General features: G+C 72.1%; 45 protein-coding genes and 1 pseudogene (2 of these 46 running past the window's edge). 33 read left to right on the forward strand and 13 right to left on the reverse strand.

The window, feature by feature from the left end:
* From ORI94_RS10035 to ORI94_RS10045, 3 genes are all read right to left on the reverse strand, one after another.
* A protein-coding gene (locus tag ORI94_RS10035) for an ABC transporter ATP-binding protein (protein ID WP_266074081.1) crosses the window boundary here: on the reverse strand, positions 1 to 139 show its start. The gene continues 611 nt to the left of window position 1, outside the view; 139 of the gene's 750 nt are visible here — the first part of the coding sequence; its start codon is at positions 137 to 139; the stop codon falls past the left edge of the window.
* A 250-nt stretch (positions 140 to 389) separates the two neighbouring features.
* On the reverse strand, positions 390 to 1763 hold the full coding sequence (locus ORI94_RS10040) for an aspartate aminotransferase family protein (RefSeq protein ID WP_266074082.1): 1374 nt from the start codon (positions 1761 to 1763) through the stop codon (positions 390 to 392).
* Positions 1764 to 1765: 2 nt separating this feature from the next.
* Positions 1766 to 2284 (reverse strand): Lrp/AsnC family transcriptional regulator, encoded by a 519-nt coding sequence (locus tag ORI94_RS10045; RefSeq protein WP_266074083.1) that lies wholly within the window; start codon positions 2282 to 2284, stop codon positions 1766 to 1768.
* A gap of 181 nt (positions 2285 to 2465) precedes the next feature.
* Between ORI94_RS10045 and ORI94_RS10050 the strand changes: the two genes are divergently transcribed.
* The gene (locus ORI94_RS10050; RefSeq protein ID WP_266074084.1) at positions 2466 to 3905 is read left to right on the forward strand and encodes a gamma-aminobutyraldehyde dehydrogenase; all 1440 of its coding nucleotides are present in this window, start codon (positions 2466 to 2468) and stop codon (positions 3903 to 3905) included.
* 576 nt (positions 3906 to 4481) lie between these two features.
* A complete protein-coding gene (locus ORI94_RS10055) occupies positions 4482 to 4970 on the forward strand; it encodes a hypothetical protein (RefSeq protein WP_266074085.1) in 489 nt (162 codons plus the stop codon).
* On the opposite strand, the gene ORI94_RS10060 is transcribed toward ORI94_RS10055, so the two are convergent.
* The gene (locus ORI94_RS10060) at positions 4931 to 5728 is read right to left on the reverse strand and encodes a glycerophosphodiester phosphodiesterase (RefSeq protein ID WP_266074086.1); all 798 of its coding nucleotides are present in this window, start codon (positions 5726 to 5728) and stop codon (positions 4931 to 4933) included. The two genes, ORI94_RS10055 and ORI94_RS10060, sit on opposite strands and share 40 nt — an antisense overlap.
* A 59-nt stretch (positions 5729 to 5787) precedes the next feature.
* Positions 5788 to 6926: pseudogene (locus ORI94_RS10065) on the reverse strand (adenosine deaminase).
* 98 nt (positions 6927 to 7024) lie between these two features.
* On the opposite strand from ORI94_RS10065, the gene ORI94_RS10070 reads away from it, so the two are divergent.
* Positions 7025 to 7969 (forward strand): DUF4190 domain-containing protein, encoded by a 945-nt coding sequence (locus ORI94_RS10070; RefSeq protein WP_266074088.1) that lies wholly within the window; start codon positions 7025 to 7027, stop codon positions 7967 to 7969.
* A gap of 143 nt (positions 7970 to 8112) precedes the next feature.
* Here the strand turns inward: ORI94_RS10070 and ORI94_RS10075 are convergent, their stop codons facing one another.
* Positions 8113 to 8736, reverse strand: a complete 624-nt coding sequence (locus ORI94_RS10075) for an NADAR family protein (protein ID WP_266074089.1) — start codon at positions 8734 to 8736, stop codon at positions 8113 to 8115.
* 196 nt (positions 8737 to 8932) lie between these two features.
* Between ORI94_RS10075 and ORI94_RS10080 the strand changes: the two genes are divergently transcribed.
* The 7 genes from ORI94_RS10080 to ORI94_RS10110 all read left to right on the forward strand — a co-directional run bounded on the left by ORI94_RS10080 (position 8933) and on the right by ORI94_RS10110 (position 16797).
* Positions 8933 to 10468, forward strand: a complete 1536-nt coding sequence (locus ORI94_RS10080; RefSeq protein WP_266074090.1) for a gamma-aminobutyraldehyde dehydrogenase — start codon at positions 8933 to 8935, stop codon at positions 10466 to 10468.
* 49 nt (positions 10469 to 10517) lie between these two features.
* Positions 10518 to 11765, forward strand: coding sequence for a polyamine ABC transporter substrate-binding protein (locus ORI94_RS10085; RefSeq protein ID WP_266074091.1), 1248 nt, complete (start codon positions 10518 to 10520; stop codon positions 11763 to 11765).
* A 4-nt stretch (positions 11766 to 11769) separates the two neighbouring features.
* Positions 11770 to 12957 carry an ABC transporter ATP-binding protein gene (locus tag ORI94_RS10090; protein ID WP_266074092.1) on the forward strand — a complete coding sequence of 396 codons (1188 nt, stop codon included), beginning with the start codon at positions 11770 to 11772 and terminating at the stop codon, positions 12955 to 12957.
* Positions 12957 to 13910: an ABC transporter permease gene (locus ORI94_RS10095; protein ID WP_266074093.1), complete on the forward strand. Its 954-nt coding sequence runs from the start codon at positions 12957 to 12959 to the stop codon at positions 13908 to 13910. The genes ORI94_RS10090 and ORI94_RS10095 overlap by 1 nt, the downstream gene beginning before the upstream one ends.
* Positions 13911 to 14711 (forward strand): ABC transporter permease, encoded by an 801-nt coding sequence (locus tag ORI94_RS10100; protein WP_266074094.1) that lies wholly within the window; start codon positions 13911 to 13913, stop codon positions 14709 to 14711. It abuts the gene before it with no gap.
* Between the two features lie 12 nt (positions 14712 to 14723).
* Positions 14724 to 16127: an NAD(P)/FAD-dependent oxidoreductase gene (locus tag ORI94_RS10105; protein WP_266074095.1), complete on the forward strand. Its 1404-nt coding sequence runs from the start codon at positions 14724 to 14726 to the stop codon at positions 16125 to 16127.
* Positions 16128 to 16341: 214 nt separating this feature from the next.
* Positions 16342 to 16797, forward strand: coding sequence for a hypothetical protein (locus ORI94_RS10110; protein ID WP_266074096.1), 456 nt, complete (start codon positions 16342 to 16344; stop codon positions 16795 to 16797).
* A gap of 237 nt (positions 16798 to 17034) precedes the next feature.
* Here ORI94_RS10110 and ORI94_RS10115 read toward each other — a convergent pair whose 3' ends face one another.
* Positions 17035 to 17685: a phosphatase PAP2 family protein gene (locus ORI94_RS10115; protein ID WP_266074097.1), complete on the reverse strand. Its 651-nt coding sequence runs from the start codon at positions 17683 to 17685 to the stop codon at positions 17035 to 17037.
* Between the two features lie 478 nt (positions 17686 to 18163).
* Positions 18164 to 19498 (reverse strand): 4-aminobutyrate--2-oxoglutarate transaminase, encoded by a 1335-nt coding sequence (gene gabT, locus ORI94_RS10120; RefSeq protein ID WP_266074098.1) that lies wholly within the window; start codon positions 19496 to 19498, stop codon positions 18164 to 18166.
* A gap of 354 nt (positions 19499 to 19852) precedes the next feature.
* Between gabT and ORI94_RS10125 the strand changes: the two genes are divergently transcribed.
* From ORI94_RS10125 to ORI94_RS10135, 3 genes are all read left to right on the forward strand, one after another.
* Positions 19853 to 21982: an ATP-binding protein gene (locus tag ORI94_RS10125; protein ID WP_266074099.1), complete on the forward strand. Its 2130-nt coding sequence runs from the start codon at positions 19853 to 19855 to the stop codon at positions 21980 to 21982.
* A gap of 152 nt (positions 21983 to 22134) precedes the next feature.
* The gene (locus ORI94_RS10130; protein ID WP_266074100.1) at positions 22135 to 23748 is read left to right on the forward strand and encodes a PucR family transcriptional regulator; all 1614 of its coding nucleotides are present in this window, start codon (positions 22135 to 22137) and stop codon (positions 23746 to 23748) included.
* Between the two features lie 198 nt (positions 23749 to 23946).
* The gene (locus ORI94_RS10135; protein WP_266074101.1) at positions 23947 to 25407 is read left to right on the forward strand and encodes an aldehyde dehydrogenase family protein; all 1461 of its coding nucleotides are present in this window, start codon (positions 23947 to 23949) and stop codon (positions 25405 to 25407) included.
* 103 nt (positions 25408 to 25510) lie between these two features.
* On the opposite strand, the gene ORI94_RS10140 is transcribed toward ORI94_RS10135, so the two are convergent.
* A complete protein-coding gene (locus ORI94_RS10140; RefSeq protein ID WP_266074102.1) occupies positions 25511 to 28483 on the reverse strand; it encodes a glycoside hydrolase family 3 C-terminal domain-containing protein in 2973 nt (990 codons plus the stop codon).
* A gap of 376 nt (positions 28484 to 28859) precedes the next feature.
* On the opposite strand from ORI94_RS10140, the gene ORI94_RS10145 reads away from it, so the two are divergent.
* The 6 genes from ORI94_RS10145 to ORI94_RS10170 all read left to right on the forward strand — a co-directional run bounded on the left by ORI94_RS10145 (position 28860) and on the right by ORI94_RS10170 (position 37680).
* Positions 28860 to 30551, forward strand: coding sequence for an extracellular solute-binding protein (locus ORI94_RS10145; RefSeq protein WP_266074103.1), 1692 nt, complete (start codon positions 28860 to 28862; stop codon positions 30549 to 30551).
* 27 nt (positions 30552 to 30578) lie between these two features.
* Complete coding sequence (locus ORI94_RS10150; RefSeq protein ID WP_266074104.1) at positions 30579 to 31622, forward strand: ABC transporter permease; 1044 nt, start codon at positions 30579 to 30581, stop codon at positions 31620 to 31622.
* Positions 31619 to 32557, forward strand: a complete 939-nt coding sequence (locus tag ORI94_RS10155) for a carbohydrate ABC transporter permease (protein ID WP_266074105.1) — start codon at positions 31619 to 31621, stop codon at positions 32555 to 32557. Before ORI94_RS10150 ends, ORI94_RS10155 begins: the two co-directional genes overlap by 4 nt.
* 149 nt (positions 32558 to 32706) lie before the next feature.
* Complete coding sequence (locus ORI94_RS10160) at positions 32707 to 34674, forward strand: beta-galactosidase (protein WP_266074106.1); 1968 nt, start codon at positions 32707 to 32709, stop codon at positions 34672 to 34674.
* Positions 34671 to 36929, forward strand: a complete 2259-nt coding sequence (locus ORI94_RS10165; protein WP_266074107.1) for a glycosyl hydrolase family 95 catalytic domain-containing protein — start codon at positions 34671 to 34673, stop codon at positions 36927 to 36929. Before ORI94_RS10160 ends, ORI94_RS10165 begins: the two co-directional genes overlap by 4 nt.
* A gap of 37 nt (positions 36930 to 36966) precedes the next feature.
* Positions 36967 to 37680 (forward strand): glycoside hydrolase family 12 protein, encoded by a 714-nt coding sequence (locus ORI94_RS10170; RefSeq protein WP_266074108.1) that lies wholly within the window; start codon positions 36967 to 36969, stop codon positions 37678 to 37680.
* A 100-nt stretch (positions 37681 to 37780) separates the two neighbouring features.
* On the opposite strand, the gene ORI94_RS10175 is transcribed toward ORI94_RS10170, so the two are convergent.
* Positions 37781 to 38830 carry a LacI family DNA-binding transcriptional regulator gene (locus tag ORI94_RS10175; protein ID WP_266074109.1) on the reverse strand — a complete coding sequence of 350 codons (1050 nt, stop codon included), beginning with the start codon at positions 38828 to 38830 and terminating at the stop codon, positions 37781 to 37783.
* A gap of 448 nt (positions 38831 to 39278) precedes the next feature.
* Here ORI94_RS10175 and ORI94_RS10180 point away from each other — a divergent pair, with 448 nt between their 5' ends.
* The 7 genes from ORI94_RS10180 (at position 39279) to ORI94_RS10210 (ending at position 48616) form a co-directional block, all read left to right on the forward strand.
* Positions 39279 to 41231, forward strand: coding sequence for an acyl-CoA dehydrogenase family protein (locus ORI94_RS10180; protein ID WP_266074110.1), 1953 nt, complete (start codon positions 39279 to 39281; stop codon positions 41229 to 41231).
* A 58-nt stretch (positions 41232 to 41289) separates the two neighbouring features.
* Positions 41290 to 42552, forward strand: a complete 1263-nt coding sequence (dxr, locus tag ORI94_RS10185; RefSeq protein ID WP_266074111.1) for a 1-deoxy-D-xylulose-5-phosphate reductoisomerase — start codon at positions 41290 to 41292, stop codon at positions 42550 to 42552.
* 8 nt (positions 42553 to 42560) lie between these two features.
* Positions 42561 to 43853 carry a M50 family metallopeptidase gene (locus ORI94_RS10190; protein ID WP_266074152.1) on the forward strand — a complete coding sequence of 431 codons (1293 nt, stop codon included), beginning with the start codon at positions 42561 to 42563 and terminating at the stop codon, positions 43851 to 43853.
* 196 nt (positions 43854 to 44049) lie between these two features.
* On the forward strand, positions 44050 to 45207 hold the full coding sequence (gene ispG, locus ORI94_RS10195) for a flavodoxin-dependent (E)-4-hydroxy-3-methylbut-2-enyl-diphosphate synthase (RefSeq protein ID WP_266074112.1): 1158 nt from the start codon (positions 44050 to 44052) through the stop codon (positions 45205 to 45207).
* A 182-nt stretch (positions 45208 to 45389) separates the two neighbouring features.
* Entirely contained in the window at positions 45390 to 46238 is an 849-nt protein-coding gene (locus tag ORI94_RS10200) for a GNAT family N-acetyltransferase (RefSeq protein WP_266074113.1), read from the forward strand.
* Positions 46239 to 46276: 38 nt separating this feature from the next.
* The gene (locus tag ORI94_RS10205; protein ID WP_266074114.1) at positions 46277 to 46843 is read left to right on the forward strand and encodes a GNAT family N-acetyltransferase; all 567 of its coding nucleotides are present in this window, start codon (positions 46277 to 46279) and stop codon (positions 46841 to 46843) included.
* Positions 46844 to 46915: 72 nt separating this feature from the next.
* A complete protein-coding gene (locus tag ORI94_RS10210; protein WP_266074115.1) occupies positions 46916 to 48616 on the forward strand; it encodes a proline--tRNA ligase in 1701 nt (566 codons plus the stop codon).
* Positions 48617 to 49148: 532 nt separating this feature from the next.
* On the opposite strand, the gene ORI94_RS10215 is transcribed toward ORI94_RS10210, so the two are convergent.
* From ORI94_RS10215 to ORI94_RS10225, 3 genes are all read right to left on the reverse strand, one after another.
* Positions 49149 to 50060 carry an aminoglycoside phosphotransferase family protein gene (locus ORI94_RS10215; RefSeq protein ID WP_266074116.1) on the reverse strand — a complete coding sequence of 304 codons (912 nt, stop codon included), beginning with the start codon at positions 50058 to 50060 and terminating at the stop codon, positions 49149 to 49151.
* Between the two features lie 92 nt (positions 50061 to 50152).
* Positions 50153 to 50620: a ferritin-like domain-containing protein gene (locus ORI94_RS10220; RefSeq protein WP_266074117.1), complete on the reverse strand. Its 468-nt coding sequence runs from the start codon at positions 50618 to 50620 to the stop codon at positions 50153 to 50155.
* A 3-nt stretch (positions 50621 to 50623) separates the two neighbouring features.
* Complete coding sequence (locus tag ORI94_RS10225; RefSeq protein WP_266074118.1) at positions 50624 to 51175, reverse strand: hypothetical protein; 552 nt, start codon at positions 51173 to 51175, stop codon at positions 50624 to 50626.
* A 253-nt stretch (positions 51176 to 51428) separates the two neighbouring features.
* Between ORI94_RS10225 and rimP the strand changes: the two genes are divergently transcribed.
* The 7 genes from rimP to truB form a co-directional block, all read left to right on the forward strand.
* The gene (gene rimP, locus ORI94_RS10230) at positions 51429 to 51974 is read left to right on the forward strand and encodes a ribosome maturation factor RimP (RefSeq protein ID WP_266074119.1); all 546 of its coding nucleotides are present in this window, start codon (positions 51429 to 51431) and stop codon (positions 51972 to 51974) included.
* A 2-nt stretch (positions 51975 to 51976) separates the two neighbouring features.
* Entirely contained in the window at positions 51977 to 52963 is a 987-nt protein-coding gene (gene nusA, locus ORI94_RS10235) for a transcription termination factor NusA (RefSeq protein ID WP_266074120.1), read from the forward strand.
* Positions 52964 to 53065: 102 nt separating this feature from the next.
* Positions 53066 to 53359 carry a YlxR family protein gene (locus tag ORI94_RS10240; RefSeq protein ID WP_266074121.1) on the forward strand — a complete coding sequence of 98 codons (294 nt, stop codon included), beginning with the start codon at positions 53066 to 53068 and terminating at the stop codon, positions 53357 to 53359.
* Positions 53360 to 53509: 150 nt separating this feature from the next.
* Positions 53510 to 56569 carry a translation initiation factor IF-2 gene (infB, locus tag ORI94_RS10245; protein ID WP_266074122.1) on the forward strand — a complete coding sequence of 1020 codons (3060 nt, stop codon included), beginning with the start codon at positions 53510 to 53512 and terminating at the stop codon, positions 56567 to 56569.
* A 192-nt stretch (positions 56570 to 56761) separates the two neighbouring features.
* On the forward strand, positions 56762 to 57055 hold the full coding sequence (locus ORI94_RS10250) for a DUF503 domain-containing protein (protein WP_266074153.1): 294 nt from the start codon (positions 56762 to 56764) through the stop codon (positions 57053 to 57055).
* Between the two features lie 64 nt (positions 57056 to 57119).
* Positions 57120 to 57587: a 30S ribosome-binding factor RbfA gene (gene rbfA, locus ORI94_RS10255; protein ID WP_266074123.1), complete on the forward strand. Its 468-nt coding sequence runs from the start codon at positions 57120 to 57122 to the stop codon at positions 57585 to 57587.
* On the forward strand, positions 57584 to 57671 hold the 5' end (the start) of the coding sequence (gene truB / locus ORI94_RS10260; protein ID WP_266074124.1) for a tRNA pseudouridine(55) synthase TruB. The gene runs 818 nt beyond the window's last position; only the first 88 of its 906 coding nucleotides appear in the window; the start codon lies at positions 57584 to 57586; its stop codon lies beyond the right edge, outside the window. Before rbfA ends, truB begins: the two co-directional genes overlap by 4 nt.

Below are 57671 nucleotides of genomic sequence, written 5' to 3' on the forward strand. Positions count from 1 at the left end.
TGCCGCGCGGGCCGCCGACGGCGAGGATCTCACCCTCCCCGACACCGAGCGAGACCCCGCTCAACCCGGGCGAACCGTCGTCGTAACGGAAGTGCAGGGCGCGTGCCCAGAGCACGTCGTTGTCCGGTGGGGCCACCATGGCGTACACCTCGGTTCGGATCAGAAATGCCGTGCGAGATTCGTGAATCCCCCGTGCGGGGGAACGAAAGCAGTGCCGATCGGTCACTGGGCACGCTAGGCAGCGCACGGCGGGACGCCGGACAGCACGCGGCCCCGGACCGCCGTTTCTCACTCGAACGGGCGGCATCGGGGCCGTGTGCGGTCATTCCAGCCGAAGATCACAGCGGGAGGTCACAGCGGGAGATCACGACTGGGGACCGCGGTGCGGGTCACAGCTTCGTCCATGCCTCCGACAGGGTGACGCGCAGGATCTGCTCGATCTCGTCGAAGGTCTCCTGGTCGGAGATCAACGGCGGGGCGAGCTGGACGACCGGGTCGCCGCGGTCGTCGGCACGGCAGTACAGGCCGTTCTCGTACAGCTTCTTGGACAGGAAGCCGTACAGGACGCGCTCGGTCTCCTCGTCGTCGAAGGACTCCTTGGTGTGCTTGTCCTTGACCAGTTCGATGCCGTAGAAGAAGCCGTTGCCGCGGATGTCGCCGACGATCGGCAGGTCGTGGAGCTTCTCCAGCGTCGCGCGGAAGGCACCCTCGTGGTCCAGCACGTGCTGGTTGAGCCCCTCGCGCTCGAAGAGGTCGAGGTTGGCGACGCCCACCGCGGCCGAGACGGGGTGGCCGCCGAAGGTGTAGCCGTGCAGGAAGGTGTTGTCGCCCTGGTAGAACGGCTCGGCGAGGCGGTCGGAGACGATGCACGCGCCGATGGGGGAGTAGCCGGACGTCATGCCCTTGGCGCAGGTGATCATGTCCGGGACGTAGCCGAACTTGTCGCACGCGAACGTCGTGCCCAGGCGGCCGAAGGCGCAGATGACCTCGTCGGAGACGAGCAGCACGTCGTACTGGTCGCAGATCTCGCGGACCCGCCGGAAGTAGCCGGGCGGCGGCGGGAAACAGCCGCCCGCGTTCTGCACCGGCTCGAGGAAGACCGCGGCGACCGTGTCCGGGCCTTCGAAGAGGATCTGCTGCTCGATCTGGTCGGCGGCCCAGCGGCCGAACGCCTCCGGGTCGTCGCCGTGGATCGGGGCGCGGTAGATGTTGGTGTTCGGCACCTTGCGGGCGCCCGGCACCAAGGGCTCGAACGGGGCCTTCAGAGCCGGCAGGCCGGTGATCGACAGGGCGCCCTGCGGGGTGCCGTGATAGGCCACCGCGCGGGAGACGACCTTGTACTTGGTCGGCTTGCCGGTCAGCTTGAAGTACTGCTTGGCGAGCTTCCAGGCGGTCTCCACCGCCTCGCCGCCACCGGTCGTGAAGAAGACCTTGTTCAGGTCGCCCGGTGCCTCGTGGGCCAGCCGCTCCGCCAGTTCCACGGCCTTGGGGTGGGCGTAGGACCAGATGGGGAAGAACGACAGTTCCTGCGCCTGCTTGAAGGCGGTCTCGGCGAGCTCGACCCTGCCGTGCCCCGCCTGGACGACGAACAGCCCGGCGAGACCGTCGAGGTACCGCTTGCCCCTGTCGTCGTATATGTGGGTGCCCTCGCCGCGGACGATGGTGGGCACGGGGGAGTGCTCGTACGAGGACATGCGGGTGAAGTGCATCCACAGGTGGTCGTACGCGGCCTTGCTGAGGTCCTTGGGGCTGTCGGTGCTCACGGTTATCGGGTTCCCCACATGTAGGTCTGCTTCTTGAGCCTGAGGTAGACGAAACTCTCGGTGGTGCGCACGCCGGGCACGGCCCGGATGCGCTTGTTGATGACCTCGAGAAGGTGGTCGTCGTCCTCGCAGACGATCTCGACCATGAGGTCGAAGGAGCCCGCGGTCATCACCACGTACTCGCACTCGTCCATGGCGCTCAGCGCGTCGGCCACGGACTCCACGTCGCCCTCGACGCGGACGCCGACCATCGCCTGCCGGCGGAAGCCCACCGTGAGCGGGTCCGTGACGGCGACGATCTGCATCACGCCCTGGTCGAGCAGCTTCTGGACGCGCTGGCGCACGGCCGCCTCCGACAGGCCGACGGCCTTGCCGATGGCGGCGTAGGGCCTGCGGCCGTCCTCCTGGAGCTGCTCGATGATGGCGAGGGAGACGGCGTCCAGGTGGGGACCGCCGCCGTTCCTGGACTCGCGGGAGTCCCTGGGTTCTGCGCTTCGACTGGCCACATGGTCACTGTGCACGACGTCTCGACTGTTCCGCAAGGCGCATTCGATGAAATCCGTTGTCTCGAGGGTTGATGTCTGCGGATTTCGCAGACTCGGGGCGGGCGGGGGTGTTGAATGCGTCAGCGGTCCGTCTAGGGTGGGTGTCTCAGGGGTTGGACACCTCCGACACCCACGAGGAACACCGGGAGGACCTGCAGTGAGCACCGAGCCGCGACGTCTGCGCAACTACATCGGCGGCGAGTTCCGCGACGCTGCCGACGGACGGACCACCGAGGTGGTCAACCCCGTGACCGGCGAGGCGTACGCGACCGCGCCGCTGTCCGGACAGGCGGATGTGGACGCCGCGATGGCGGCCGCCGCCGAGGCCTTCCCCGGCTGGCGCGACACCACGCCGGCCGAGCGGCAGAAGGCCCTGCTGAAGGTCGCGGACGCCGTCGAGGAGCGCGCCGAGGAACTCGTCGCGGCCGAGGTGGAGAACACGGGCAAGCCCGTCGGGCTGACCCGCACCGAGGAGATCCCGCCGATGGTCGACCAGATCCGCTTCTTCGCGGGTGCGGCGCGGATGCTGGAGGGCCGCTCGGCCGGCGAGTACATGGAGGGCCTGACCTCCATCGTGCGCCGTGAGCCGGTCGGCGTCTGCGCCCAGGTCGCCCCCTGGAACTACCCGATGATGATGGCCGTGTGGAAGTTCGCCCCGGCGATCGCGGCGGGCAACACGGTCGTCCTCAAGCCCTCGGACACCACCCCGGCCTCCACCGTCCTGCTCGCCGAGATCCTCGGCTCGGTCCTGCCGACGGGCGTCTTCAACGTCGTCTGCGGCGACCGGGACACCGGCCGCATGATGGTCGAGCACGAGACCCCGGCGATGGCCTCCATCACCGGTTCGGTACGGGCCGGCATGCAGGTCGCCGAGTCCGCGTCCAAGGACCTCAAGCGCGTCCACCTGGAGCTGGGCGGCAAGGCGCCGGTCGTCGTCTTCGAGGACACCGACATCGCCAAGGCCGTCGAGGACATCTCCGTCGCGGGCTTCTTCAACGCCGGCCAGGACTGCACGGCGGCCACCCGCGTCCTCGTCCACGAGTCGATCCACGACGAGTTCGTCACCGCCCTCGCCAAGGCGGCCGCCGACACGAAGACGGGTGCCCCCGACGACGAGGACGTCCTCTTCGGCCCGCTCAACAGCGCCGGTCAACTGGCCCAGGTCCAGGGCTTCGTCGACCGGCTGCCCGCGCACGCGCGGGTGGAGGCCGGCGGGCGGCGCGTCGGGGACACGGGCTACTTCTTCGCGCCGACCGTCGTCTCGGGCCTGAAGCAGGACGACGAGATCATCCAGAAGGAGGTCTTCGGCCCGGTCATCACCGTCCAGACCTTCACCGACGAGGACCAGGCCGTCGCGTACGCCAACGGCGTCGAGTACGCGCTCGCCTCCTCGGTGTGGACCAAGGACCACTCCCGCGCGATGCGCATGTCCAAGAAGCTCGACTTCGGCTGCGTGTGGATCAACACCCACATCCCGCTGGTCGCGGAGATGCCGCACGGCGGTTTCAAGAAGTCCGGCTACGGCAAGGACCTCAGCGCCTACGGCTTCGACGACTACACGCGCATCAAGCACGTGATGACGTCGCTCGACGCGTAGGCGCTCCGCCGGATCGGCCGGACGAGGTCCTGGGCGCGACGAGGGCCCGGTCGTCCGGAGGCCGCGGGCCGTCCGCAGCCGCTCCCGCGGTTCCCCGCGCCCCTCGGGGGCGCGGGGAGCTTTCCCGTGAGGGGCGGTGCGGCGGGACGGGCGACCCGCCGAGCGGCGGGCTCGTGGACGGGACCGCCCCGCACGGGCTGCTCGCGGTCCGGCCGTGGCGCCATGCGCCCGAGGTGTGCGAGCGGTTCCGGAGGGCCGGAGCAGGTGTGGCGGCGGGCAGGGGCCGTCGACCACCGTGAATTCGGCACTGCGGTGGGGTGATGGCGGCGGCCGTCTCCACCGGCGTGGTCACCGGGCCGGCGGGCGTGGCCGCGACAGTGGAGCGTCTGGTCTCCGAGGGATGGCGGGAGCCGTTCCGCCGGGCGGTACCGGCCCCTCCGGTGCGGCCGGAGTCCACCGGCCACGGGCCGCGGAAGGTGGCGCGTTGTCGCCGTTGACCGGGTTGTCCCGCCCATGACACGGTCGGGCCGTCCCCGGCAGGACCGGCCGGGGCAGGACGACGGGAGGGGACGACCGATGACGGCAGTGGGTCACAGCAGGGCGAGACGGCGAGGGCTGAGGGCCTGCGGCGTGGTGACGGCGGCGCTGGTCGCTGTGACGGTCGCGGGGCCGGCGGCGATCGCGGCCGGGGGACCGTCCGCCACCGCGCCGGCCCCGGTGGCGGCGAGCGCGCTGAGTGATCCGACTCCCGAGGAGCAGCAGCAGCTCAGGGAAGTGGCCGGCGCGATCTGGACCCCTCAGCTGGCCGCCGGGTGGAACATGAACGCCGAGGTGGCCGACGTGCTGTCCACGGCCACCGGGGAGATCCTCCGATGCAGTGAGGCGTTCTCCCTCGTGCCGCGCCCGCCGGGCTTCGTCCCGGGGCTCGGCTACCTCGTCAATTACTGGAAGAACCTGCGCGACTACTTCCTGGCCGTGAAGGACAACCGCACCTACCGCGCCTGTGTGGTGACGGCCGCGGCCAATTACCGCTCGGCGATCGAGATGGCCTCCCTGGGCATCTGAGCCGTACCGGGGCCGGGCCCCCTCGCCGGTCGGCTACCGCCGCCGCGGTGACGGGGCCCGGCGCTCGCGCCCTGCGCGGGTCCGCGCAGGGCGCACAGGACGTCGATGCGGTTGGTGGTGATCGAGTCGGCACCCAGCGCCAGCAGGCGGCGCATGGAGCGGCGGGTGTCCGGGGTCCACACGGAGAGCAGGCAGCCGTCCGCGTGGACCCGGTCGGCGAGGGCCCGGTCGACCAGGCCGAAGCGGTAGTTCAGCCAGCGCGGCCGGACCGCGTCCAGGACACCGGCGCGCGGCGGGGCCGACGACGCGACGGTGAGGGCGATCTCGGCCGACGGGTCCGCCGCGCGCACGGCGAGCATCGGGGCGGCGCCCGCGCAGTAGTAGACGCGGTCCTGGGCGCCGTGCTCCCGTACGGCGTCCACGATCCGGCGCACCGCCCGGGGGCCGGGATCGCCCGGAAGGTCCAGCATGACCCTGGCGCCCTCGGTCGCCGACAGCGCGTCCGGCAGCGTGGGCACCCCGCCGTCGGTCAGGCCGCGCACCTCCTCCCAGGACAGCGCCCGCAGCGGGCGGTCGTGCCCCCAGAGCCGCTTGAGCGTCTCGTCGTGCAGCAGGACCGGTACGCCGTCCCGGGTGAGGCGTACGTCGAACTCGACCGCGTCCGCGCCCTTGTGGAGCGCGGAGCGCAGCGAGGCGAGCGTGTTCTCACGGACGTGGTACGGGTCGCCGCGGTGGGCCACGGCGGTCACGTGGTGCATGGCGGTCCTTCGCGGGGTCGGCTCACGGGGCGGCTGGTCCACGGCGGCGGGGGAGGGGTTCACCGCAGCGGCCGGGAGGAGAGCCAGGAGGCGGTGTACGCGTCGATCTCGGCGGCCAGCCGCGTCTTGCCCGGCGCGTCCAGGAACGAGGCCTCCACCGCGCTCTTCGCCAGCGCCGCCAGGCCCTCCTCGTCGAGGTCCAGCAGCCGTGCGGCGACCGCGTACTCGGTGTTCAGGTCGGTGCCGAACATCGGCGGGTCGTCGGAGTTGACGGTGACCGGCACACCGGCGCGGACGAACTCCCTGATCGGGTGTTCGTCGAGGCTGGTGACCGCGCGGGTGGCGATGTTGGAGGTAGGGCACACCTCCAGCGCGATGCGCCGCTCGGCGAGGTGCGCGAGCAGCTCGGGGTCCCGGGCGGCGCTGGTGCCGTGCCCGATCCGCTCCGCGCGCAGGTCGACCAGGGCGTCCCACACCGTCCCGGGGCCGGTCGTCTCACCGGCGTGCGGCACCGAGTGCAGGCCCGCGGCGATGGCCCGGTCGAAGTACGGCTTGAACTGCGGCCGGGGCACTCCGATCTCGGGCCCGCCCAGGCCGAAGGAGACCAGGCCCTCCGGGCGCAGCCGGTCGTCGGTGGCGAGCCGCGTGGTCTCCTCGGCGGCCTCCAGACCGGCCTCGCCGGGGATGTCGAAGCACCAGCGCAGCACGGTCCCGAACTCGGACTCGGCCGCCTTGCGGGCGTCCTCGATCGCCTCCATGAACGCCCGCGCGTCGATCCCGCGACGGGTCGACGAGAACGGGGTGATCGTCAGCTCGGCGTACCGCACCTGTTGCCGGGTCAGCTCACGCGCCACCTCGTAGGTGAGCAGCCGGACGTCCTCGGGCGTGCGGACCAGGTCCACGACGGACAGGTACACGTCGATGAAGTGGGCGAAGTCCGTGAAGGTGAAGTAGCCGGCGAGCGCCTCGGGGTCGACGGGGACCCTGGAGTCGGGGTGGCGGGCGGCCAGCTCCGAGACGATGCGGGGGGAGGCGGAACCGATGTGGTGCACGTGCAGTTCGGCCTTGGGCAGCCCGGCGATGAAGTCGTGCGGGCCGCTGCCCGCCGTCTCGGCGGACACGGCGAGGCGTTCGGTCATGGTCCCTCCCGGAAACGGCGTCCCCGGCCGGGGTGCGGCTGTGGCGGGACGCGGGTGATCGGCTGATCGGTGGATCGGGGGTCATCGTAGGCCGGGCGCGCACGAGGCGGTGCCGGGCCGTACCATGACGGGACGTTCGACGGAGGGGGTCCAGCGCATGTCCGAGGACGCGCAGGCGCCGGAAGCGCGGGGGAACCCGGCGGGCGGCACTCCGCCCCGGGCCCCGCACGCCCATGACGACGTCTGGGCGGCGCCGGCCGACAGCGGGGCCGCGCGGGCCCAGCCGCCCCAGAGCCCACCGAGGGAAGTGTCGCCGCCCGAGCCGACCCAGGTGGACCTCGGCGGCCACGGCGCGTCCGGGCCGCCGGGCTCCGCCGCAGTCACCGACCCGTTCGCCCTCCCGGAGTTCGACCCTCCGGCCCCCGCCCCGGGGACGTCCGGCGCGCCCCGGGCCTCCGGCGCCCCGTCCGCCCCCTCGGCCCCCTCCGTGCACGACCAGCGGACGGTCACGTCCCTCCCCGCGGCGAGTGCCCCGGCCGCACCTTCGGCCCCACCGCGGGCCCGGCCGTGGGCAGGCCCCTCCGGCCCCTCCACCCCGCCCGCTCCTGCGCCGCCCGCGCCCGCCGGCCCCGGAGCCGCGGCCTCCGACCCCTTCGCGCCCCCGGCCGCCGAGCCGGTCCCGCCGCCGCCCATCGCCCCCGGCGGTCCCGGCCAGGTGCCGTACGGCTACCCGGGCGGCCACGGGAGCGGGTACCAGGGCGGGTACGCCCACCCGGCCGCACAGCAGCCCGCCCACGCCGGTGCTCCCGCCCACGGCGGCACGCCCGACCAGGGCCACGGCTGGACCGGTATGCCTCCGCAGCCGGCCAACGGCATGGGTGTCACCGGACTCGTGCTCGGGATCATCTCGGCCTGCGTCTTCTGCCTCTGGCCGCTGGCCGTCGGGCTCGGCGTCCTGGCCGTGGTCTTCAGCGCCCTCGGCCGGGGCAAGGCGGCCCGCGGCGAGGCCACGAACCCGGGCCACGCCCTGGCCGGCCTCATCTGCGGCGGGGCCGGCATCGTGCTGGGCGGTGGTTTCGGCCTCCTCGTCACCCTGCTCTGAGCGCTCCCGGCGCCGTGTCCGGGGATCTCGCCCGCGGTGTTGTGACGCGCCGCCGGGACCCCGGTCCGGGCGGGGCGGTGTCCACCGGGCCGTCCGGACGGCACCGACCGCACCGGGGTGAACGCCCCGTGCCGCGGCGCGGGTCACCCGGCCGCGCTCTCCCGGAGAAGTGCGCGGGCCCGCATGAGGGCGAAGCCCAGGAGGTTCGGGCCGCGCCACCGGGCGGGGTCCGACGCCCTCTCGTCGTCGGCCGGGAGGCCGATGCCCCAGACGCGGTCCCTGGGGCTCGCCTCGACCAGGACGCGGTCGCCCGTGTTCAGCAGGAAGGCGCGCAGGTCCGTGTGGGCCGCGAACTTGTGCGTGCTGCCCTCGACGACGACGCGGAACCGCTCACGCCGCCAGGTGGCCTCGTCGAAGTCCCGGACGAGCCGGCCCTCCTTCTGCGCGTCGGCGGGGTGCCGCGCGGCCAGGATCCTCCGCTCCGCCTCCGGGTCGGCGAATATCCGGGCCTTGGCCGCCATCATCCAGTGCTCGGCGGTCGCGTAGGTCACGCGGTCCACCGTGAACGGCGACGGCCACCACTGGCTCAGGCAGCCCGCCCCGATCCGGCCGTCGGGCAGCGGCCGGTGCCTCCAGAAGTGCAGGTACTTGATCCGCTTCCCGGCCGCCAGTGCCTCGATCAGGGCCTCGCGGGAACCGGCCGTCCCCGCTCCCGCCGCAGTCCCGGGCCCTGCCCCCGCCCTCCCCGTCTCCGTGTTCGTCCCCATGTACGCGAGTTTCGCAGGCAGCACCGGCAAACGGCCCGTCTTTTCCGTGGCAGCCAGAGAGCCTTCCGACAGATTTCGTCGCTTAATCAAATGGAAACAACGGAATCACTTGTTGGTGTCGCGTTCCTCTGTCAGGATCGGCACCCAAATCGAGCCGGCGCCACGCCGCCCCCTCGGGGAAACGGAGGAGAGCGACATGCAGCACCCGGGCAAGGCCGTCCCGGAACGGTTCCCGGCCCGGGAACGGTTCGCCGACGGGGCGCAGTTCGTCGCGGGCCGCCTGACGAAGGGCACCTCGGGCCGGACGCACACGGTCGTCGACCCGGCCACCGGCGAGGACGTGTACGCCTACGAACTCGCCGGCACCGACGACGTGGACGCGGCCGTCACCGCCGCGCGCAGGGCGTTTCCGGCGTGGGCCGGTGCCACCCCGGGCGAGCGGTCCGACGCGATGCACCGGTTCGCCGCCGTGGTCGCCGAGCGCGCCGAGGACTTCGCCCGCGCCGAGTCCCTGCAGTGCGGCAAGCCCCTGAAGCTGAGCCGGGAGTTCGACGTCCCCGGGAGCATCGACAACATCGCCTTCTTCGCCGGTGCCGCCCGGCACCTGACGGGCCGTTCGGCCGGTGAGTACTCCGGCGACCACACCTCCTACGTGCGCCGCGAACCCATCGGGGTGGTCGGCTCCGTCGCACCCTGGAACTACCCCCTCCAGATGGCCGCGTGGAAGATCCTCCCGGCGGTCGCCGCGGGCAACACGATCGTCCTCAAGCCCGCCGAGATCACCCCGCTGACCTCGCTCCTCTTCGCCCGGGCGGCCACCGACGCCGGCATCCCGGACGGAGTGATCAACATCGTCACCGGCACCGGCCGGGAGGCGGGAGAGCACCTCGTCGGCCATCCCGACGTGGCCATGACCTCCTTCACCGGCTCCACCGCCGTGGGCAAGCGGGTCGCCGCCGTCGCCACCGCCACCGTCAAACGCGTCCACCTCGAACTCGGCGGCAAGGCGCCCTTCGTGGTCTTCGACGACGCCGATCTCGACGCCGCCGTCAACGGAGCGGTCGCGGGCGCGCTCATCAACACCGGACAGGACTGCACGGCCGCCACCCGCGCGTACGTGCAGCGGCCCCTCTACGAGGAGTTCGTGGAGCGCACCGCCGCGCTGATGGAGACCGTGCGGCTCGGCGACCCCTTCGCCGCCGGCACCGACCTCGGTCCACTGGTCTCGCACGCGCAGCGCGAGAGGGTGGCCGGCTTCGTCGACCGGGCGCGCGCCTACGCGCGCGTGGTCACCGGCGGCGAGGCCCCGGGCGGGGAACTCGCCGCCGGCGCCTACTACCGGCCCACCCTGATCGCGGACGCCCCACAGGACAGCGAGGCCGTGCGGGCCGAGATCTTCGGGCCGGTGCTGGTCGTCCTGCCCTTCGGCACCGACGACGAGGGCATCGCGCTCGCCAACGACACGCCGTACGGACTCGCCGCCTCCGCCTGGAGCCGGGACGTGTACCGCACCGGCCGTGCCACGCGCGAGATCAGGGCCGGGTGCGTGTGGATCAACGACCACATCCCGATCATCAGCGAGATGCCGCACGGCGGTTACCAGGCGTCCGGCTTCGGCAAGGACATGTCCGCGTACTCGTTCGAGGAGTACACCCAGCTCAAGCACGTCATGTTCGACAACACCGCGGTGGTCCGCAAGGACTGGCACCGCACGATCTTCGGGGACCGATAGCAGCCGGGCCGTCCGACCCGCGGCCCCACTCCCGAAAGGCACCACGCGTATGGAGCAGTACGAGCCCGACCGCCTTTCCCCGGCCCAGGTGGCCGCCGCGCGGCGCAGCTTCCGAGACGGCAGGGCGGCCCTGTCCCGCCGGTCCCTGCTGCACGCCGGTGCGGGCGGTGCGCTCGCGGTCGGCGGAACCGGGGCGCTGAGTGCCTGCGGCATCCCTCCGGCGGGCAACACCCGGGGCGGCGTACCGGCCGAGGACCACTCGAAGGAGGAGAAGCGTGTCGCCTTCTCCAACTGGACCGAGTACATGGACGTCGACGACAGCGGGCGCCGGCACCCCACGCTGGACGCGTTCACCGAACGGACCGGCATCAAGGTCACGTACACCGAGGACATCAACGACAACACCGAGTTCTTCGGCAAGATCAAGCCGCAGCTCGCCGCCGGCCAGGACACGGGCCGCGACATCATCGTCCTCACCGACTGGCTGGCCGCCCGCCTGATACGCCTGGGCTGGGTGCAGAAGCTGGACCCTTCCCACCTGCCGCACGCCTACGCCAACCTGTCCCCGCAGTTCCGCAGCCCCGACTGGGACCCGGGCCGTGCCTACTCCTACCCCTGGCAGGGCATCGCGGCCGTCATCGCCTACAACAAGAAGGCGCTCGACGGCGTCGAGGTGAAGACCCTCTCCGACCTGCTGGACAACCCGAAGCTCAAGGGGCGTGTCGGCCTCCTCACCGAGATGCGCGACACCATGGGGCTGACCCTGCTCGACATGGACAAGGACCCGGGGAAGTTCACCGCCGACGACTACGACGCGGGGATCGCCCGGCTCCAGAGGGCCGTCGACAAGGGCCAGGTCCGCCGCTTCACCGGCAACGACTACACCTCCGACCTCAGCAAGGGCGACTTCGCCGCCTGCGTGGCCTGGGCCGGGGACGTCGTCCAGCTGAAGGCGGACAACCCGGACATCGACTTCCTGATCCCGGACAGCGGTTACATGACGTCCAGCGACAACCTGATGATCCCGAACAAGGCCCGGCACAAGACCAACGCCGAACGGCTCATCGACTACTACTTCGAGCCGCGGCCGGCCGCCGAACTCGCCGCCTACATCAACTTCGTCTGTCCGGTCGACGGGGTGAAGGACGAACTCGCGAAGATCGACGAGGACGCGGCGAACAACCCGCTGATCCTCCCCGACCGGGCCATGCAGACCAAGTCCCGTGCCTTCCGCTCCCTGAGCACCGAGGAAGAGACGGCGTTCGAAACGAAGTTCGCGAAGCTCACGGGGGCGTGACGAGATGAAGACGACCAACGACACGGCCGCCCGCGGCGGGGACGTCCGCCTCACCGGCCTGAGCAAGACCTACGGCACGTTCACCGCCGTCCACCCCCTCGACCTGACCGTGCCCGAGGGCTCCTTCTTCGCCCTGCTCGGCGCGTCCGGCTGCGGCAAGACCACCACCCTCAGGATGATCGCCGGCCTGGAGGAGCCCGCCGCCGGTGCCGTCCACCTCGGCGACCAGGACGTCACCGCGCTCCCGCCGTACAAGCGGCCGGTGAACACCGTCTTCCAGTCCTACGCCCTCTTCCCGCACCTCGACATCTTCGAGAACGTCGCCTTCGGTCTGCGCCGGCGCGGCATCAGGAGCGTGAAGAAGCAGGTCGGGGAGATGCTCGAGCTCGTCCAGCTCGGCGAGCAGGCCCGCAGGAAGCCGCACCAGCTCTCCGGCGGCCAGCAGCAACGCGTCGCCGTGGCCCGCGCCCTGATCAACCATCCGAAGGTGCTGCTGCTCGACGAGCCGCTCGGCGCCCTCGACCTGAAACTGCGCCGCCGGATGCAGCTGGAGCTCAAACGCATCCAGACCGAGGTCGGCATCACCTTCGTGCACGTCACGCACGACCAGGAGGAGGCCATGACCATGGCCGACACGGTCGCCGTGATGAACGCAGGCCGTGTCGAGCAGCTCGGCGCGCCCACCGAGCTGTACGAGAACCCGCGCACCACGTTCGTCGCCGACTTCCTCGGCACGTCCAACTTCATCGAGGCCGACGTCGACACCAGGTCGGGCGACGACATCGTGCTGAAGGCGGGCGGCGGCAGGCTCGTCCTGCCCTCGGCACGCAACAGCGGCCCCACGGCGACCGGCGGCAAGGTGCTGCTCGGGGTGCGCCCGGAGAAGATCTCCCTCGTCCACGCCGACGACGCCGGACGCATACCCGAGGGCCGCAACCGGATCACCGGCCGGATCTCCGACTCCAGCTACCTCGGCGTCTCCACCCAGTTCGTCGTCGACAGCCCGGTCTGCACCGCCTTCGAGGTCTACGTCCAGAACATCGACCGCGACGACCGGCTGGTGCCCGGCGCCGAAGTCGTCCTGCACTGGAACCCGGCGCACACCTTCGGTCTCGACGCGGCTCAGTCCCTGCTCGCGGGGACAGCGGGGGGCTCCGCCGGTGCGCAGACCGCCGGGGAGGAGGCCCTCTGATGGCCACCGTCACCCAGGCACCGCCGCCCCAGTCGCCGCCACCCCGGTCACCGTTCCCGGTGCCGGTCCCGCGGGCGAGACCGCCGCGGAAGCGGGGCCGCCGGACGCCGTACCTGCTTCTGCTGCCCGGCCTGCTGTGGCTGTTCGTCTTCTTCGCGCTGCCGGTGGTCTACCAGGCCTCCACCTCCGTCCAGACGGGCTCCCTGGAGGAGGGCTACGAGGTCACCTGGCACTTCGCCACCTACTGGGACGCGCTGTCCGCGTACTGGCCGCAGTTCGTCCGCTCGGTGTTCTACGCGGCCTCCGCGACTGTGCTGTGCCTGGTGCTCGGCTACCCGCTGGCGTATCTGATCGCCTTCCGCGCGGGACGCTGGCGGAACCTGATCATGGTCCTGGTGATCGCGCCGTTCTTCGCGAGCTTCCTGATCCGCACCCTCGCCTGGAAGACGATCCTCGCCGACGGCGGCCCCGTGGTCGGGATCCTGAACACGCTGCACGTCCTGGACGTCACCTCCTGGCTCGGCTGGACCGCCGGCGACCGGGTGCTGGCCACACCGCTCGCCGTCGTCTGCGGTCTGACGTACAACTTCCTGCCGTTCATGATCCTGCCGCTCTACACCTCCCTCGAGCGCATCGATCCCCGGCTGCACGAGGCGGCGAACGACCTGTACGCCACGCCCTCGACCACCTTCCGCAGGGTCACCCTCCCGCTGTCGATGCCCGGCGTCGTCTCCGGCACGCTGCTCACCTTCATCCCGGCCACCGGCGACTACATCAACGCGGACCTGCTCGGCTCCACCGACACCCGCATGATCGGCAACGTGATCCAGACGCAGTTCCTGCGCATCCTGGACTACCCGACGGCCGCGGCGCTCTCCTTCATCCTGATGGCCGCGATCCTCTTCGCCGTCACGTTCCACATCCGCAAGTCCGGCACGGAGGAGCTGGTGTAAATGGCCTTCGTCAACTGGCTCAAGCGCCGTCTCGTCGTCATCGCGGGACTGCTGACGCTCGCGTATCTGCTGCTGCCGGTCGTGGTGGTGGCCGTGTTCTCCCTCAACAAGCCCAGGGGCCGCTTCAACTACGAGTGGCAGGAGTTCTCCACCGACGCCTGGAAGGACCCGTGCGGGGTCTCCGGCCTGTGCGGCTCGCTGTCGCTCAGCCTCCAGATCGCCCTGTGGGCGACCCTCGGCGCCACCGTGCTCGGTGCCATGATCGCCTTCGCGCTGGTCCGTTACCGCTTCCGTGCCCGTTCCACCGTGAACTCGCTGGTCTTCCTGCCGATGGCGATGCCCGAAGTGGTCATGGCGGCGTCGCTGCTGACCCTGTTCCTCAACATGGGCGTCCAGCTCGGTTTCTGGACGGTCCTCATCGCCCACATCATGTTCTGCCTCAGCTTCGTCGTGGTCGCCGTCAAGGCGCGCGTGATGTCGATGGACCCGCGCCTCGAGCAGGCCGCCCAGGACCTGTACGCGGGCCCGGTCCAGACGTTCCTGCGGGTCACCCTGCCGATCGCCGCCCCCGGCATCGCGGCGGGCGCGCTGCTCGCCTTCGCCCTGTCCTTCGACGACTTCATCATCACCAACTTCAACTCGGGGTCCACCGTCACCTTCCCGATGTTCGTCTGGGGCTCCGCGCAGCGCGGAACTCCGGTACAGATCAACGTCGTCGGTACGGCCATGTTCGTCGTCGCCGTGCTGCTGGTGCTGGTCTCCATGGCCGTCGGCAACCGCCGCGAGCGGCAGCAGGCGTAGGGGGCCGGGACCATGAGCCGTTGGACGAGATCCCTCGCCGACGCCCGTCCGTCCGCGTACTGGCTGGACGACCCCGGCCGGCCGGAACCCCGGCCCGCCCTCACCGGCGCCGAGAACTGCGACCTGCTGGTGGTGGGCGGCGGATACAGCGGACTGTGGACGGCACTGATCGCCAAGGAGCGCGACCCGGGGCGGGACGTCGTCCTGGTGGAGGGGCGCGAGGTGGGCTGGGCGGCCTCGGGCCGCAACGGCGGGTTCTGCGCCGCCTCCCTCACCCACGGTCTGTCCAACGGCCTGACCCGCTGGCCGGACGAGATCCACGAACTGGAGCGGCTGGGCGCCCGCAACCTCGACGCCATCGAGGAGGCGGTCGCCCGCCACGCCATCGACTGCGACTTCGAACGCACCGGCGAGCTCGACGTCGCCACCGCGCCCTACCAGGCACACGAACTGCGCGACTGGTACCGGGAGATCGACCGCCGGGGACTCGCGGAGGGAGTGGAGTTCCTGGACACGGACCAGGTCCGCGCCCAGGTCGACTCGCCCACCTTCCTGGCCGGCCTCTGGGACCGCAGGGGCGTGGCCATGCTCCACCCGGCGAAACTCGCCTGGGGGCTCAAGCGGGCCTGCCTCGGCCTCGGCGTCCGCGTGTACGAGCACACCCCCGCCCTCACCCTGCGCTCCTACGGTGCCGGACTGGCCGCGCGCACCCCCTACGGGCAGATCCGCGCCCGCACCGCCGCCCTCGGCACCAACGTCTTCCCCAGCCTGGTCAGACGGGCCCGCGCCTACACCGTCCCGGTCTACGACTACGCCCTGATGACCGAGCCGCTCACCGACGCCCAGCTGGCGTCCGTCGGCTGGCGCAACCGGCAGGGACTCGGCGACAGCGCCAACCGGTTCCACTACTTCCGCCTGACCGCCGACCACCGCGTCCTGTGGGGCGGCTACGACGCGGTCTACCCGTACGGAGGGCGGGTGCGCGCCGAGTACGACGACCGGCCGGAGACCTACGCGAAGCTCGCCGAGCACTTCTTCACCTGCTTCCCGCAGCTGGAGGGCGTCCGCTTCACCCATGCCTGGGGCGGCGCGATCGACACCTGCTCCCGCTTCTCGGCGTTCTACGGCACCGCCCACCGGGGCAGGGTCGCCTACGCGGCCGGCTTCACGGGGCTCGGCGTCGGCGCCACCCGCTTCGGCGCCGAGGTGATGCTGGACCTGCTGGCGGGGGAGCGCACCGAGCGTACGGAGCTGGGGATGGTGCGCAGGAAGCCGCTGCCGTTCCCGCCCGAGCCCTTCGCCTGGACCGGCATCGCGCTCACCCAGTGGTCGCTGGCGCACGCCGACACCCACGACGGACACCGGAACCTGTGGCTGCGGACGATGGACAGGCTGGGGCTGGGCTTCGACAGCTGAGAGCGATTCCCGGCGACCGGGGCCCGGGCTCCGGCGGCGGGAGTCCGGGCCCCGGCGGCCGTGGCCGGTTCTCGACAGCGGTGACCGGATTCCCTCGGATGTGATCCGTTTCACTCCAGGGGGTGCCGGAACCCGCGTAACACCCGGCAGGAAGCCTCCTCCCCCCCTCGTGACGCGTTTTCCCGCGTCCACGACAGAGAGGCAGGCGTGTGTGATGACAGGGACGAAGTCGGCGGTCGAGTGGCTCTCCTCCGTCGCGCCCGATCCCGGGGCGTGCCGCCGGGAGTGGGAGCGCAGCCCGCACGGGGTGGCGCTGCTGCCGGCCGGCACGGCGTGGGACGTGCTGATCCTGCCGGGCGGGCTCGGCCGCCCCACGCTCGACGTGCTCACCCGCGTCCTCGACCGGCCCGGCCCGGTGCTGGTCGGCTCCGGCGACGCGCGGATGGGCTTCCTGGTGCCGCCGGGCACCGCGGCCCGCTGGGTCGGCACCGGTGTCCGTACGGCGGGGGCCGGCACCTGGATCGTGGTGCCGTATCCGGGCCGACCGTCCGCCGGCGGGACCCGCTGGCTGTTCCCGCCGGACGGCTCGGGCACGCTCACCGATCCGGCCCTGCTCGAACTGGCCATGCACGAGGCGGCGGCGGGGCTTGCCGGGCGGGAGGGGGCGTAGCGGGCAGGGGCGACCGGTGGCAGGGGGCCTGGCGACCTGGTTCGCGCGGACCGTCCGAAGGCACTCCAGCCCTCACCTGTCCCCCCGTCATCTCCCATGGCCGGGAGCAGTCGTGGATCGCCCCAGGGCGCCTGCCCGCGAGGACGCCCGCGGGCAGGGCCTGCGGAGCGCCCCGTGGGGTGTGCGGCGGACCGGATCCGACCGGTTCGGGGTGGAGGTCCGGCGGACCTGCGACGGCTACTCCGGCCGACCGGCCGGCTTCCGACCGGCCGGCTGCCGCCCGGTGGCTGCCCGAGCGTTGCTCCGGCCGGCCGGCCGCCACAGGCAGACCAGCAGGACCGCCCCCAGGCACCAGCCGGCGGCCACGTCCAACGGCCAGTGGTAGCCCCGGCGCACCAGCCCGTAGGAGGCGCCGGCGACCAGGGTGGCGCAGAGCAGCAGGAGAGCGCGGCGGGCCGCCCGCGAGCGCAGCAACGGGAGGAGGAGCAGGGCCGTCGCACCGTACGCCACGACGGCGGTGGCGGTGTGGCCGGACGGGTAGTAGCCGACCGCCGGGGGCACGGCCGGGGTGCCGGGGCGGTCGGTCCATTCCTTCAGGGGCACGACGAGCACCGGCACCAGGGCCATCGCCACCGCTCCGGCGGCGGGCGGCAGCCACCAGCGGTCCCGGCCCACGGCACGCCCCCGCCACGCGACGTACACCAGGGCGGCCGTGAGGAGGGGCAGGGCCACCTCGACGTTGCCGAGGTCGGAGAGCACCTCGGAGGCCGTGTCCGGCTCGACGAGCGCCCTGCTCAGTCGTTCGTCCAGGTCCACCAGAGGGCCGTCGGCGACGACCTGCCAGGTGATCAGGGCGAAGAGGAGAACGGGAGGTCCGAGCAGCAGCATGGTGCACAGCGTCGCACGCACGGGCTCGCGGCCGTTCGCGGCGGCAGCGCGGGGCAGGGCGCGCCGAAGGGCCAGTGCAGGGGGGGGAGAGCACTGGCCCTTCGGGAAACGGCCTGTCGCGCCTGACGCGTGGACAGCCGTCCGGACCGGAGCGCCGCGCGCCCCGGGGGGTTTGGGGCGAGCGGCTGTCCGATCGTGAGGAGACCCGGAGCCCGGGGGCCCCGGTTGTGTGCGCGAGGGCACGACCAGGTCGAAGCTGGGGAGGCCTCGGCCCGTACCGCTCACGGTCACCCGTGAGCGGGTGTCTCTCTTGTCCCGGTAGAACCTACGGCAGGGGGTGGGCCCGCGACAGGGCCGACCGGCTCCTGTCATCCACCCCGCACACGTTCTTCACACGCTCTGCCGCTCGCCTCCCGGCGGCGGATGCCGGAGCGGCTCACCCGCTTCGTCGGCGGCTCAGATGTGCACCCGTGCCTGCTCAGACGCGTGCGAACGCCTGCTCGAGGATGTCCAGGCCCTCGTTCAGCAGGTCCTCGCCGATGACCAGCGGCGGCAGGAAGCGCAGCACGTTGCCGTAGGTGCCACAGGTCAGGACCAGTAGCCCCTCCCGCTGGCAGGCCTTGGCCAGCGCGGCCGTCGCTTCCGCGTCCGGCTCCTTGGTCGTGCGGTCCTTGACGAGCTCGACGGCCATCATGGCGCCGCGGCCGCGGACGTCGCCGATGACGTCGAACTTCTCGGCCATCGCGGTCAGCCGGGTCCTCATGACCGCCTCGATCGCCTTGGCCTTGCCGTTGAGGTCCAGCTCCTTCATCGTCTCGATGGCGCCGAGCGCGCCCGCGCAGGCCACCGGGTTGCCGCCGTAGGTGCCGCCGAGACCGCCGGAGTGGGCCGCGTCCATGATCTCGGCGCGTCCGGTCACGGCGGAGAGCGGGAGCCCGCCGGCGATGCCCTTGGCGGTGGTGATCAGGTCCGGGACGATGCCCTCGTCCTCGCAGGCGAACCACTGGCCGGTGCGGCAGAAGCCGGACTGGATCTCGTCGGCGACGAACACGATGCCGTTGTCCGAGGCGAACGTGCTGATCGCGGGCAGGAAGCCCTTCGCCGGCTCGATGAAGCCGCCCTCGCCGAGGACCGGCTCGATGACGATCGCGGCCACGTTCTCGGCGCCGACCTGCTTGGAGATCTGGTCGACGGCCTGGGCGGCGGCCTCGGGGCCGGCGTGGTCGGAGCCGGTCGGCCAGCGGTAGCCGTAGGCGACGGGGACGCGGTACACCTCGGGTGCGAACGGTCCGAAGCCGTGCTTGTAGGGCATGTTCTTCGCGGTGAGCGCCATGGTGAGGTTGGTGCGACCGTGGTAGCCGTGGTCGAACACCACGACCGCCTGCCGCTTGGTGTGGGCCCGCGCGATCTTGACGGCGTTCTCGACGGCCTCGGCGCCGCTGTTGAAGAGGGCCGACTTCTTGGCGTGGTCGCCCGGGGTCAGTTCGGCGAGCGCCTCGGCCACGGCCACGTACCCCTCGTACGGCGTGACCATGAAACAGGTGTGAGTGAAGTCGGCGAGCTGGGCGGTGGCACGGCGTACGACGGCCTCGGCGGAGGCGCCGACCGAGGTCACCGCGATGCCCGAGCCGAAGTCGATCAGCCGGTTGCCGTCGACGTCCTCGATGATCCCGCCGTCCGCACGCGCGGCGAACACGGGCAGCACGGAGCCCACGCCCTGTGCGACCGCGGCGGTACGGCGGGCCTGCAGCTCCTGTGACTTCGGGCCCGGGATGGCGGTGACGACGCGGCGCTCCTGCGGAAGTGCGGTCATGAGGGGCTCCTGGGGGGGTGAAACGGACACGTGCCTTCTTTTCTCGCAGGCTAGGGCGAGGAGGAGAGGCTGGGCATGCTCCATGTGGGCGTTGTCCGGGGGGCCGGGTTGTCCGGTGTGGACATAGGGAGGGGACGGAGGGCGGGAGAGGGACGACGGACGTGGCGGCGGCCCGGGGCCCGGCGGGCCCGCGCCGCGCGGGCCGGGGAACCGCGCGGGGTCCGGGGCTCATCCTGCACCGTACAAAGCGCCCGGGTGGCCCGCCCCGGCCGGGTGAACGGTGAACTCGCCCTGCGGGGGCGTTAGATTGACTCGCTGATGGTGAACGGCGCGGCAGCTCAGGGGGCAAGGGCGATGGACAGCGACGGGACGCAGGACCCGCGGGGTACGCACGCGAACCCGGTGCCGCGCCCTGCCGGGCCACCGGAGGTGCCACCGAGGCCGGCCAGGGCACCGGGCATGCCGCCCCTGCCGGACGGGTCGGCGTTCCTGACCTGGCTGCGCACCCCCCGCCCCGAGGCGCTGCCCGGCGTATGGCGGTTCGGTCACCGGCCCCGGCCGATGGAGGAACCGGTACAGATCGCGACCCGGGAACTGCTCAGCGGAGCACTCATCGCCCTGCTCGTGGGGTGGCTGGTCTGGTCACTGCTGGCGAACGGCTATCTGGGCGGCTGGTGGCTCCTTCCCCTGGAGCTGTTCACTCCGGATTCGTGGCGGACCAGCGACGACCAGATCGTCAACCTCGTCGTCTGGGACGGCTACACCCTGCTCGTCGTGTTCGCGATCATGATCGGAGTGGGGAGGCTGGGCCGCTGGGGCGAGGTCTGGCGCCGTTTCGTGGCACCCCGGCTGCGACGCCCCGAGTCGAAGGAGCCGCAGCCGGCCCTCGAGGACGACCCCGCCGGCTGGCCCGCGCTGCGTGCCGCCGGCGCCGCCGACGCGGCGGACCGGCTCGCCGCCGACGCGCGCGCCGGGCTGATGAGGGACGTCGACCACGCCCGGATCACCCGCGCCTGGCAGGGGGTACGCAGCGGCCGGTACTCCCTCGCCACCTTCACCGGCGCCGTGCTCGGCCACGGTGCCGCCGCCTGCCCGCACCCCTCCGGCGCCCGCGACCTGCCCGCCCGGCAGGCCCGGCACGACCTGGTCACCGGTCAGGTACGGCTCGGCACCACCGCCGACGACGCCCGCAACCCGTACGCCTACCGGGGCACCGGCCTCGCCCTCGGCCCCGAACTGCTGGGCACCTCCCTGGTCGCGGTCGGGCCGGCCGGCTCCGGCAAGACCAGTGCCGTCGTCCGGCCGCTCGCCGAGTCGCTGTGCCTGCACGCGCTCGCCGGACGTGCCGCCGTGGTCGTCGTCGGTGCCGCCGGCGTGGCAGCCGGACCGGCCGACGCGTACGACGTCGTGGTACGGATCGGCAACCCCGACTCCGTGTACGACCTCGACCTGTACGGCGGGACCACCGATCCCGACGAGGCCGCCGCGGTCCTCGCCGAGGCGCTGGTCGGCGACCTGGTCGACCCGCACCCCGGCAACGACAGCCGGCGCGCCACCACCGTCCTGGCCCGACTGCTCGGCCCCTTCCACGCGGTGCACGGCCGTTTCCCCTCCGTCCCCGAGCTGCGCGGTCTGCTCGACGGCTCGCCCGGCCCGCTGGCCGAGCTGCGCCAGGCCCTGACGGAGACGGGGCAGCAGTCGCTGCTGCGCGAACTCGACGCCCGGGAACGGCAGATGGCGCACCCCGGTGACGTCGGCGGGGTCCTCGCCGACCGGGTGGCGCTGCTCGACCGGCCGGCCTTCGCGACGTTCTTCAAGAGCCGGGGATTCGACACCTCCGGGCAGTCCCGGCCCTTCGCCCTCAAGGCGCTGGACCACCCCGTACGGGTCCGCGTCGACCTGCCCGCGCGGGGCCACGCCGACGCCTCGCGGGTCCTGGCACGGCTCGTCCTCGCCCAGTTCACGGCGAGCGTGACGGAGCGCGAGGACCGGTCCCTGTTCGCCTGCCTGGTACTGGACGACGCGACCGGCGTCATCACCCCCGAGGCCGTGCGCGGCATCCAGCGGCTGCGGTCGGCGAACGCCGGAGCCGTGCTCACCCTGCGCACCCTGGACGACGTGGCGCGGCCGCTGCGCGGCCCTCTGCTCGGGACCGTCGGATGCAGGATGGCGCTGGCCGGGCTCACCCCGTGGGACGGGCAGGACTTCGCCGAGGTCTGGGGCAAGGAGTGGACCGAGGCACGGGACGTCACCGACCGGCAGATCATCGCGGAGAGCCCGGCGGGCAAGGCCTGGCACGCGGTGCGGCGGGCCATCACCGGCAAGGCCCCCACTGCGCGCGCGGTCACCGTACGGCAGGTCGAGCGGGAGCGGTGGTCCGCGTCGGAACTCGCGCACGCGATGCCGGCCGGGCACGCGGTGCTGTCCCTGACCGACGTCCGGGGCGAGCACGCGCCGCCGCTGCTGGTCGACCTGCGGAGCTGAGGAGCGCGTCGGGGCGGCGCACGTGCGGTGACGCGGTGTGCATACGGTGAGGCAGAATCGGCAGGGGGCGTTCATACGTGACGGCCAAGTCGTCAGACCGCTCACCGACCCGGACACCGACCGACCGTTCCCGCCGTCGACCTGAAGGCGCCATGCCCCTGACGCTCGCTTCCCTCGCCCACCACTCCGCGCTCAAGCTGACCGTGCGCGCGGGCGAGGACGGCCTCGACGTACCGGTCCGCTGGGCGCACGCCAGTGAGCTGGCCGACCCCGTGCCGTACATGGAGGGCGGCGAACTGCTGCTCATCACCGCGCTCAAGCTGGAGGCGGAGGACGCGGAGGCGATGCGCCGCTATGTGAGGCGGCTGGTGGACGCGGGGGTCGTCGGCCTCGGGTTCGCCGTCGGAGTCCACTACGAGGACGTCCCCGAGGCGCTGGTCGACGCCGCGCGCCAGGAGGGCCTGCCGCTCCTCGAGGTGCCGCGCCGCACCCCCTTCCTCGCGATCAGCAAGGCCGTCTCCGCCGCCGTCGCCGCCGACCAGTACCGCGCGGTGACCGCGGGGTTCGCGGCGCAGCGGGAGCTGACCCGGCAGGGGCTGGCCGGCGGCCCCGAGGGCCTGCTGGCCGCGCTCGCCACCCAGATCGACGGATGGGCCGCGCTGTACGACGCCTCGGGCGCCGTCGTCGCCACGGCACCGGACTGGGCGGGCCGGCGGGCCGCACGGCTCACGGCCGACGTACGCCGGCTGCGGGAGCGGGCGGCGCCCGCCTCGTCGGTCGTCGCCGGACCGGAGGACGACGACCGGGTCGAACTGCACTCCCTCGGCACCGGCCGGCGCCCCCGTGCCGCGCTCGCCGTCGGCACGGCCGCCACGCTCGGCACCGCCGAGCGGTACGCCGTCCACTCCGCCGTCGCGCTGCTCACCCTGACCACGGAACGCTCCCGCTCCCTGCACGCCGCCGAGCAGCGGATCGGGGCCGCGGTCCTGCGCATGCTGCTCGCCGGGGAGCCGGACCACGCCCGCGCGGTGGCCGGACACCTGTACGGCGGTCTCCTGGACGCGCCCTTCAGGATCGTCGTGGCCGAGACGGGCACGGCGCCCGCCGCCCGTGCCCAGGGCGATCCGAACGGCGACGCCCTCGGCGCGCTCGCGGAAGCCGTGGAGTCCGCCGCCGCCCGCTCCGGCGAGGCGGTTCTGGTCGTGCCGGAGGGAGAGCGGCTGGTGGTGCTGGCCGCCGACGGCGGCGCGGCCGTGACCGCGTGCTGCGACCACGCGGCCGCCCTGGAGGCCGCGCGCGGTGCCACGGGCGCCCACGAGCCCCGCGTGGGCGCCGGCGAGGACGAACTGGTCGTGGGCCTCTCCACACCGGCCGGTCCCATCGCCGCATCCGCCGCCTACAAACAGGCCGGACAGGCGCTGTCGGTGGCCAGGAGGCGGGGCCGGGTGCTGGTGGAACACGAGCAGATGGCCGCCGGGTCCGTGGTACCGCTGCTCGCGGACGACGCGGTCCGCGCCTTCGCCGACGGACTGCTGCGGCCCCTGAACGAACACGACGCGACCGGGCGCGGCGACCTCGTCGCCTCCCTGCGCGCCTGGCTCTCCCGGCACGGACAGTGGGACGCCGCGGCCGCCGACCTCGGCGTGCACCGCCACACCCTCCGCTACCGGATGCGTCGCGTCGAGGAGATCCTCGGCCGCTCCCTGGACGACCCGGACGTCCGCATGGAGCTGTGGCTGGCGCTGAAGGCGACCTCGTCCGACTGACGACCGCGGCGGATCGTCTTCCCGTCCTCCGGTCTCCTCTTCCCGTCCTTCTCTCTTCGACCGCCGACGGATCTGCCAAAGCGGCGCGCGCCGGGAGGCGACTGCTACGACTCGGACAAGCGTCACGCCGCCGGCGCGCCCCTACGGTGGACGCAGCAGGCCACGTACACCCCCCAACGCGGAAGGGCCGGATCACTCATGACCCAGAAAGACACGGCGGCCACCCACGCCTTCTGGCTCGCCGGCCGCCAGGCCACCGGCGAGGCCGTCTTCGACGTCACCTCCCCGTGGGACGGCAGGGTCGTCGGCACGGTGAGCGAGCCCACCGACGCCCAGGTCGAGGAGGCCGTGGCCGCCGCGTACGCCGTACGGGACGAGTTCGCGGCCACCCCCGCCCATGTCCGCGCCGCCGCCCTCGACCACGTCGGCCGACGGCTCGGGGAGCGCGCCGAGGACATCGCCCGGCTGATCTCCGCCGAGAACGGCAAGCCGATCAAGTGGGCGCGCGGCGAGGTCGGCCGGGCCGTGTCCGTGTTCCGGTTCGCCGCCGAGGAGGCACGCCGGTTCAACGGCGGCGAGGGCCAGCGGCTCGACACCGACGCCGGCGGCCAGGGACGGCTCGCCCTCACACGGCGGTTCCCGAAGGGCGTCGTCCTGGGCATCGCGCCGTTCAACTTCCCGCTGAACCTGTGCGCCCACAAGATCGCCCCGGCCATCGCCGCCGGTGTCCCCATCGTTCTCAAGCCCGCTCCGGCGACCCCGCTGTCCGGGCTGCTCATCGGCGAGCTGCTCGCCGGGACCGAGCTGCCGGCCGGCTCCTGGAGCATCCTCCCGGTCCCGAACGACCGCATGCCCGCCCTGGTGCAGGACGAGCGGCTGCCGGTGATCTCCTTCACCGGCTCGGAGAAGGTCGGCTACGCGATCATGGACTCGGCGCCGCGCAAGCACTGCACCCTGGAACTCGGCGGCAACGGCGCCGCCGTCGTCCTCGCCGACTGGGCGAGCGACGAGGACCTGGACCGCGCCGCGCAGCGCATCGCCACCTTCTCCAACTACCAGGGCGGACAGTCCTGCATCTCCGTGCAGCGGGTCATCGCGGACGCCTCCGTGTACGACAGGCTGCTGCCGCGCATCGTCGCCGCCGTCGAGGACCAGGTCACCGGCGACCCGGCCGACGACGCGACCGACGTCGGCCCGCTGGTCAGCCAGGACGCCGCCGAGCGGGTCGAGGCGTGGGTGCGGGAGGCCGCCGAGGCCGGCGCCGCCGTCCTCACCGGGGGCAAGCGTGACGGCGCCTCCTACGCGCCGACCGTGCTCGCCGACGTACCGGACGGGGTGACGATCGCCCGCGAGGAAGTCTTCGGTCCCGTCCTGACGGTGACGAAGGCGGACGGCGAGGCAGCCGCCTTCGCCGCCGTCAACGACTCCAGGTACGGCCTCCAGGCAGGAGTGTTCACCCACGACCTCCAGGCCGCCTTCCGGGCCCACCGCGCCCTGGAGGTCGGCGGGGTCGTCATCGGCGACGTGCCCTCCTACCGCGCCGACCAGATGCCGTACGGCGGTGCCAAGCAGTCCGGTGTGGGCCGCGAGGGCGTGAGGTTCGCGATGGACGACTACACCTACGAGCGGGTGATGGTCCTGACCGGCCTCGCCCTCTGAGTCGGACGGTGGGCTCCTGACGCCGACGGGAGGGGCCCGGCACCGATGCCTTCCGGTGCCGGGCCCCTCCCTTGCGACGCCGGGGCGTACCTCTTCGTGCCCCTCAGCCGGAGAAGCCGACCCGGGCGAGCCGCAGCGCGCCGCGCAGCCTCAGGCGCACCTGGTGCACGCCGGCGGTGGCCGCCGGAGTCCCGGCGCGGGCGAGGGGCGCCTCGAGGGTGACGTAGTCGTACGGGTCCGACGGGGCCGCCGGGGACAGCGTGGCGAGCACCGGGCCGTCGTCGAGGGAGAGCTCGACGCTGCCCTCGCCGGACACCTCGGCGGTCACCTCCGTCGCCCCCTCCCCGAAGTCGCAGCGCCAGAAGACCAGCTCGCCCTCCTGCCCGGCCGCCGGCGTCACCGCGTCGCCCGACTCCCTGGTCCGGTCGACGATCTCGGTGCCGCGCTGCTCGTCGTAGCCTGCCGCGTCCAGTCCGTGCTCGAGAACCGCGCGGGGGACGGAGGGCTCGCCGTCGAGGGTGACGGTGGTCGACTGCCGGACGTCCGTGCTGGACGCGCCGGCCAGCAGCTCGTACCGGCCCGGCTCCACCCGCCACCGGCCCACCGCCACGTCCCAGAACGCGAAGGCGGACAGGGGGAGCTCGAAGACGACCTCGGCCGTCTCGCCGGGAGCGAGGGTCAGCCGCCGGTGGGCCACCAGTTCGCGCAGCGGACGCGGCACCGACGGGTCCACGGCCCGCGTGTAGAGCTGGGCCACCTCGTCGGCCGGAACGGCGCCGGTGTTGGTGACCGTGAACGACACCCGCACGGTCCGCCCCTCGGCGCGAGCCGTCAGCTCGCCGTAGGCGAAGGCCGCGTACGACAGGCCGTGCCCGAAGGGGAACAGCGGAGTGCCCTCGAAGTACAGGTAGGTCTGGCGGGAGCCGATCACGTCGTAGTCCAGCAGGCCGGGCAGATCGGCGTCCTTGGCGTACCAGGTCTGCGGAAGCCGGCCGGCGGGGGAGACGTCACCGGCGAGCACCCGGGCCAGCGCGGTGCCCGCGGCCTGCCCGCCGTGCGCGGTCCAGAGCACCGCCGGCAGGTCCGTCGGGTCGATCGCGTACGGGTAGGCGGAGACCAGCGCCAGCACGGTGTTCGGGTTGGCGGCGCGGGCCGCGCGCAGCAGCAGTTCCTGCTGGGCGGGCAGCCGGAGCGTCGTCCGGTCCTCGGTCTCCCGGCCGTTGATGTGCGGGTCGTTGCCGGCGACCACCACGACCACGTCGGCCTGCGCAGCGGCCCGCGCCACCGCCTCCTCGCCGTTCTCGGTGACGATCAGCTCGAAGACCTCGGGGCCCGACGCGGCGGCGGGGCCCTCCCCGGCGGTGACCTCTTCCGGGTTCTCGGCGCTCCCGGTGTTCTCGGCGTTCTCCGCGGCGACCTTCACACCGTCGGCGGTGACCTGCACATGGCGCCCTGTCCCCACGTGCCTGAGGAGGTGACCGCCGCCGTGCGGTTCCAGCCGGAACGTCTCCTGCACGACCCAGCCGCCCGGCTGGTCGGCGGAGGCGCGGAGGTAGCCGTCCTCGGCGACCGACAGGTACCGGCCGTCCGGGGCACGCAGGGTCAGCACGCCCTCGCCCCAGTCGACCAGAGCGAGTTCGGTGCCCTCCGGCCCGGCGGTGAGCGGGGCCAGATCGGTCCGGCCCGCGAGCAGCGCAGGGTCCAGCGCGCCGGCGGCGCCGCGCACCTCGTCAGGGCTGTCGGGCGCGGGCGGGACGTGCAGGAAGGCCCCCGCGGAGGTCCTCAGCAGGACGCGGTCCACGCCCTCCGTGAACTCCACCCGCTCGGCGCCGAACCGCTCGTAGAGCCCTCCCAGGGGAGTGGAGCGGTGGATGAGGGCGCCGCTGTACCAGTCGAGCTTGCACTCGTCGGCGAGCAGGCCGACCACGGCGACACGGGCGGGTGCCGGGGCCAGGGGCAGCAGGCCGTCGTTCTTCAGCAGGACGACCGCCTGCTCGGCGGCCTCCTGCGCCAGAGCCCGGTGCTCCGGGGTGTCGAAGGCGTGCTCGTCGGCGAGCCCCTCCGCCTGCGGGACACCGCCGCTCCCGCCGCCCCCGTACGGATCCTCACCCGGGTCGAACTCGCCGAGCCGGAAGCGCACCGAGAGCTGCCGGCGGACGGCGCCGTCGATCTCGGCCTCCGTCAGCAGCCCCTGCCGCAGCGCCGCCTCGAGGCGCCCCACGATGACCGAGCTGTCCGTGCCGTGGTCCGTGAAACTGTCCACCCCGGCCCGCAACGAGGCCGCGACGGCCTCCTCGTGGGTGTCGAAGTAGTGCTCGGAATCGACCAGGTTGGACGGTGCGCCGGCGTCCGAGCAGACCAGCAGCTCCTCCTCCGTCCAGGTGCGCAGCTGCTCGCGCAGGTACGGCGAGACATGGTTCGGGCGGCCGTTGACCAGGTTGTACGCGGGCATCACCCCGGCCACCGCGCCCGCCTCGACGGCGTCGCGGAAGGCACGCAGATCGTACTCGTGCAGCACACGCGGGCGGACCGAGCTGGAGGCGGTGTCCCGGGCCGTCTCGTTGTTGTGCGCGAGCCAGTGCTTGAGCACCGGCGCCGTGCGCCAGTACACCGGATGATCACCGCGCAGGCCGCGGGTGTAGGCGGTGGCGATCGCCGAGGTGAGCCGGGGGTCCTCCGAGTACCCCTCCTCGTTGCGGCCCCACAGGGGGTGGCGCAGCAGATTGACGGTCGGCGCCCACACGTTGAGGCCGACCCGCTCGTCCCGGGCGCGCATCGCGCGGGTCTCCCGGGACACCGCCTCGCCCACCCGGCGCACCAGCTCGGGGTTCCAGGTCGCCCCCAGCCCGACGGCCTGGGGGAAAACGGTCGCAGGCCCCATCCAGGCCACGCCGTGCAGTGCCTCCTGGCCGGTGCGGAAGGCGGCGATGCCGAGCCGCTCGACAGCGGGCGTGAACTGGTGCAGAGCTCCGATCTTCTCCTCGAGGGTGAGCCGCGACAGAAGGTCGTCGATGCGCTTCGCGAACGGCAGGTGCGGATCGCGGAAAGGCGGCGTGGGCGGCGTTGGTGCGGTCACGTGGACATCCCTTTGCGGTGGAGCGGCGAGGCGCTTTCGAAGCGCTTCGATGCTCATTCCGAGCAGGGGTGGGTGTCAAGGACATGGGTGCGACGGATCGGACACCCCGGGGGATCTCACGGACATTCCGTGAGGAGTGAGCACGCATGGTGATCGCACAGTTCCTCGGCACACCTCGGAGGAATCTTGTAAACAACTCTTGTGCGCCCCTGGGTGTTCACTTAACCTCGCAGCAACATCGAAGCGCTTCGACTGCGGGGCCGCCTCCCCGGCACGTTCCCTGAGAGCGACCGCTTCGGCTCAGCCAGTTCCAGTGAAGACACCGCAGCCGACGGCCACCGCCGGGTGTCCTGGTGTGCCATGAAGGGTTGACGCAATGACGCCGAACGCCTCCACCTCCTCCGGGCCCAGCCGGAGAAGCTTCCTCGCCTCCACGGCGGTCGCCACCGCAGCGGTGGCGGGGGGAATGCCGCTGCTCGCCGCGTGCGGCGGGTCCGACGGAGGTTCGCGGGAGGGCACCACGTCGGGCAAGGACGCCAAGAAGCTGCTGCCGACGTACGTGGCCAGCAACGTGGTCACCCCCGACATCCCCAGCAAGAACGGTTCGGCGGTCGGCTTCACCAGCAAGCTCGACCTCGCCGGCCTGAAGACGTCGGTGCCCGAGAAGCTCGGCAAGGGCAGCAAGATCACCGTCATGTCGCCGTTCTGGGGCTCCCCGCCCAAGGGCGGCAACGCCTACTACAGGGCGATGAACGACCTCATCGGCGTCGACGTGGTCTGGCAGAACCAGGACGGCAACACCTACGACCAGAAGCTCGGCGCGGTCCTCGCCTCCAGCGACGTGCCCGACGTGGTCGTCGTGCCCGGCTGGAACATGACGGGCAAGATCCCCAGCGCCGTCATCGGCAAGTTCGCCGACCTCGGCCCGTACCTCTCCGGCGACGCGGTGAAGGACTACCCGAACCTCGCGGCGATCCCCACCGACGCCTGGCAGCGGTCCATCTTCGGCGGCAAGCTGCGCGGCCTGCCCATGCCCTCCTCGTACGTCACCGGCATCGTGCCGCTCTACCGCCAGGACATCTTCGAGAAGGAGGGGTACGAGGTCCCCCGCTCCTGCGACGAGTTCATGGCGCTGGCCAAGGACGCCACCAATGCCAGGGCCAAGCGCTGGGCCTGCCTGGACATGAAGTGGACCGCCTTCAACGCCTTCGGCGTGCTCTCCGGCGAGGAGAAGTCGCTCGGCTGGAACCAGGTCGACGGCAAGCTGCTCTACCGCATAGAGACCGACGAGTACCTCGAGGCCCTGGAGTGGACGCGCAAGCTGTTCGCCGCCGGCGTCGTGCACCCCGACGCCAAGTTGGGCAAGAGCAACGCCACCGACCCCGGACCCAAGTTCGCCGCCGGCGAGTTCCTGATCTACAACCAGGACTCCTCGCAGTGGTGGAGCCGCACCGCCGAGCAGGCCACCCAGAACCCGGATTTCAAGATCTGGGGTATGGACATCTTCGGCCACGACGGCGGCGACCCCACCCTGTGGGCCAAGAACCCGGCCGGCATCTTCGCCTTCGTCAACAAGAAGGCGTCCGAGGCCGTGATCCGTGACGTGCTGGCCGTCGCCAACGTCACCGCCGCGCCGTACGGCACCAAGGAGTACATGCTCACCAACTACGGCGTGGAGGGCACCCACTACACCGTCAAGGACGGTGTGCCCACCAAGAACGACCAGGGCAACATCGATGTGATGAATGCCTACGTGATGGTCGCCAGCCCCGCCGCGACCATCGCCCACCCCGACTTCCCCGAGGTCGCCAAGGGCCAGGTCGAGTGGCAGCAGCGGATGGGCGCGTTCACCAGGAAGTCGGCCTTCTACGGCATGCAGATCACCGAGCCCACCCGCTACACCAACCTCTCCAACGACTTCGAGCAGCTGGAGGACGACGTCATCCGGGGCCGCAAGAAGATCAGTGACGTACAGCAGGCCGTCTCCGACTGGAAGAGCAAGGGCGGGGACGAACTGCGCGACTGGTACCGGAAGATCCTCGACGAGAACGGTTCGGCGGCCGGCTGACCCGGGACCGAGGCAAGGAGAACCGCCGTGTCGCACAGCACGGTGCCTCGGAGCAAGGCCGAGGCCACGAAGCCGGTCGAGAAGCCGGCGGCGTCCGGTGACGCCGCCGGCCCCCCGGACGCACCACGCCGGGGAGAGCGCGGCAAACTGAGCCTGCGGCTCAGATACCGGCGCGACCGCGTCCTGCTGCTGATGACCCTGCCCGCCGTGGCACTGGTCCTGGTCTTCAACTACCTGCCGATCCTCGGCAACGTCGTCGCCTTCCAGGACTACGACCCCTACATCAGCGACAACGGCGTCGTCTCGATGCTGAACAGTCCCATGGTGGGACTGGAGAACTTCCAGCGGATCCTCGAGGACTCGGCGTTCTGGAACGCCCTGAAGAACACCCTGGTGCTCTTCTTCCTCCAGCTCGTGCTGTTCTTCCCGATCCCGATCCTGCTCGCGCTGCTCATCAACAGCGTGGTCAGGCCCCGGGTGCGGGCGGTCGCGCAGGCCGTCCTGTATCTGCCGCACTTCTTCTCCTGGGTGCTGGTCGTCGCCGTCTTCCAGCAGATGTTCGGCGGTGCGGGCATCTTCTCGCAGCTCCTGCGCCAGAACGGCCACGACGGCCTGGAGGTCATGACCAACCCCGACACCTTCATGTTCCTGCTCACCGCACAGAGCGTGTGGAAGGACGCCGGGTGGGGGATCATCGTCTTCCTCGCCGCGCTGGCCTCCGTCAGCCCCGACCTGTACGAGGCCGCCGCCATGGACGGTGCCGGACGCTGGCGCCGGATGTGGCACGTCACCCTGCCCGCGCTGCGGCCCGTGATCGCGCTGCTGCTCGTCCTGCGGGTGGGCGACGCGCTCACCGTCGGCTTCGAACAGATCCTGCTGCAACGCGACGCCGTCGGACCGGGGGCGTCGGAGGTCCTCGACACCTTCGTCTGGTGGAACGGCGTGCGCAACCAGGACTTCGGCTACGCGGCCGCCGCAGGCCTCATCAAGGGCGTGGTCAGCCTCGGACTGGTCCTCGCCGCGAACAAGGTGGCCCATCTCATGGGCGAGCAGGGGGTGTACAAGAAGTGACCGCCGTGATCGACGAACACACGACGCACAAGGTCCGGGGCTGGGCCGCCCCGCCCCGCCCGGTGTGGGAGGAAGCACCCACCAGGGCCGGACTCGCGGGCAAGGGCATGGTCCTGGCCCTCGCCTGCCTGGCGGTCGTCTTCCCGCTGTGGATCGTGATCGTCACCAGCCTGTCCACCCGCAGGGCCATCGACGAGGCCGGCGGCCTGGTGGTGGTGCCCAAGGACATCACCTTCATCGCCTACCAGGAACTGCTCAGCGGCGGCCAGGTCACCAGGGCCGCCCTGGTCAGCATCGGCGTCACGCTGGTCGGCACCGTGTTCTCGATGACCGTGTCCGTGCTCTGCGCCTACGGCCTGTCGCGCACCGACTCGCTGGGGCACCGCTGGATCCTGATGACGCTGCTGGCGACCATGTTCTTCAGCGCCGGCCTCATCCCGACGTACCTGCTGGTGCAGACCCTCGGCCTGACCGACAGCTACCTCGCGCTGATCCTCCCCAGCGCCATCAGCGTCTTCAACATCCTGGTCCTGCGCGGCTTCTTCATGAACATCTCGCAGGAACTCACCGACAGCGCCCGCATCGACGGGGCGGGCGACCTCCGCATCCTGTGGCAGATCGTCATGCCGCTGTCCCGCGCGGTGATCGCGGTCATCACGCTCTTCTACGCCGTCGGCTACTGGAGCGCCTGGTTCAACGCCTCGCTGTACCTCAACGACCAGAACATGCTGCCCCTGCAGAACGTCATGATCCAGCTCGTCCAGAAACAGGAGGCCCCCGTCGGCCTCGGTCAGGCCATCAAGACCGGTGAACTGTCCGGACTGGCCGTCCAGATGGCCGTCATGGTCATGGCCCTGCTCCCCGTCGCCGTACTGTCCCCCTTCGTCCAGAAGCACTTCAAGAAGGGCATGCTCACGGGCGCCGTGAAGGGCTGACGGGAGGGGGCCCGGCGATCCGCCGACCCGCCGCGGCCCTCCACCGGTCCTCCCACCCCACTTCCCCACCATCCGCCGAACGAGGTAGGCCAGCTCATGCACGCGTCCCGCACATCCCGTACGTTCCTCACCCGCCAGGAGCGTGCCTGATGCCCGGACTGGGCGACGCCACCCGCGGGCGCATCCTCTACGGCGGCGACTACAACCCCGAGCAGTGGCCCGAGGAGACCTGGCACGAGGACATCCGCCTGATGCTGCAGGCCGGCGTCAACTCCGTGACGCTGGGCGTCTTCTCCTGGGCGAAGATCGAACCCCGTCCGGGGGAGCGGGACTTCGGCTGGCTGGACCGGATCATGGACCTGATGCACGAGGCCGGCATCGGCGTCGTCCTCGCCACCCCGACCGCCTCGCCGCCGCCCTGGATGGGGCACCTCCACCCGGACACCCTGCCCCGCGACGAGGAGGGCCGCACCGAGTGGTGGGGCGGCAGACAGCACTTCTCCCACTCCAGCGCCACCTACCGCCGTTACGCCGCCGCCGTCACCGAGGACCTGGCCGCCCGCTACGCCGGCCACCCGGCCCTCACCATGTGGCACATCAACAACGAGTACTGCACCTACGACTGGGGGGACGAGGCCGCCGCCCGGTTCCGCGACTGGCTGCGCGACCGTCACGGCACCCTCGACGCCCTCAACACCGCCTGGGGCACCGCCTTCTGGAGCCAGGGCTACGGCGACTGGGCCGAGGTCATGCCGCCCCGCCACCCGCACTACCTGAAGAACCCCACCCAGGTGCTGGACTTCAAGCGGTTCACCTCCGACATGCTCCTGGAGTGCTACACCGCCGAACGCGACATCGTCCGCCGGCACACCCCGCACCTCCCGGTCACCACGAACTTCATGCCGCTGTGGGCGGGGCAGGACGCCTGGCGCTGGGCCGAGGAGGAGGACGTCGTCTCCGTCGACCTCTACCCCGACCCGCGCGACCCCTTCGGCGCCCAGGAGGGCGCCCTGGTCCAGGACATGACGCGCTCCCAGGCGCGCGGTCCCTGGATGCTCATGGAGCAGGCGGCCGGAGCGGTCAACTGGCGCGGCGTGAACCACCCCAAGCCCCGCGGCCTCAACCGCCTGTGGTCCCTGCAGGCCGTGGCACGCGGCGCGGACGCCGTCTGCTACTTCCAGTGGCGCCAGTCCCGGCAGGGCGCGGAGAAGTTCCACTCCGGGATGGTGAGCCACGCCGGCGAGCAGGGCCGTACGTACCAGGAGGTCAGGCAGCTCGGTGCCGACCTGGCGCGGATCGCCCCGCACGTCGCCGGCGCGCACGGCACCGCCCGTGTCGCCGTACTGCACGACTGGCACTCCTGGTGGGCCGGCGACCAGGACGCCCGGCCGTCCCGCGAGGTCGACCACCCCGGCATGCTGCGCGCCTGGCACCGCGCCCTGTGGCAGGCCCACCTCACCACCGACTTCGCCCGCCCGGAACACGACCTGTCCGCCTACCCGTTGGTCGTCGTCCCGCAGCTCTACCTGCTCACGGACGCGGCCGTCGACAACCTCCTCGCCTACGTACGCGGTGGCGGCACCCTCGTCTGCGGCTTCCTGACCGGCGTCGCCGACGAGGACGACCGGGTGCGGCCCGGCGGCATGGACGCCCGGCTGCGGGACCTCTTCGGCATCCGCACCCTGCACGAGTGGTGGCCGCTGGACGCGGGGGAGACCGTCGCCTGCGAGGGCTTCCGCGGCACCCTGTGGTCCGAGGAACTGGAGGCCGACGGCACCGCCGACGCGACGACCCCCTACAAGGGCGGCGACCTCGACGGCCTGCCCGCCGTCCTGCGCAAGGGCCGTGCCTGGTACGTCTCGACGCTCCCGGAACCCGGGGCGCTGCGCGACCTGCTCACCCGGATCGCCGCCGGGGCGGGCGTACGGCCTGTGCTCGACGGGCTCCCCGACCAGGTGGAGGCGGTACGCCGGGGGGACCTGCTGTTCCTGCTCAACCACGGCCGGGAACCGGTCGCCGTCGACCTGCCGGGCGCCCACCACGACCTGCTCACCGGCACCGACGTCACCGGCCGGGTCACCCTCGGCCGCCACGGCGCGGCGGTGCTCCGCCCATGAACGCGCCCATGAACGCGCTGGTGAACGAGCCCACGCACCACACCGCACCCGTTCACGGGACCTGGGAGCCGCAGCCCGCCGCCCGCTGGGAGGACGCCTTCCTGAGCGGCAACGGTCACCACGGCGCCCTCGTGTCCGGCGACCCGGACGACGAACGGGTCGTCGTCACCCACCACACCCTGGTCCGTCCGGTCGGCGCCGCCGAGGACCGGCTGCCGCCCCGGCTGGCCGAGGGACTGCCCGCCCTCCAGGACCGGTTGCTCGCCGGGGACACGAAGGCCGCCGAGACCTTCACCGACGGCCGCCCGCTCCAGTGGGTCCGGCCCTTCCACCCGGCCTTCCAGGTACGCCTGCGCCGACCCGAGGGCGCCCGGGACGAGGCCGGCGCCCCGCCGTTCCACCGCCGCACCCTCGACTTCCGCACCGGCGTGGCGGAGGCCACCCGCGCCGACCGGACCGGCCGCGTCTTCGTCTCCCGCGCCGACGACGTGATCGTCCAGTACGTCACCGGGCCGGACCTCACCCTCGACATCCGCCTGGACCACCGCCTCGCCGGTGCCCCCGCCACGCTCGGTGTAGGCCACGGCGCCGTCCTCACCCCCGGGGGCGCCCTGCTCAGCCTGCGCGCCCGCTACCCGGACAGCGACCTCGCGTACACCGGCGTCACCCTGGCCGCCGTCACCGGCGGCACGACGACACTCGCTCCGCAGGGCGTGCGCGTCGCGGGCGCCCGGTCCGTCCTGCTGCTCACCCGGGTGCGACGGCACACCGGGGAAGCGGACGTGGTCGCCGAGGGCCGCGCCCTGCGCGATCTGCTCGGCGAGGAGCCGGGCCCGTACGAGACTCTCCTCGCCCGCCATCTGTCCCACCACCGCACCGCCTACGACCGCGTCACCCTCGACCTGGCCGCCGACCCGGCCGAACGCGCCCTGCCGGGGTCGGAGCTGCTGGTGCGGCCGCGCAGCGCGGCCCTGCTCGAGCGCCTCTTCGCAGCCGGCCGCTACCACCTGCTGTCCTCCGGCGGTCTGTTCCCGCCCCGCCTCACCGGCCTGTGGACCGGCGACTGGGACACCGCCTGGTCCGGCGCCTTCACCAACGACGCCAACCTCAACCTCCAGACCGCCTCCGCCGCCGCGGCGGCCCTCCCCGAGGTCACCGAGGCGCTGGCCTCACTCGTCCAGCGCCAGCTTCCCGACTGGCGGGACAACGCCCGCGAGGTCTTCGGCGCCCGGGGCGTGGTCGCGCCCGCCCACTCCGACGGCGAGTCCGGGCACAGCTACCACTTCAACCGCGAGTACCCGCTGCACCTGTGGACAGCGGGCGCCGACTGGCTCCTCGGGCCGCTCGTGGACCACGACGAGACCTACGGCGGGCACGATCCCCGCACCACCGCCGCCCTCGCCGAAGTCGCCCTGTTCTACGAGGACTTCCTCACCCGCACCGACGACGGGGGCCACCTGGTCGTCGTTCCCTCCTACTCACCGGAGAACCGCCCCGCGAACGCGGGGTGGGGCACCGTGAACGCGGCCATGGACCTCTCCGCCGCCCGGCACGCACTGCGCACCGCCGCCGACCGCCATCCCGAGCACGCAGGCCGCTGGCGGGCCCTCGCCGACCGGCTCCCGCCGCACCGGACCAACGCCGACGGCGCCCTCGCCGAATGGGCCCGGCCGGGCCTCGAGGACTCCTACGACCACCGCCACCTCAGCCACCTCTACGCCGTCTGGCCGCTGCACGAGATCACCCCGTACGACACCCCGGACCTGGCGGCCGCCGCCCACCGAGCGCTCGAACTGCGCGGCCCCGAGAACGACTCCGCGCACGGCCACCTGCACCACGCCCTGATCGCCGCCCGCCTCCGCGACGCCGAACGGGTCACGGGCGCCCTCGGCAGGGTCCTCGACGGCGACTTCTTCCACACCTCCCTGATGAGCGCGCACTACCCCCACCGCGACGTCTACAACGCCGACGCCGCCCACACCCTCCCGGCCGTGCTGATCGAGGCGCTCGTGCAGTCCACCCCCGGCCGGCTGGTCCTGCTGCCCGCCCCGCCCGCCGGCCACCCGCGCGGGGCGCTGCACGGCGTACGGACCCGTTTCGGCGCCGCCCTCGACCTCACCTGGACCCCGGACGGAGCCACCGCCGTCCTGCGTCCCACCCGTACCGTCCGCATCGAACTGAGGACTTCCGAAGGTGCCGAGCCGCTCGACCTCGTCGCCCACGAAGACCGCGTCCTCACCCTGAAGGCGCGGTGACGCCGGCACAATCCCCCCACCCATGGAAGGACATTTCATGGCACCAGGCATCACGAGCAGGATCGGCACGGCCCTGGCGGCGCCCGTCCTCGCCCTCGGCATCACCGTGGGCACGGCCTCCGCCCCCGCCCACGCCGCGATCTGGAGCTCCTGCGACCAGTGGGGCAACACCACCCTGAACGGCTACATCCTCTACAACAACATCTGGGGCTCCGGCACCGGCAGCCAGTGCGTCTGGGCCAACTCCGGCACCAACTGGGGTGTGTGGGCCGACCACCCGAACACCGGCGGCATCAAGTCGTATCCGAACGCCAAGAAGGTGGTCGGCAAGCCCATCGACTCGCTCGGTTCACTCACCAGCAGTTACCGCGTGACCGTCCCGTCCGCGGGCGCGTACAACACGTCGTACGACATCTGGGACACGGACCACGACTACGAGATCATGCTGTGGGTCAACCACCACGGCGCCGTCGGCCCGCTCGGCAGCCCGCAGGGCACGGTGGGCCTCGGCGGTCACACCTGGAACGTCTACAAGGGCGACAACGGCGCCAACCAGGTCTTCTCGTTCCTGCGTACGTCCGACTCGAACTCCGGGACCGTCGACATCCTGCCGATCCTCGACTGGATCAAGGACACCAAGGGCTGGATGGGCAACGAGACCATCGGCGACGTGCAGTTCGGCTACGAGATCACCTCGTCGTCCGGCGGGCTGGACTTCCGCACCGACAACCTGACGGTCAGCAGCAGCTGACCCCTGCCCGCGCCCGGTGGGCGGCCGGACCGGCCACCGGGCGAAGGAGCGGGAACGAGACGGCGGGAGTGCCTGCACGGGGTGGCGGAGGCGGAGCGGGTCACGCGCGGGCGGGTGCCGGGCCCGAACTCGCCCGGACCGTCAGCTCGGGCGCGATCAGCACGACCTCGTCCTCGCCCCGGCCGTCGAGCTTGGCGACCAGGTGCTCCACGGCGTGCCGGCCCATCTCCTGCGCGGGGATGGCGACCGACGTCAACCGCACCGACGCCTGGACGGCGACCTGTTCGGGACAGACCGCGACCACCGAGACGTCCTCCGGCACGGCCCGCCCCTGCTGCCGCAGCAGGGCGAGCAGTGGTTCCACCGCCGACTCGTTCTGCACGACGAACCCGGTGGTGTCCGGACGCTCGTCGAGGATCCGGGCGAGCGTCACGGCCATCGCGTCGTACCCGCCCCCGCACGGCCGGTGCAGCAGGCGCACACCCAGCTCCCGTGCTTCGGAGCGCAGTCCGTCCAGGGTGCGCTCGGCGAAGCCGGTGTGCCGTTCGTACACCGCGGGGGCCTCGCCGATGACGGCGATGTCGCGGTGCCCCAGCTTCGCCAGGTGCTCCACACAGAGCGCGCCGGTGGCCCGGAAGTCGAGATCGACGCAGGTCAGGCCGGAGGTGTCGGCGGGCAGTCCGATCAGCACCGCCGGCTGGTCCGCCCGTACGCCCGGCCGCGCTCCGCCGGGGGCGCCCGCGCCGCGCAGCAACGGCAGCCGCTCGTCCTCGAGTTCGACGTCCATCAGGATCATCCCGTCGGCGAGTCCGCTGCCCGCGACGCGGCGCACCGCGTCGGGCCCCTCCTCGCCGGTGAGCAGCAGGACGTCGTACCCGTGGGTGCGGGCCGTGGTGGCCACGGCGATGGCGATCTCCATCATCACGGGCACGTACATGTCCGTCCGCAGCGGGACCATCAGCGCGATGATGTTGGACCTGCTGCTGGCCAGGGCGCGGGCCCCCGCGTTCGGGTGGTACCCGAGCTGTTGGATGCTCTCCTCGACCCGCTGCCGGGTGTTCGCGGAGATGGACCGCTTGCCGCTGAGGACGTAACTCACCGTGCTCGCCGAGACTCCGGCGTGCTGGGCGACCTCGGCGAGGGTGACCATCCAGCTCTCCAATTGTTGTGAAGCGCTTCGACGGTGCGCCAGGACGATGGGACGGACGAGGGTGACTCGATCGGTGGCTTGACCCTAATACCGGCATGGGTGCGTGTCCATACAGCTGTCGAAGCGCTTCGACGGCCGGATCGCGGTGACCTGTCCGAGGCTTCGTGGACCCGGGGCGAGCCGGACTCCCGTACCTCCAGGTTGCCACGAACACGCCGCCGTGACCCCGAGGGGGCCCGGCCGGGCGGAAGGGCACGGCGGGTCGGCCGGACGGGTGCACGAAGGATGGCGGGGCCGCCGCGCATCGGGTACATACGTACAGATAGCACCAGTCGGTGACGTAACCCCCGGGGTCGCACGAGAAGATCCCGGGGCCGGTGCCGAGCCCGCACGCAGTCCGCACGCCCTCCGACCCCCCGGCCTTCCGATACGCGGCGAGGTGAGCCTCATGTCCGCCACACCCGAGACCCCCCGGTCCCCGTCCCGACCCACCGTCACCGAACGCGAGGCCCGTCAGGTCGCCGAGGCCGCCCGGGAACAGGACTGGCGCAAGCCCAGCTTCGCCAGGGAACTGTTCCTCGGCCGCTTCCGGCTCGACCTCGTCCACCCCCACCCCCTCCCGGCCCGTGAGGACGCCGAACGCGGCGAGGAGTTCCTCGCCAAGCTCCGCGACTTCTGCGAGACCCGGATCGACGGAGCCCTGATCGACCGCGAGGCGCGCATCCCCGACGAGGTGGTCACCGGCCTCAAGGAACTCGGCGCCTTCGGCATGAAGATCGACACCGGGTACGGCGGCCTGGGCCTGACGCAGGTCTACTACAACAAGGCCCTCGCCCTGGTCGGCTCCGCCAGCCCCGCGATCGGCGCCCTGCTCTCCGCCCACCAGTCGATCGGCGTCCCGCAGCCGCTGAAGATGTTCGGCAGCCAGGAACAGAAGGACACCTTCCTGCCGCGCTGCGCCCGCACCGACATCTCGGCCTTCCTGCTCACCGAGCCCGACGTGGGGTCCGACCCGGCACGGCTGGCGACCACCGCCGTCCCGGACGGCGAGGGGGCGTACGTCCTCGACGGCGTGAAGCTGTGGACGACCAACGGCGTGGTCGCCGACCTCCTCGTCGTCATGGCCCGTGTGCCGAAGTCCGAGGGCCACCGGGGCGGCATCACCGCGTTCGTCGTGGAAGCGGACTCCGAGGGCGTCACCGTCGAGAACCGCAACGCCTTCATGGGCCTGCGCGGCCTGGAGAACGGCGTCACCCGCTTCCACCGCGTCCGGGTCCCCGCCGCCCACCGCATCGGCGAGGAGGGACAGGGCCTGAAGATCGCGCTCACCACGCTGAACACCGGACGGCTGTCCCTGCCCGCGATGTGCGTCGGCGCCGGAAAGTGGTGCCTGAAGATCGCCCGGGAATGGTCGGCGGCCCGCGAACAGTGGGGCAAGCCGGTGGCGCTGCACGAAGCGGTCGGCTCGAAGATCGCGTTCATCGCGGCGACCACCTTCGCCCTGGAGGCCGTACTCGACCTGTCCTCGCAGATGGCCGACGAGAACCGCAACGACATCCGCATCGAGGCCGCCCTCGCCAAGCTGTACGGCTCGGAGATGGCCTGGCTGATGGCCGACGAACTGGTCCAGATCCGCGGCGGACGCGGCTTCGAGACGGCCGACTCCCTCCGCGAGCGCGGCGAGCGGGCGGTCCCCGCCGAGCAGATCCTGCGCGACCTGCGCATCAACCGCATCTTCGAGGGCTCCACCGAGATCATGCACCTGCTGATCGCACGGGAGGCCGTCGACGCACACCTGTCCGTCGCCGGCGACCTCATCGACCCCGAGAAGACCCTGGGAGACAAGGCGAGGGCGGGGGCGAACGCGGGCGTCTTCTACGCGAAGTGGCTGCCCAGGCTCGTGGCGGGTCCCGGACAGCTCCCCGGCGCCTACGGAGAGTTCAAGCACGGGATCGACCTCTCCCCGCACCTGCGGTACGTCGAGCGCGCGTCCCGCAGGCTCGCCCGCTCCACCTTCTACGCGATGTCCCGCTGGCAGGGCCGGATGGAGACCAAGCAGGGCTTCCTGGGCCGGATCGTCGACATCGGCGCCGAACTGTTCGCGATGAGCGCCGCCTGCGTCCGCGCCGAACTCCTGCGCGCCCGCGGCGAGAACGGCCGTGAGGCCTACCAGCTCGCCGACGCCTTCTGCCGTCAGTCCCGCGTCCGCGTCGAGGAGCTCTTCGACCGGCTGTGGACCAACACCGACGACATCGACCGCAAGGTGGTCAAGGGCGTGCTCTCCGGCACCTACACGTGGCTGGAGCAGGGTGTCGTCGACCCCTCGGGCGACGGCCCCTGGATCGCGGACGCCGCGCCCGGCCCGAGCACCCACGAGAACCGGCACCGGCCGATCCGCTGACGCGCGAGCTGCCGGGGCGGGGCCCCGGCAGCGCCCGCGACCGGACACAATGGTGCCCATGACCGACGCTCCAGCTCCGCTCGCCGACCCGCACCTGGTGTACGACCCCGTGGCGGGGGACGGCCCCAAGGACGTGGTGATCCTCGGCTCCACGGGCTCGATCGGCACCCAGGCCATCGATCTCGTACTGCGCAACCCCGACCGCTTCCGCGTCACCGGCCTGTCCGCCAACGGCGGCCGCGTCGCGCTCCTCGCCGAGCAGGCCCACCGGCTGCGGGTCCGCACGGTCGCCGTCGCCCGCGAGGACGTCGTCGGCGCGCTGCGCGACGCCCTGAGCGCGTGGTACGGCGCGGGGGAGCCGCTGCCCGAGATTTTGGCCGGAGCGGACGCGGCCACGCGGCTCGCCGCGTCCGACTGCCACACCGTCCTCAACGGCATCACCGGCTCCATCGGGCTGGCCCCGACCCTCGCCGCCCTGGAGGCGGGCCGCACCCTCGCGCTCGCCAACAAGGAGTCGCTGATCGTCGGCGGCCCGCTGGTCAAGGCACTGGCCGAGCCGGGCCAGATCATCCCGGTCGACTCCGAGCACGCCGCGCTGTTCCAGGCGCTGGCCGCCGGAACCCGCGCGGACGTCCGAAAGCTCGTCGTCACCGCCTCCGGGGGCCCCTTCCGCGGCCGTACCAGGGACGAACTGGCGAACGTCACCGTCGAGGACGCCCTCGCCCACCCCACCTGGGCCATGGGCCCGGTGATCACCATCAACTCCGCGACCCTGGTCAACAAGGGCCTCGAGGTCATCGAGGCACACCTGCTGTACGACATTCCCTTCGATCGCATTGAGGTCGTCGTCCACCCGCAGTCGTATGTCCACTCGATGGTTGAGTTCACGGACGGATCGACACTGGCCCAGGCGACGCCCCCCGACATGCGCGGGCCCATCGCCATCGGCCTCGGCTGGCCCGAAAGGGTCCCCGACGCCGCCCCGGTCTTCGACTGGAGCAAGGCGTCCACCTGGGAGTTCCACCCCCTCGACAACGAGGCCTTCCCCTCGGTGAACCTCGCCCGGCACGTCGGCGGGCTCGCGGGAACCGCCCCGGCGGTGTTCAACGCGGCGAACGAGGAGTGCGTGGAGGCGTTCCGCGCCGGCGCGCTGCCGTTCAACGGGATCGTCGATACGGTCACCCGGGTGGTCGAGGAGCACGGCACCCCCCGGCCGGGAACCTCTCTGACGGTCCCGGACGTCCTCGAAGCGGAGACCTGGGCGCGAGCGAGGACCCGGGAACTGACAGCCCGTACGGCGAGCGCGGAGGCGCGTGCATGACGACCCTGATGTTCATCCTCGGCATAGTGGTCTTCGCGGTCGGCCTGCTGTTCTCGATCGCCTGGCACGAGCTGGGACACCTGTCCACGGCCAAGATGTTCGGCATCCGGGTGCCCCAGTACATGGTCGGCTTCGGCCCGACCCTCTGGTCCCGGCACAGGGGCGAGACCGAGTACGGCGTCAAGGCGATCCCGTTCGGCGGCTACATCCGCATGATCGGCATGTTCCCACCCGGCGCCGACGGACGCCTCGAGGCCCGCTCCACCTCGCCGTGGCGCGGCATGATCGAGGACGCCCGCTCCGCCGCCTTCGAGGAACTGCGGCCCGGCGACGAGAAGCGCCTGTTCTACACACGCAAGCCCTGGAAACGCGTCATCGTGATGTTCGCGGGCCCGTTCATGAACCTGATCCTCGCGGTCGTGCTGTTCCTCACCGTGCTGATGGGCTTCGGCATCCAGCAGCAGACCACCACCGTCAGCTCGGTCTCCCCCTGCGTCATCTCGCAGAGCGAGAACCGCGACGCGTGCGAGCGGTCCGACCCCCGGTCCCCGGCCGCCGCGGCCGGCATGGAGGCGGGCGACAGGATCGTCGCGTTCGACGGTGTCCGGACCGACGACTGGGGCACGCTCTCCGACCTCATCCGCGACAGCGCCGGCAAGGCCGTGCCGATCGTCGTCGACCGCGACGGCCGGGAGGTCACCCTCCAGGCGGAGATCGCCACCAACCTGGTCGCCAAGAAGGACTCCCACGGGCTCTACGTCGAGGGCGAGTACGTCAAGGCCGGCTTCCTCGGCTTCAGCGCGGCCACCGGCGTCGTCAAGCAGGACTTCGGCGACTCCGTGGTCTGGATGACCGACCGGGTCGGCGACGCGGTCGACTCCCTCGCCGCCCTGCCGTCCAAGGTGCCCGCCCTGTGGGACGCCGCCTTCGGCGACGGCCCGCGCGAGCAGGACTCCCCGATGGGCGTCGTCGGAGCGGCCCGGGTGGGTGGCGAGATCGCCACGCTCGACATCCCGGCCTCGCAGCAGATGGCCATGTTCGTGATGCTGCTCGCGGGCTTCAACCTCTCCCTGTTCCTGTTCAACATGCTCCCGCTGCTGCCCCTCGACGGCGGGCACATCGCGGGCGCCCTGTGGGAGTCGCTGCGCCGCAACCTCGCCAGGGTGCTGCGCCGCCCCGACCCGGGCCCGTTCGACGTGGCGAAACTGATGCCGGTGGCCTACGTGGTGGCCGGGATCTTCGTCTGCTTCACCCTCCTCGTCCTCGTCGCGGACGTGGTGAACCCGATACGGATCTCGTAGGGCCCGCCCGGCACGCATCCGCCGGACACCTGCCGTTCACGACGGCCTGGAACCGTTTCGTTCCGGGCCGTCGTCCTTTGGGCGCGTTTACGGCCGGGATGTGCCGGGGCCGACGGCGGTGCCGTAATCTCGGAGCCCGGAGCCCGCTGCTCACCGGGAGCCGGACCTTGATCCACGACTTGGGGTTGCACAGCAGATGACTGCGATTTCTCTCGGTATGCCGTCCGTTCCGACCACGCTCGCCCCGCGGCGCAAGAGCCGGCGGATCCAGGTCGGGTCGGTGGCGGTGGGCGGGGACGCGCCGGTGTCGGTGCAGTCGATGACGACGACGCGTACGTCGGACATCGGGGCGACGTTGCAGCAGATCGCGGAGCTGACGGCGTCGGGGTGTCAGATCGTGCGGGTGGCGTGTCCGACGCAGGACGACGCGGACGCGCTGGAGACGATCGCGCGGAAGTCGCAGATTCCGGTGATCGCGGACATCCACTTCCAGCCGAAGTACGTGTTCGCGGCGATCGAGGCGGGCTGTGCGGCGGTGCGGGTGAACCCGGGCAACATCAAGCAGTTCGACGACAAGGTCAAGGAGATCGCGAAGGCGGCCAAGGACCACGGCACGCCGATCCGGATCGGGGTGAACGCGGGGTCGCTGGACCGGCGGCTGCTGCAGAAGTACGGGAGGGCGACGCCGGAGGCGCTGGCGGAGTCGGCGTTGTGGGAGGCCTCGCTGTTCGAGGAGCACGGCTTCCGGGACATCAAGATCTCGGTGAAGCACAACGACCCGGTGGTGATGGTGGAGGCCTACCGGCAGTTGGCCGCGCAGTGCGACTACCCGCTGCACCTGGGGGTGACCGAGGCGGGTCCGGCGTTCCAGGGGACGATCAAGTCGGCGGTGGCGTTCGGGGCGCTGCTGTCCCAGGGGATCGGTGACACGATCCGTGTCTCCCTGTCGGCGCCGCCGGCCGAGGAGGTGAAGGTGGGTCTGCAGATCCTGGAGTCGCTGAACCTGAAGCAGCGTGGTCTGGAGATCGTGTCCTGCCCGTCCTGCGGACGTGCCCAGGTGGACGTGTACAAGCTCGCGGACGAGGTGACGGCCGGTCTGGAGGGCATGGAGGTCCCGCTGCGGGTGGCGGTGATGGGCTGTGTGGTCAACGGTCCGGGGGAGGCCCGTGAGGCCGATCTGGGTGTGGCGTCGGGTAACGGCAAGGGGCAGATCTTCGTGAAGGGCGAGGTCGTCAAGACCGTCCCGGAGTCGAAGATCGTGGAGACCCTCATCGAGGAAGCGATGAAGATCGCCGAGCAGATGGAGGCCGACGGCGTGACCTCCGGCGAACCCCGGATCTCGGTCGCCGGCTGACGAAGTCCGTCAGGCCGCCGTGCCACCGGGCCGGTCTGCCCCTTCGGGCAGACCGGCCCCTCGGCGCTCCCTGCCCGGGAAACCCCGGGCGGGACCGTTTCTCTCCCGCGAGTCGGCAGCACACAAATTCGGCGGGTACAGTGCGGAAACCAGCAGACCCAAGTGTGTGAGGCCCCCCGCACGTGTTGACGCAGACCACCTCCCGGGTCCTCGAACCGAGCGACCTGGACGCCGCCCTCGCCATCCTCGACCGCGAGCCGGTGGCGAACGCCTTCGTGGCGTCCCGGGTACAGGTCGCGGGTCTGGACCCGTGGCGCCTCGGTGGCGAGATGTGGGGCTGGTACGAGGGCGGCATGCTCACCTCCCTGTGTTACGCGGGTGCCAACCTGGTCCCCATCTGCGCCACCCCCCGGGCGGTCCGCGCCTTCGCCGACCGCGCCCGCCGGGCCGGCCGCCGCTGCTCCTCCGTCGTCGGCCCCGCGACGCCCACCGCCGCCCTGTGGCGGCTCCTCGAACCCCAGTGGGGCCCCGCCCGCGAGGTCCGCGCCCACCAGCCCCTGATGGTCACCGACCGGCTGCCCGACGGCATCGCCCCGGACCCCTGCGTCCGCCGCGTCCGCAAGGACGAGATGGAAAAGATCATGCCGGCCTGCGTGGCGATGTTCACCGAGGAGGTCGGGATCTCCCCGCTGGCCGGTGACGGCGGCCTGCTCTACCAGGCCCGGGTCGCCGAACTCGTCGGCGCCGGACGCTCCTTCGCCCGCTTCGACGCCGACGGCAAGGTCGTCTTCAAGGCCGAGATCGGTGCCGCCACCGACCGCACCTGCCAGATCCAGGGCGTATGGGTGGCACCCGAACACCGGGGCAGGGGGGTCGCCGCCCCCGGCATGGCGGCCGTACTGCGCTACGCCCTCGCGGACGTGGCCCCCGTGGCGAGCCTCTACGTCAACGACTTCAACACCGCCGCGCGCCGGACCTACCGGCGGGTGGGGTTCCAGGAGGTCGGCGAGTTCATGAGCGTCCTGTTCTGACCCCGCGGTCTCCCACCGTCCCCTGTAGTCTCCCCGGCATGCTGCGCTTTCCCGGTCACGGGCACCCCCGCCCCGACGACATCGTGATCGGCCCCCTCGACCTCGTCGCCCACGTCGACGAGGCACTGGCGGTCCAGGCGAAGGCGTTCGGCCTCGGCCCCGACGAGGTGGCCGTACGCCGGCAGATCGTGCTGCGCCACATGACCCTGCCGGGCGCCAGGGCCTTCGGAGCCACCGTCGACGGCCGTCTCGTCGGCTTCGTCTACGGCATGCCCAACGACCGCGCCCACTGGTGGTCCACCGTCGTCGAGCCCCATCTGCGCGCCCGGGGCCACGACGACTGGCTCGACGGCTCCTTCGTCATCACCGAACTCCACGTCCACCCGCGCTACCAGAAGCACGGCATCGGCCGCTCCCTGATCACCACGATCACCGACGGCGCCGAGGAACCCCGAACGATCCTCTCCGCCATCGACGTCGAGAGCCCCGCCCGCCGCCTGTACCGCTCCCTCGGCTACAGCGACCTCGCCCGCCGCGTCCACTTCCCCAGCGCCCCCAAGCCGTACGCCGTGATGGGCGCCCCCCTGCCACTCCTTCGCCGATAACGGATTTCCACCCCCCGGCCCCGCCCGGCTAACCTCCTGTCATCACCCAGACGCAGCAGGAGTACGAGAACCATGGCGAACGCACCGGTCCAGCGCATGTCCCAGTTGATGGCGAAGACGCTGCGCGACGACCCGGCGGACGCCGAGGTCCTCAGCCACAAGCTGCTCGTCCGGGCCGGCTACGTACGCCGGACCGCCGCCGGCATCTGGAGCTGGCTGCCCCTGGGCAAGAAGGTCCTCGCCAACGTCGAACGCGTCGTCCGCGAGGAGATGGACGCCATCGGAGCCCAGGAAGTGCTGCTCCCCGCCATCCTGCCGCGTGAGCCCTACGAGGCGACCGGCCGCTGGGAGGAGTACGGCCCCGAGCTGTTCCGCCTCCAGGACCGCAAGGGCGGTGACTACCTCCTCGGCCCCACCCACGAGGAGATCTTCACCCTCCTGGTGAAGGACCAGGCGTCCTCCTACAAGGACCTGCCGGTGACCCTCTACCAGATCCAGAGCAAGTACCGCGACGAGGCCCGCCCCCGCGCGGGCATCCTGCGCGGCCGCGAGTTCCTGATGAAGGACTCCTACTCCTTCGACCTCGACGACGAGGGCCTGGGACAGTCCTACGGTCTGCACCGCCAGGCGTATCAGCGGATCTTCGAGCGCCTCGGCCTCGACTACCGCATCTGCGCCGCCACCGCCGGCGCCATGGGCGGCTCCAAGTCCGAGGAGTTCCTCGCCCCCGCCGAGGCCGGCGAGGACACCTTCGCGGACTGCCCCCACTGCGACTTCGCCGCGAACACCGAGGCGATCTCCTACGAGCTGAAGCCCGTCGACGGTTCCGCCGTGCCGGCCGCCGAGGACATCCCGACGCCCGACACCCCCACCATCGAGACCCTCGCCGCCTCGCTCGGCGTCCCCGCCTCGGCCACGCTGAAGAACCTGCTGGTCAAGGTCGACGGCGAGATCGTCGCCGTGGGCGTCCCCGGCGACCGGGAGGTCGACCTGGGCAAGGTCGAGGCGCACTTCGCCCCGGCCGCCGTCGAACTGGTCACCGCCGAGGACTTCGTCGGCCGCCCGGACCTGGTGCGCGGCTACGTCGGCCCGCAGGGCCTGGAGAAGGTCCGCTACATCGCCGACCCGCGCGTGGCACCCGGCACCGCCTGGATCACCGGGGCCAACAAGGCCGACACCCACGCCAGGAACGTGGTCGCCGGCCGTGACTTCGAGGTCGACGCGTACGTGGACGTCGTGGTGGTCGACGAGGGCGACCCCTGCCCCCGGTGCGGCACCGGTCTCCGGCTCGACCGCGCCATCGAGATCGGCCACATCTTCCAGCTGGGCCGCAAGTACGCCGACGCCCTCAAGCTCGACGTCCTCGGCCCGCAGGGCAAGCCCGTCCGCGTCACCATGGGCTCCTACGGCATCGGCGTCTCCCGCGCGGTGGCGGCCCTGGCCGAGCAGAGCGCCGACGACAAGGGCCTGTGCTGGTCCAAGGAGGTCGCTCCGGCCGACGTCCACGTGGTCGCCGCCGGCAAGGCCCTGCAGACCGAGCTCGCCCTCGACCTCTCCGACCGGCTCGCCGCCGCCGGCGTCCGCGTCCTGGTCGACGACCGTGCGGGTGTCTCGCCGGGCGTGAAGTTCACCGACTCCGAGCTGATCGGCGTCCCGCAGATCCTGGTGGCCGGGCGTCGCTCCGCCGAGGGCATCGTCGAGCTGAAGGACCGCCGCACCGGCGAACGGGAGGAACTCACCGTGGCCGAGGCGATCACCCGTCTCACGGTCTGATCCCCTCACCGCCAGGAGCCCGTGCGGAAGTGTTCTTCGTGTGGGTTCCGGCGGTCCCGGCCGGCCCTCGCAGCCCGGTGGCTGCCGCACCGGCGGATGCGAGGAGCTCGTCGTGGGCGGGGTGATCACCCGTCTCACGGTCTGATCCCCTCACTGCCAGGAGCCCGTGCGGAAGTGTTCTTCGTGTGGGTTCGGGCGGTCCCGGCCGGCCCTCGCAGCCCGGTGGCTGCCGCACCGGCCCCCGCAGCCCGGTGGCTGTCGCACCGGCGGGCGCGAGGAGCTCGTCGTGGGCGGGGCCGCCCCTGCACGGGTTCCCGGCGTTCGCCGCGCGAGGCCGGAGCCGGTCCGGTGCACCCCGGGAGGAATCCATGTCGTGAGCGCCGCCGGAGGGCCGGGCCGTACGCCGTGGCTCACCGCGTGGCTCACCGCGTGGCTCCGTCACCGGCGGCCGGGAGAGACACCAACGCCGTGGACGAGGCCGGGGCCCGCACGAAACGTTCCCCGTGCGGGCCCCCGGCGTCCCCGCACGGCGTCAGAGCCAGCTCGCGAACTCCAGGAGCAGCTCCGCGTCCCGGCCGCGGCCGACGCGGCGGGCGCGTACGCCGGACTCCACCGCGCGGAACAGGGTCCAGCCGCGCAGCCGCTCCTGGTCGATCTCCAGTGACTCCGCCAGGCGCTTCACCCGCCGGCGGGTCGTCGCCGCGCCGGACGGCTGGGCGACCAGGTCCTCCACCCGGTCGCGAACCAGCCGGGCCAGATCGAAGGCGCGCTCCCCGACCACCGGGTCCGGGCCCACCGCCAGCCACGGCATCCGCTCGGCGGAGAGCACCTTGCTCTGCCGGAAGGTGCCGTGCAGCAGCCGGTGCTCAAGCGGCCCGGCCAGCAGTTCCTCGCGGGCCGCCAACGCCGCCGAGACCAGCGGCGCCACGTCCGGGTCGCCGACGGCACCCGTCCGCATCGACTCCGCCTGCCTTCCGGTCCGCTCGGCCACCGTCTCGAAGACGTGAGCGGTGTCCCCGGCGGGCAGCTCCACCCACAGCCGCCGCAGCGTCCCGGAAGCCTCGAGCAGTGCCTTCGCCTCCGGCAGGGACCGCACCGAGACATCCGGGTGCAGCCGCTCCAGCAGCAGCGCCCCGTCCGAGGCGAGGGGCTCCAGCAACCGGACCGCGCCCAGCCCGTTCCAGTGGGCCAGTGCGGCCCGCTCGCTCTCCGGCCGGGCCCGCGCCGGGGCCAGCTTCAGCACGGCGGGCAGGTCGTCGGCGGTCCGCACCAGCACCACCAGGCTGCTGCGTCCCCCCGGCACCTGCACCCGTTCCACGGTCAGCCCGCGCACTGCGACGGCCTCGCGCGCCGCCCCGGGCAGCCTCTCCAGCCAGTGCGCACCGCCGTCGGGAGCCGTCTCACCCAGCGCCCTCACCAGACGCTGCGGCGGTTCGAAGACCATGCGCGAGTCGTTCCCTTCGTTCCCTTCGTGCTGTGCGCGGCACCTGCCGCCGTCCGCTCCCGCCGCCCCGGCGCGCCCTCGCTGCGGTCCTGTCACACCGCCGGCGTCGACGGAGCCCCCGAGGACGGTTCGGCCCGCTCGGCGAGCCCAGGGAAGGCTACGCCCTCCCCGCCCCAGCGCACCGCCCGCACCGCCGCCTCCCGCAGCGCCTCGGCCGCCGCACGGCGGCGCTCGCCCCCGCTCGCCCGCACCAGGTCCGCGTACACCCCGGCCACCCGGCTCTCCAGCTCCTTCGCGAGCCGTACGGCCGCGGGTGAGTCCGGCACCCGGAACGGCAGCGCGTACCCCGCGGCCGCCGCCACGGGGTCGGCGCCGGTGTCCTTCACCTCGCGCACCAGCGCGTCCCGGCGCGCGCGGTGGGCGTCGTACGCCGCGCGCGCGTCCGCACGCCGGTTGTCGGCGATCAGCCCGCCGACGACCCCGTAGCCGTACACCGCCGCGTGCTCCGCCGCCAGGGCACCCTGCAGCGCCCGCAGCTCCCGGTCCTTCGCCTCGCTCATCCGTCAGCCCTCCGTCAGCAGAAACACGTGCGCGGCCCCGGCCGCCGCCACCGACGCCAGCAGCCTGGCCAGCTCGGCCGGCGCGTCGAGCAGCGCCTCCAGACGACGGTCGGCGATCTCCCGCTCGGCGGTGGCGAGCCCGGCGAGGGCGTCCTTCTCCTTCGCGGGCACCGGCACCGGCACCGGCGGCGAGGCGGACGGCCCCGCCCCGGTGGGCACCGGCGACTCGGGCGGGGCCGACGCCGTACCCGCCGTGGTCTCGAGACTCTCGAAGGCCTTCGCGTGCCGCACGGCGTCCTCGCGCAGCGGACCCAGCCGCTGCGCGAGCCCGGCGTGCGCCGCGATCACGGCGTCGTAGCGCTCGGCCAGCTCCCTGCTGTCGCGCGCCGCACGCGCGCGTGCCCGCTCGCCGGCCGGGGGACGGCTGCCGGCGGCGGGGCCGGGATCCTCGGCCGCGGCGGAACAGCCCGCCGCGAACAGCGCCGCCGGGGCGACGGCGAGCAAACTCCTTCTGCGCGGTCCCGTACGGGCGCGCGGAACGTGGGGGAACGGCACGGCAGACGTCCTCGGGGGCTCGTACGGAACGTGGCGACGGAAGCGGGACCCACAGGCGCTGTCGCCGTACTCCCGTCTGCCGGGCGACGGCAGGGCCCGGTCCCGTGATCACGGTACCCGTGCATCTCTCCGACGGGGCTCAGCGGCACCCTCCGTGACCGGGTGGACGGCATCACCCCCCGCGACCGGATACCCTTTGAACCAGACACGCGCCCCACACCACAACAGCACACGCGGCCGAGGAGTCACCCGGATGAGCAGCACCCAGAGCGAGAGGCTCCGAGAACTTCTGGAACCGCTCGTCAGCTCGCAGGGCCTCGACCTCGAGGAGATCGCCGTCGACGCGGTCGGCCGCAAGCGGGTACTGCGTGTGGTCGTGGACTCGGACACCGGCGCGGATCTGGACCGGATCGCCGATGTGAGCCGCGCGCTCTCGGCGAAGCTCGACGAGACCGACGCGATGGGCAACGGCGAGTACACCCTCGAGGTCGGCACCCCGGGCGCCGAGCGCCCTCTCACCGAGCACCGGCACTACGTGCGCGCCACGGGCCGCCTGGTGGGCTTCCGGCTGACGACGGGCGACGAACTGACCGCCCGGATCCTGCGGACCGACGACGAAGGTCTCGACCTCGAAGTGCCCGGTGTCAAGGGCCGCAGGCCCACCGCGCGTCGGCTCGCCTTCGAGGAGATCGGCAGGGCGCGCGTCCAGGTCGAGTTCAACCGCAAGGACGACAGGCCCGCCGCGCAGGGCGCGAACGACGTGCACGACACCAACGACGAGACGGAAGAGGAGGCGTAACCGTGGACATCGACATGAGTGCCCTTCGGCTCTTGGTACGGGAGAAGGAGATCTCCCTCGACCTGCTGGTCGAGGCAATCGAATCGGCCCTCCTCATCGCCTACCACCGCACCGAGGGAAGCCGCCGCCACGCGCGCGTGAAACTCGACCGGGAGACCGGGCACGTGACGGTGTGGGCGAAGGAGGACCCCGAGGACCTCGACGAGGGCCAGGAGGCCCGGGAGTTCGACGACACCCCGTCCGACTTCGGCCGCATCGCCGCCACCACGGCCAAGCAGGTCATCCTGCAGCGCCTGCGGGACGCCGAGGACGACGCGACGCTGGGCGAGTACGCCGGCCGTGAGGGCGACATCGTGACCGGTGTGGTCCAGCAGGGCCGCGACCCGAAGAACGTCCTGGTCGACATCGGCAAGCTGGAGGCCATCCTGCCGGTGCAGGAGCAGGTGCCCGGCGAGACCTACGGGCACGGGCTGCGACTGCGCAGCTACGTCGTCCGGGTGGCGAAGGGGGTGCGCGGCCCGTCCGTCACCCTGTCGCGCACACATCCCAATCTGGTGAAGAAACTCTTCGCCCTGGAGGTGCCGGAGATCGCCGACGGCTCGGTGGAGATCTCCGCCATCGCCCGCGAGGCCGGCCACCGCACGAAGATCGCCGTCCGCTCCACCCGGTCCGGGCTGAACGCCAAGGGCGCCTGCATCGGCCCCATGGGCGGCCGCGTACGCAACGTGATGGGCGAGCTGAACGGCGAGAAGATCGACATCGTCGACTGGTCGGACGACCCGGCCGAGATGGTGGCCAACGCGCTCTCCCCGGCCCGCGTCACCAAGGTGGAGGTCGTGGACCTGGCGGCCCGGTCCGCCCGGGTGACCGTGCCGGACTACCAGCTGTCCCTGGCGATCGGCAAGGAGGGGCAGAACGCCCGTCTGGCCGCCCGTCTGACCGGCTGGCGGATCGACATCCGGCCGGACACGGAACAGCCCGGGGAATAGATCCAAGCCGCCGCACGCTGAGATCACGACAGTCTTGCGCGCGGCGCATGTTCGATGCTTGCCCCATAGGGGTGAGGTCGGTCCGGGGAGGTAGACTTAGGAGTGTCTGGCCGGACACCTACCCGCGCGCGCCCAGAGCGCACCTGCGTGGGCTGCCGGGAGCGAGCGGTCAAGAACCAGCTGCTGCGGATCGTGGCGGTCGAGGACGTGTGCGTCCCCGATCCACGCGGTACGCTGTCCGGTCGGGGTGCGTATACGCACCCCGCCCCGGTCTGTCTTGACCAGGCGGTGCGCCGAAAGGCGCTTCCGCGGGCGCTCCGCGTCCCGGGACCGCTCGACGTAAAGGCGTTGCGCCACTACGTGGAGCAGGCACAGGGTTGTGACAGCAACCCGTAAGAAGACATGCCGTGCGGAACCCCCCGTGCGGTCTGGTACCTCGCGAGTCGAAAGCAGGTCGAGATTGCGATGAGCACTCGATGAGTACGCGATGAGTACGCCCATGAACTAGCGACGGTCCGGACGCAACCCGGACCTCAAAGGAGCGAAGTGGCTAAGGTCCGGGTCTACGAACTCGCCAAGGAGTTCGGTGTCGAGAGCAAGGTCGTCATGGCCAAGCTCCAGGAACTCGGTGAGTTCGTCCGTTCGGCGTCTTCGACGATCGAAGCGCCCGTAGTACGCAAGTTGACCGACGCGTTCCAGCAGGGCGGAGGCAACGGCAGGTCCGGTGCCAAGCCCGGCGCGCCCAGGAAGGCCGCGCCCAGGCCCGCGCCGTCCCCGGCGCAGGCACGTCCGGCAGCACCGCGGCCGCCGGCCGCACCCAAGCCCGCCGCGGCCCAGCAGCCCGAGGCCCCGTCGGCGCCCGCCCCGGTGACCCCCGCCGGTCCGCGTCCGACGCCGGGCCCGCGCCCCGCGCCGCGTCCGGCCCCGGCGGCCCCGGAGTTCCAGGCCCCGCCGGCCGCCGCTCAGGCTCCGTCCCCGGCTCCGGCCGGGCCGAAGCCGGGCGCGCGCCCCGGTGCCCCCAAGCCCGGCGGTCGTCCCGCCGGCCAGGGCGGTCAGGGCGGTCAGGGTGGTCAGGGCGGCCGTCCGGCCGGTCAGGGCCAGCGTCCCGGTGGCGGCGGTCAGCGTCCGGGTGGACGCCCGGCCGGTCCGCGTCCGGGTAACAACCCCTTCACCTCCGGTGGCTCCACCGGTATGGCCCGCCCGCAGTCGCCCCGCCCGCAGGGCGCGCGTCCCGGCGGTCCCGGTGCCCCCGGCGGCGGTCCCCGTCCCCAGGCCCCCGGTGGCCAGGGCGGTGCCGGTCCGCGTCCGCAGGCTCCGGGCGGGCAGCGTCCCTCCCCGGGCTCGATGCCGCGTCCGCAGGGCGGTCCCCGTCCCGGTGGCGGCGGCCCCGGCGGTCCGCGTCCCAACCCCGGCATGATGCCGCAGCGTCCGGCTGCCGGTCCCCGCCCCGGTGGCGGTCCCGGCGGTGGCCGTGGTCCGGCCGGTGCCGGTCGTCCCGGCGGCGGTCGTCCCGGCGGCGGCGGCTTCGCCGGTCGCCCGGCCGGCCCGGGTGGCGGTGGCGGCGGTCGTCCCGGTGGCGGCGGCGGCTTCGCCGGCCGTCCCGGTGGTGGCGGCTTCGGCGGCGGCGGTGGCCGTCCCGGCTTCGGCGGCCGTCCCGGCGGTCCCGGTGGCCGTGGTGGCACGCAGGGCGCCTTCGGCCGTCCCGGCGGTCCGGCCCGTCGTGGCCGCAAGTCGAAGCGGCAGAGGCGCCAGGAGTACGAGGCCATGCAGGCCCCGTCGGTCGGCGGCGTGATGCTGCCTCGCGGCAACGGCGAGAGCATTCGCCTGTCGCGCGGTGCCTCGCTCACCGACTTCGCGGAGAAGATCAACGCCAACCCGGCGTCGCTCGTCGCGGTCATGATGAACCTCGGCGAGATGGTCACCGCGACCCAGTCCGTCTCCGACGAGACGCTCCACCTCCTCGCCGGCGAGATGAACTACACGGTTCAGATCGTCAGCCCGGAGGAGGAGGACCGCGAGCTGCTCGAGTCCTTCGACCTGGAGTTCGGCGAGGACGAGGGCGGTGAGGACGACCTGGTGGTCCGTCCGCCGGTCGTCACCGTCATGGGTCACGTCGACCACGGCAAGACCCGCCTCCTCGACGCCATCCGCAAGACGAACGTCATCGCGGGCGAGGCAGGCGGCATCACCCAGCACATCGGTGCCTACCAGGTCGCGACCGAGGTCAACGAGGAAGAGCGCAGGATCACCTTCATCGACACCCCGGGTCACGAGGCGTTCACCGCCATGCGTGCCCGTGGTGCGCGGTCGACCGACATCGCGATCCTGGTCGTCGCGGCCAACGACGGCGTCATGCCGCAGACGGTCGAGGCGCTCAACCACGCCAAGGCGGCCGAGGTCCCGATCGTCGTCGCGGTCAACAAGATCGACGTCGAGGGCGCCGACCCGACCAAGGTGCGCGGTCAGCTGACCGAGTACGGCCTGGTGGCCGAGGAGTACGGCGGCGACACCATGTTCGTCGACATCTCCGCCAAGCAGGGTCTGCACATCGACAGCCTCCTGGAGGCCGTCGTCCTCACCGCCGACGCCTCGCTCGACCTGCGGGCCAACCCGACGCAGGACGCGCAGGGCATCTCGATCGAGTCCCGGCTCGACCGCGGCCGCGGTGCCGTGGCGACCGTCCTCGTGCAGCGAGGCACCCTGCGGGTCGGCGACACGATGGTGGTGGGCGATGCCTACGGCCGCGTGCGCGCCATGCTCGACGACAACGGCAACAACGTCGCCGAGGCCGGCCCGTCGACGCCGGTCCAGGTCCTGGGCCTGACCAACGTCCCGGGTGCGGGCGACAACTTCATCGTCGTCGACGAGGACCGTACGGCCCGTCAGATCGCCGAGAAGCGTGCCGCCCGTGAGCGCAACGCCGCGTTCGCCAAGCGCACGCGCCGCGTGTCGCTGGAGGACCTGGACAAGGTGCTCAAGGCCGGCGAGATCCAGCAGCTGAACCTGATCATCAAGGGTGACGCGTCCGGATCGGTCGAGGCCCTCGAGTCCTCGCTGCTCCAGCTGGACGTCGGCGAAGAGGTCGACATCCGCGTCCTGCACCGCGGCGTCGGTGCGGTCACGGAGTCCGACATCGACCTGGCGATGGGCTCGGACGCCATCGTGATCGGCTTCAACGTGCGCGCCGCCGGGCGGGCACAGCAGATGGCCGAGCGCGAAGGCGTGGATGTCCGGTACTACTCGGTCATCTACCAGGCGATCGAGGAGATCGAGGCGGCCCTCAAGGGCATGCTCAAGCCGGAGTACGAAGAGGTCGAGCTCGGCACGGCGGAGATCCGCGAGGTCTTCCGCTCGTCCAAGCTGGGCAACATCGCGGGTGTTCTCATCCGCTCCGGCGAGGTCAGGCGCAACACCAAGGCGCGCCTCCTCCGCGACGGCAAGGTCATCGCGGAGAGCCTCAACATCGTCGGTCTGCGCCGCTTCAAGGACGACGTCACCGAGATCCGGGAAGGCTTCGAGGGTGGTATCAACCTCGGAAACTTCAACGACATCAAGGTGGACGACGTCATCGCGACCTACGAGATGCGCGAGAAGCCGCGGGCGTAACACCCCATGGTGTGGGCCGGCCGGCGGGACCCCTGTCCCGCCGGCCGGCTCGTGCGTCCGGGGCCGGCGGGCCGGTCGGCGGAGCGTAATACCCGTCGATCGGCACGCCCCTTCGATGTACGGTTCTGATGTCCCCGTCCACCACGGACGGCGGGGGTACCGATCCCGTACCGGCGGGTGAACCGGTTGTGCATGTATGTGGGGACGCTGTCCTTCGACCTCCTCCTCGGCGACGTCAGGTCGCTGAAGGAGAAGCGCTCCGTCGTCCGCCCGATCGTCGCCGAGCTCCAGCGGAAGTACGCGGTGAGCGTGGCCGAGGTGGATCACATGGATCTTCACCGCAGGGCCGTCGTCGGCCTGGCGGTGGTGTCCGGCGACGCGGCGCACCTGACCGACGTACTGGACCGGTGCGAGCGGCTGGTCGCCGGGCGCCCCGAGGTGGAGCTGCTGTCCGTCAGGCGGCGCTTCCACGGCGAGGACGACTGACGAATCCAGCCCCGGGAACGCGGGGCTTTGACAACGCGGACAGGAAAGAACGGGAGACGGACCAGTGGCCGACAACGCGCGGGCGAAAAGGCTGGCGGACCTCATCCGAGAGGTGGTGGCCCAGAAGCTGCAGCGCGGGATCAAGGACCCGCGGCTCGGCACGCACGTCACCATCACGGACACCCGGGTCACGGGTGACCTGCGGGAGGCGACCGTCTTCTACACGGTGTACGGGGACGACGAGGAGCGCAAGGCCGCCGCGGCGGGCCTGGAGAGCGCCAAGGGTGTCCTGCGCTCCGAGGTGGGCCGGGCGGCGGGTGTGAAGTTCACACCGACCCTGGAGTTCGTCATGGACGCGCTCCCGGACACCGCGCGCAACATCGAGGACCTCCTCGACAGGGCACGTCAGTCCGATGCCAAGGTGCGCGAGGCGTCCGCGGGAGCCGCGTACGCGGGCGGGGCCGACCCGTACCGCAAGCCCGAGGACCCCGAGGACCCTGCGGACACCGGGACGGACGACACCGCCGAATGACCCAGAAGCACACCACGCCCGACGGCCTTGTCATCGTCGACAAGCCGTCGGGCTTCACTTCGCACGACGTGGTCGCCAAGATGC

This window comes from Streptomyces sp. NEAU-W12 (assembly GCF_026242095.1).
Taxonomy (GTDB): Bacteria; Actinomycetota; Actinomycetes; order Streptomycetales; family Streptomycetaceae; genus Streptomyces.

Coding starts and splice junctions, on each gene's coding strand:
- gabT (WP_266074098.1), bottom strand. CDS start 19,498: ATGACCGCACTTCCGCAGGAGCGCCGCGTCGTCACCGCCATCCCGGGC.
- ORI94_RS10145 (WP_266074103.1), top strand. CDS start 28,860: ATGACGCCGAACGCCTCCACCTCCTCCGGGCCCAGCCGGAGAAGCTTC.
- ORI94_RS10115 (WP_266074097.1), bottom strand. CDS start 17,685: ATGCTGCTGCTCGGACCTCCCGTTCTCCTCTTCGCCCTGATCACCTGG.
- ORI94_RS10165 (WP_266074107.1), top strand. CDS start 34,671: ATGAACGCGCCCATGAACGCGCTGGTGAACGAGCCCACGCACCACACC.
- ORI94_RS10100 (WP_266074094.1), top strand. CDS start 13,911: ATGGCCTTCGTCAACTGGCTCAAGCGCCGTCTCGTCGTCATCGCGGGA.
- ORI94_RS10055 (WP_266074085.1), top strand. CDS start 4,482: ATGACGGCAGTGGGTCACAGCAGGGCGAGACGGCGAGGGCTGAGGGCC.
- rimP (WP_266074119.1), top strand. CDS start 51,429: ATGAGCAGCACCCAGAGCGAGAGGCTCCGAGAACTTCTGGAACCGCTC.
- ORI94_RS10210 (WP_266074115.1), top strand. CDS start 46,916: ATGGCGAACGCACCGGTCCAGCGCATGTCCCAGTTGATGGCGAAGACG.
- ORI94_RS10070 (WP_266074088.1), top strand. CDS start 7,025: ATGTCCGAGGACGCGCAGGCGCCGGAAGCGCGGGGGAACCCGGCGGGC.
- ORI94_RS10215 (WP_266074116.1), bottom strand. CDS start 50,060: ATGGTCTTCGAACCGCCGCAGCGTCTGGTGAGGGCGCTGGGTGAGACG.
- ORI94_RS10205 (WP_266074114.1), top strand. CDS start 46,277: ATGCTGCGCTTTCCCGGTCACGGGCACCCCCGCCCCGACGACATCGTG.
- ORI94_RS10090 (WP_266074092.1), top strand. CDS start 11,770: ATGAAGACGACCAACGACACGGCCGCCCGCGGCGGGGACGTCCGCCTC.
- ORI94_RS10110 (WP_266074096.1), top strand. CDS start 16,342: ATGACAGGGACGAAGTCGGCGGTCGAGTGGCTCTCCTCCGTCGCGCCC.
- ORI94_RS10080 (WP_266074090.1), top strand. CDS start 8,933: ATGCAGCACCCGGGCAAGGCCGTCCCGGAACGGTTCCCGGCCCGGGAA.
- ORI94_RS10180 (WP_266074110.1), top strand. CDS start 39,279: ATGTCCGCCACACCCGAGACCCCCCGGTCCCCGTCCCGACCCACCGTC.
- ORI94_RS10220 (WP_266074117.1), bottom strand. CDS start 50,620: ATGAGCGAGGCGAAGGACCGGGAGCTGCGGGCGCTGCAGGGTGCCCTG.
- ORI94_RS10095 (WP_266074093.1), top strand. CDS start 12,957: ATGGCCACCGTCACCCAGGCACCGCCGCCCCAGTCGCCGCCACCCCGG.
- ORI94_RS10135 (WP_266074101.1), top strand. CDS start 23,947: ATGACCCAGAAAGACACGGCGGCCACCCACGCCTTCTGGCTCGCCGGC.
- dxr (WP_266074111.1), top strand. CDS start 41,290: ATGACCGACGCTCCAGCTCCGCTCGCCGACCCGCACCTGGTGTACGAC.
- ORI94_RS10105 (WP_266074095.1), top strand. CDS start 14,724: ATGAGCCGTTGGACGAGATCCCTCGCCGACGCCCGTCCGTCCGCGTAC.
- ORI94_RS10130 (WP_266074100.1), top strand. CDS start 22,135: ATGCCCCTGACGCTCGCTTCCCTCGCCCACCACTCCGCGCTCAAGCTG.
- ORI94_RS10170 (WP_266074108.1), top strand. CDS start 36,967: ATGGCACCAGGCATCACGAGCAGGATCGGCACGGCCCTGGCGGCGCCC.
- ispG (WP_266074112.1), top strand. CDS start 44,050: ATGACTGCGATTTCTCTCGGTATGCCGTCCGTTCCGACCACGCTCGCC.
- ORI94_RS10075 (WP_266074089.1), bottom strand. CDS start 8,736: ATGGGGACGAACACGGAGACGGGGAGGGCGGGGGCAGGGCCCGGGACT.
- ORI94_RS10175 (WP_266074109.1), bottom strand. CDS start 38,830: ATGGTCACCCTCGCCGAGGTCGCCCAGCACGCCGGAGTCTCGGCGAGC.
- ORI94_RS10060 (WP_266074086.1), bottom strand. CDS start 5,728: ATGCACCACGTGACCGCCGTGGCCCACCGCGGCGACCCGTACCACGTC.
- ORI94_RS10125 (WP_266074099.1), top strand. CDS start 19,853: ATGGACAGCGACGGGACGCAGGACCCGCGGGGTACGCACGCGAACCCG.
- ORI94_RS10085 (WP_266074091.1), top strand. CDS start 10,518: ATGGAGCAGTACGAGCCCGACCGCCTTTCCCCGGCCCAGGTGGCCGCC.
- ORI94_RS10160 (WP_266074106.1), top strand. CDS start 32,707: ATGCCCGGACTGGGCGACGCCACCCGCGGGCGCATCCTCTACGGCGGC.
- ORI94_RS10190 (WP_266074152.1), top strand. CDS start 42,561: ATGTTCATCCTCGGCATAGTGGTCTTCGCGGTCGGCCTGCTGTTCTCG.
- ORI94_RS10250 (WP_266074153.1), top strand. CDS start 56,762: ATGTATGTGGGGACGCTGTCCTTCGACCTCCTCCTCGGCGACGTCAGG.